Origin of the sequence: Actinomadura sp. NTSP31, from assembly GCF_041951385.1 — a bacterium.
Classification (GTDB): Bacteria; Actinomycetota; Actinomycetes; order Streptosporangiales; family Streptosporangiaceae; genus Spirillospora; species Spirillospora napierensis.
The window spans coordinates 1-55,678 of sequence record NZ_JBGNUT010000050.1 but is presented as its reverse complement, the minus strand read 5'-3'; the positions used below and the strand labels follow the sequence as shown (position 1 = coordinate 55,678).

The following is a 55,678-nucleotide window of genomic DNA, read 5'->3' as shown; positions in this document are numbered from 1 at the left end:
TTCCAGGGGGGTCGTCCCCCCTGGAACCCCCCTGGGTCAACCGAGCGCGATCTCCAGCTGGTCGAGGGCCCAGTCCAGGTCCGCGCGCTCGACGACCAGGGGCGGGGCGAGGCGCAGGGTGGTGTCGTGGGTCTCCTTGGCGAGCACGCCGAGCTCCATCAGCCGCTCGCTGACGGGGCGGGCCTTGCCGTGCAGTTCGACGCCCGCCCACAGGCCGCGGCCGCGCACCTCGCGGACGAGGCCGGAGTCGAGCCGGCCGAGGCGCTCGTGCATGTGCGCGCCGAGCGTGCGGGACCGCTCCTGGTACTCGCCGGTCCTCAGCATCGCGATCACCTCGCGGCCGATCGCGCAGGCGAGCGGGTTGCCGCCGAACGTCGAGCCGTGCTGGCCGGGCTTGAACACCCCGAGCACGTCGCGGTCGGCGACCACGGCCGACACCGGCATGATGCCGCCGCCGAGCGCCTTGCCGAGGATGTAGACGTCGGGGACGACGTCCTCGTGCTCGACGGCGAAGGTGGTGCCGGTGCGGCCGAGGCCGGACTGGATCTCGTCGGCGATCATCAGCGTGCCGTTCGCGGTGCACAGCTCGCGGACGGCGCGCAGGAACCCGCTCGGCGGGACGTTCACGCCGGCCTCGCCCTGGATCGGCTCGATCAGCACGCCGACGGTGGAGGCGTCCATCGCCGACTTCAGCGCGTCGACGTCCCCGTACGGGACGGTCCGGAACCCCGGCGTGTAGGGGCCGTAGGAGTCCCTGGCGTCCGGGTCGGTGGAGAAGCTGACGATGGTGGTGGTGCGGCCGTGGAAGTTGCCCTCGAACGTGATGATGTTCGCCTCGCCGGCGGGGACGCCCTTCACCTCGTAGCCCCACTTGCGGGCGGTCTTCAGGGCCGTCTCGACGGCCTCGGCGCCGCTGTTCATCGGCAGCACCATGTCCTTGCCGCACAGTTCCGCCAGCTCGGTGACGAACGGCCCGAACTGGTCGTGGTCGAAGGCGCGGCTGACGAGGGTGACCCGGTCGAGCTGCCGCCGGGCGGCCGCGACGAGGCGCGGGTTGCGGTGCCCGAAGTTGACCGCGGAGTAGGCGGCCAGCATGTCGAGGTAGCGGCGGCCCTCGATGTCGGTGAGCCACGCGCCCTCGGCGTCGGCGACGACGATCGGGAGGGGGTGGTAGTTGTGCGCGCTGTGCTCCTCGGACATCGCTCGCAGCTGGTCGGTCGGCGTCACGACGCTCCTTCTCGCGGTCGGGCCCGGCCGGTCGGGCCGGGACATCGCTGGGACACCGGGCGGGGGCCCGGTGCCGAGGGGGGAGGGACCCGACGCGGTGGGTGGCCGCCGGTCCATATCCAGCGTATGTTCGGGGGTTACCGGCGACCAATGACGAAAACCGACTTCGGGGGTGTTATTTGTTGCGTCTTGACGAGCTTGACCGTCGAATCGTTGCGCGGCTCCTGGAGGACGGCCGCGCCTCCTACGCGCAGATCGGCGACAAGGTCGGGCTGTCGGCGCCCGCGGTGAAGCGGCGGGTCGACCGGCTGCGCGCGGACGGGGTCATCACCGGCTTCGCGGCCGTGGTCGACCCGGCCGCGCTCGGCTGGACGACCGAGGCGTTCATCGAGATCTTCTGCACCGGCGCGACGTCCCCGGAGGAGATCTACTCCAGCGTCCGCGGCCATCCCGAGGTGGTCGCCGCGTACACGATCAGCGGCGACGCCAGCGCGCTGGTGCACGTGCGGGCGCGCGACATCCAGCACCTGGAGCAGGCCCTGGAGCGGCTGCGCCGGGAGGACAACATCACCGCGACCAAGACCGCGATCGTGCTGTCGCGGCTGATCGGCCGCCCGACCGACGCCCCGTCGGCCGACGGGGTTACCGTTCAGTAGGCTGCCGGCATGGACTTCGCGACCGCTGACCTCATCGACGACTTCGGGGACGAGCTGCGCAGCTGCGAGACGCAGTTCCGGCAGTACGGGGCGCGCGCGGCGTTCGCCGGCCCGGTCTCGACGGTGCGCTGCCACCGCGACAACGGCCTGGTGAAGAAGCTGCTGAACAGTCCGGGCGAGGGCCGGGTGCTGGTCGTGGACGGCGCCGGCTCGCTGGGGTCCGCGCTGCTGGGCGACATGATCGCGGCGGCCGCGGTGGCGAACCGGTGGGCCGGCGTGGTGATCAACGGGGCCGTCCGGGACGTGGCGGCGCTGCGCGGGCTCGACCTCGGCGTCAAGGCGCTCGGCTCCAACCCGCGCAAGAGCGCCAAGGACGGCGCCGGCGAGGTGGACGTGCCGGTGACGTTCGGCGGCGCGGAGTTCCGTCCGGGCGACTGGCTCTACGCCGACGAGGACGGCATCGTCCTCGCGGCGCGCTCGCTGCTGTAAGGACCGTCGCGCGAAGACGGGGTGGTACCGCGTCGCGTCGAACGGGCCACGGCGCGACATGCCAGGACGAACGCCACAAGATCGTATAAAGAGGCCGTAGCGCCCGGACGGCCGCGCTCCTACCTTTCTCGGCAAGCACCCGAGACAGGGGAGACATGCGCGCGAAGAAGACGCTCCTGGTGCCCGTGACGGCGGCCGTGCTGCTCGCGGGCCTCGCGGCCGTGCCGGCCGCCGCGCAGGCGAAGCCTCCGATCCCGAAGCCCACCGCCAACCCGTGGCAGATGCGGCACTGGCCGCAGACGCAGCCGTGGCAGGAGGGCCAGCCGTCCGCCCGCACCTACGCGGCCGGCGGCCCCCGCCCCCTCGACCCCCAGAACTACGAGCTCCCCGACACGATGACCTGGGACGACTACGCGTCGATCCCCGGCACCTCGTGGGCCGACCCGTCCCGGAAGGGGTCGATCAAGAACTTCAACGGCGCGGTCGTCCTCGTCGACTACCCGAACCAGCCGTTCGTGGTCACGCAGCCGAAGAACTCCACGATCTTCGGCAACCCGAACACGGTCGGCGACGTCCCGCGCGACCAGGTCGCCAAGTTCTACCAGGACTTCCTCAACAAGCCCGAGGACCTCAACCACGGCCACACGCTGCACGAGTACTGGATGGAGGACTCGGGCGGACGCTATGGCGTGGACCTCACCGCGTTCGGCGCGTACCGGATGCCCGCCAAGGACCACGAGTACGGCGTGGACGACATGCAGGGCGGCACCGGCTGCCCGGCCGGCGACACCTGCAACCGCGACCTGCGCAAGGACGCGCGCGCCGCGTGGGTCGCCGACGTCGGCGAGGAGACCGCCAAGAAGTTCGACTTCGTCTTCTTCCTCAGTGCCGGGCAGGACGAGTCGTCCACCTGGCAGGAGTTCGGGCAGATGAAGTTCCAGACCAAGGAGGACGTCCCGGCCGAGTGGGGGCCGGGCGACCCGAACCTGCCGAACTGGGTGAAGACCCGGTACGTGGACTGGACGTCCTGGCAGGCCGGCGCGACCATCTGGCCGAACGCGATCACCGGCAGCTCCACGCAGGCGGAGAGCTCGGGGATGGGCGTGTTCGCGCACGAGTTCAGCCACATCCTCGGCATCGGCGACAACTACAACAACCCGTACGGGGTGCCGGCGCGCCGCTCCTACACGGGGCCGTGGGACATGCTGAGCCGCGGCAGCTTCAACGGGCCGGGCGGCCCGCACAGCCGGTGGACGATCCCGGCGGTCAGCGGCGCGTCCATGGGCTCGGAGCACATGCTCCGCAACAAGCTGAAGCTCGGCATCGTGGACGCGAGCAAGGTGCTCCAGCTGAACCGGGACGCGCTCGCGCAGGACGGGACGGTCGTCGCGCGGATCACCGCGCGGTCGGCGGAGCCGGCCGAGGGCGGGCTCGCGGGCGTCAACCTCCAGCTGGGCGCGGGCGGCGACAAGGAGCCGGCCTGCGACACCGGCACGGACCCGTTGTGCGACGGCGGCAAGTTCGACAACTACACCCTCGAGGTCGTCGACCGGATGGGCATGGACTCGTTCACGCCCGACTCCGGCGTCCTGCTGGCGAAGACCAAGAACCAGGACCGGGCGCCGTTCATCTGGATCAAGGACGCGAACCCGCAGGACATCGACAAGACCGACTTCGTCCTGCCGGACGGCACGCCGCAGAAGATGACGATCGGCGACTACCGCCAGCTGTCGGACGGGCTCTTCCACGCCGGGACGAATTCGGGTAGCGAGTTCGAATACGTCGATGAGGCGAATCGCCTGCATTTCTACGTGCTCGACCTCAAGCGCGACAAGAACGGCGTCCTGTCGTACACGGTCGCCATTCGGTCGCTGGACGGTTCCGGGGCGCAGCGCCGCGGCGTCAAGGTCGATTCCGGTAACGCCGCGCCGGCGGGCGGCGGCTGGGCGAAGTGCACGATGCGCGTGGACAACCACGGCAAGGGCGGCACCGGCGTCTACGGCTCGGACGTCTTCCGGCTCAAGGCGGCGGTGGCCGGCAAGGGCTGGACGACCTGGCTGCCGAACGAGCTGGCCACCGCGGAGAACGGCCGGTCGGCGAACGTCGTGGTGTGGGCGAAGGCGGGCCCCGGCGCCGAGCGCAAGGCGAAGCTGACGCTGACGGGCACTTCGGAGAGCGACCCGTCGAAGTCCGACAGCGGCACCTGCCGGCTTCCATAATTCCCATATCGATGGAGAACGGCCATTCGCCCGCCCGGACGTCCGGGCGGGCGAGCGGGTTCACGCGGCCGACGTAATGGTCATTTGCCTTTCCGTCGACGGCTCCCGGGGTTTTCCGCGAGACGCCGCTGGAAAGACCGCCAGTCGTGATGATCATGAAACGGAGTGTGAGCGGGCGGCGGGCGGCCGGCACCGCCCTCGCGGCCGGCGTCCCGCTGGCCGCGCTGGTGGCGGCCGTCCCCGCCGCCGTCCAACCGGAAACCGCGGCGGCGTCCGCCGCGCCGCCGTCCGCCGCGGTGCGGGCCGCCGCGCCCCGCAGGGCGGACTTCGGCCTGCGGCACGGCGCGAACCTCGACCGGCCGCTGCGCGCGCTGGGCGAGAGGCTCGCCAGGAGCGGCGTCCAGGCGCTGATCAACGGCTCGGGGCAGCGGCACCTCGCGAGCGGCTGCGGCGGCGCGGCCAAGGTGCCCGCCGGGTCGCGCATCCACTGCTTTGACAAGCAGGACTCGGCGACTGAGAAGTGGTACCCGCAGGGCGTCACGACGGTCTCCGACGCGGCGGTCGACGGACGGTGGGGCGCGGGCCGCCCGATCCTCGTCTCCTGGCACAACCACGGTGCCGTCCGGCTCACGTTCGTCAACCCGGACCGGCGCACCTACCGGCACGTCCTGCTCGTCTACCCGGTCATCAGGAACGGGAAGGTCTCCTACAGTGACGTCGCCCTGCACGCCGGCGGCATCGCCTGGTTCGGCGACAGGCTGTACGTCGCCGACACCCGCGCGGGGCTGCGCGTCTTCGACATGCGGCAGATCTACGACCTCGGCCGCAGCAGGAACGGGTCGACGCAGGACGCCGAGCGGGTCGGCCTGCACGACGGCAAGTACTACGGGCACGGCTACCGGTACGTCATGCCGCAGACCGGCAGCTGGCAGTACGCGCACGGCTGGGCCGGCGCCAAGTGCACCGGCCACGGCGCGCCCCGCGTGTCGTGGATGTCCGTCGACCGCACCGCGGCGCACCCGTCGCTGATCGCCGGCGAGTACTGCAAGGAGAAGGAGCCGCGCGGACGCGTCGCGACATGGCCGCTGCGCAACGGCACCGGGATCGTCGCGGGGCACGATGGCGTCGCCTACCCGGACTGGGTCGCGAGCCTGCCCGGCGACCGCACGCAGGGCGGTGTCCGGGCGCACGGGCACTGGTGGTTCACGCAGAGCCACGGGTCCAAGCGCGGCACGCTGCTGCAGGCCGACCAGCGCGGCCACGGCTGGCGGCACGTGTCCAAGCGGACCATCTCCTACGGTCCCGAGGACCTGAGCTGCCACCGCGCCCAGCACCGCGTCTGGACGCTGGCCGAGTACCCGCACAAGCGCGCGCTCTGGGGCCTCCCCGCCCCGCAGTGCCGCTGGTAGTCCCGTTCGGCGGGCCGGCGCGGGCGTCCCGCGCCGGCCCGCCCGCTCACGCGTCGACGGCGACCCGTGCCCGGCTCTCCCGCCGGACGGGCCGCCGCTCCCGTCCCAGCACCACCACGGCGAGGGCGGCGACGCCCAGCCCGGCGCCGATCCACGCGGTGGTGGAGTACCCGGCGCCCGCGTCCAGCGCCAGCCCGCCCAGCCAGGGCCCGGCGGTGATGCCCACGTTGAACGCCGAGGTGCTCGTCGCCGCGACCAGCGTCCGGGACGCGTCCGACAGCGCGAACACCCGCGAGTTGAGCGCCGGATTGATCGCGAACCCGAACAGGCCCAGCAGGAACACCAGCACCATGACCGGCACGGGCGAGCCCAGTGCCAGCGCCAACCCGGCCGACACCGCCACGAGCCCCGCCATCCCCGCGTAGAGGGTCGCCATGGGCCGGGTGTCGGCGGTACGCCCGCCGAGCGCGATCCCGATCAGCGAGCCCGCCCCGTACAGCGCGAGCACGGCCGGAACCCACCGCTCCGGGATGCCCGTCGCGTCCTCCAGCATCGCGCCGAGATAGCTGAAGATCACCAGCAGTGCGCCCGTGGCCAGCGACGTCGTCGCGTAGGACAGCCACAGCCGCGGCCGGGCCATCGCCCGCAGTTCCGCTCCGAGACGCGGCGCGGCCCCGTCCGGGCGCCCGCACCTGACCGTCGCCGCGACCCCGGCCATCGCCGCGAGCGACATCACCGCGACCGCCCAGAACACCGACCGCCAGCCGAGGTGCTGCCCGAGGACGGTCCCGGCGGGCAGCCCGAGCACGGTGGCGAGGGTGAGCCCGCCCGCGACGATCCCCATCGCGCGGCCCCGCGCGTTCGCCGGCACCAGCCCGATCGCGGCCGCCGCGGCGACCGCCCAGAACCCCGCGTACACGAACGCCGCGGCCACCCGCGTCGCGAACAGCACCCCGTAGCCCGGCGTCAGCGCGCCCGCCGCGTGCATGAGCGCGAACAGCGCCAGGAACGCCAGCAGCGACCGCCGGTGCGGCCAGCGCAGCGTGAGGACGGCCAGCACCGGCGCGCCCACCAGCATCCCGACCGCGAACGCCGAGATCAGCAGCCCCGCGTCGGGCACGGACACGCCGAGGTCCGCCGACATCTGCGGCAGCAGCCCGGCCAGCATCATCTCCGAGGTGCCCTGGGCGAAGATCGCCAGTCCCAGGACGTAGACGGCGAGTGGCATCGGTCATCTCCCGTATTGGATTGAACAGTTCAAAACCGGCCCGTGAAAAAGGGCGGGCCGCCGCCCGCCGGATCGGATCAGATCGCCGCCAGGGCCGCCGCGGCGATCGCCTCCAGCGTCCGCTCGTCCGCGCCGCCGCGCGCCGCGACCCGCATCCCGCTGATGGTCGCGATGACGAAGTGCGCCAGCGCGGCCGCGTCCCTGCCCGCGTCGATCTCGCCGGACCGCTGCCCGCCCTCGATCGCCGCCCGCAGCGCCGCCAGCCGCTTCTTCTGGTCCGTGGCGAGCCGTCCGGCGACGTCCGCGTCGCGCGGCGCCATCTCGATCATGGTGTTCACCACCAGGCAGCCGGCCGGGTCGCCGGCGTCCGCCCGCACGGCCCACCCGAGGACCGTCCGCAACCGCTCCCGGACGGGCCGCTCCGCGTCCTCCAGTGCCTCGACGACGTTCGCCGTCTTGATGTTCATGTACCGCGTCAGTGCGCGCGTGAACAGGTCGTGCTTGCTGTTGAAGGTGTTGTAGATGCTGCTGCGCCCGAGTCCGGTCGCCTCGCACAGCTCCTGTGTCGACGTCGCCTCGTACCCGGACTCCCAGAAGGCCCGCATGGCGGCCTCCACCGCCCGCTCCTCCTCGAACTTCCTCGGCCGCGCCATGCGCCGACCCTAACACGTTATGGACAGCTCGATCCAATACCTTTCGGCGGGCCTCCGCGGCGCGGGGGCGGCGGTGGTACTTTTCCGGCGACGGCCAGGGGAGGCGACGTGATCACGGTCGAGCAGGTGCGGGCGCTGGCGGTCACGCTGCCCCGCACGTCCGAGCACCTCATCAGGGACCGGGTGAAGTTCCGCGTCGGCTCGATCGTCTACGTGGCGTTCTCGCGGGACGAGACCGTCATGGGGTTCGCCTTCCCGAAGGAGGAGCGGGCGGCGCTGGTCGAGTCCGAGCCGGAGAAGTTCCGGCTGCCCGGCGAGTCGGACATGCGGTTCAACTGGGTCGAGGCGTGGACGGCGGCGCTCGACGAACCCGAGATGCGCGAGCTGGTCATGGACGCCTGGCGGATGGTCGTCCCGAAGAAGGTCGCCGCCGCCCGCCTCGGCTCATGAGACGGGCACCGGGCTGAGCGCGGTGCGCAGCGCCGCGAGCCAGTGCCGGGTGGTGCGCCGGGCCAGGGCGGTGCCCGGCGCGGACGCCTCGAACAGGTGCCACGCGCCCGGCACGTCCTTCACCTCCACCGGGACGCCGGCCTCCATCAGCCGCCGCGCGTAGTCCAGGCCCTCGTCCCGCAGCGGGTCGAGGCCGCACGTCAGGACGTAGGCGGGCGGCAGGCCGGACAGGTCGTCCGCGCGCGCGGGCGCCGCGTAGGGCGAGACGGCGCCGCGCGGCAGGTAGGCGTCCCACATCGCGCGCATCTTGGCGCGGTTGGTCAGGCGCGGGTCGGTGATCCGGTGGGAGGACGGGGTGGCGAGCCGGTCGTCCAGGCACGGGATCAGCAGGGTCTGGAACGCGATCGCCGGGCCGCCCCGATCGCGGGCCGCGAGGCACAGCGCGGCGGACAGGCAGCCGCCCGCCGACGCGCCCGCCACCGCGATCCGCGCCGGGTCGGCGCCCAGCGCGGCGGCGTTCGCGGCCAGCCAGCGCAGCGTGGCGTAGCAGTCCTCGAAGCCGGCCGGGAACGGGTGCTCGGGCACCAGCCGGTAGTGGACGTTCACGACGAGCGAGCCGGTCTCGGTGCAGACGTCCCGCGCCATCGGGCTGGGCCCGTCCAGTTCGCCGTAGCTGAACCCGCCACCGTGGATGTAGAGGACGGCGGGCAGCGGACCGGGCCCGGCAGCGGCGGGGCGCAGGATCTGCACGGGGATCTCGTTGCCGTCCGGCCCGGGGACGGCCGCCTTCTCGATCAGCACGGTGCCGTCGCCGGGACGCATCAGCGGCGCCATCAGCGCCCTGAACCCGGCGCGCGTCGCCTCGATGTCGGCGACCGGGTCGTCCGGCCTGGGCGCCATGCCGGCGAGGACGCCGGCGAGTTCGGGATGCACGTACACGGATCCTCCACAGTCTCTTTGATACGGTCTCGATGAGATCGACGCTATGGTCTCATTGAGACGATGTCAAGGGAGGAGGACGCGCATGGAGGAACAAGGGGTCCAGGCGTACGTCGTGCTCGGGCTGATCGCACGGCACGGCCCGATGACGCCCTACGAGCTCAAGGCGCGTGTCGAGGAGGGCGTCGAGCCGTTCTGGCCGATCCCGCACGCGCAGCTCTACCGGATCCCCGCCCGGCTCGCCGCGGACGGCCTGCTCCGCGAGGAGGCCGAGGAGGGCGGGCGCCGCCGCCGCGTCTTCCACCTCACCGACGCCGGCCGCGCCGCCCTGCGCCGCTGGCTCGCCGACCCCGGCGGCCCCCGGATCGAGACCCGCGACCCGGCGCAGCTGAAGCTGTTCTTCGCCGACCTCGGCGACCCGGGCGACGTCGTCGCGCTGGCCCGCGAGCAGGCCGCGCTGCACCGCCGCTGGCTGGAGGCCTACCGCGAGCGCCGCGCCGGCCTCGACCCGTCGGACGAGGCGCGGCTGACCTCGCGGGCCCGCATCCTGAAGCTCGGCATCATGCACGAGCAGGCGTACGTGGACTTCTGGGAGCACCTCGCCGAGCATCCCGGCGACCTCGACCTCTAGTGCGGCGGGGCCTGCGGGTGGACGGCGTTGCCGACGCCGCAGCCGCCCTCGCCCGGCATCCGCTGGATCCGGGACGGGCTCCACACGCTGGTGCCGCCGGGCGCGACGCGGGCGAGCGTGCAGTCCAGCGCGTCGTCCAGGGAGGGATCGGGCCTGACCGTCAGCGCCACGCCCACCACGCCTCCCTCTTCGCGGACGTCGACGTGGATCGCCGGGTCCAGGCGCAAGGACGCGACCGCCACGCGGACCTTCGCCTCGTCGGCCGTGCCGCCGGACGGGACGCGCGGCAGCGCCTTCCTCAGCCGCTCGTCCGGGATCTCCGGCGCCTTCGGCCAGGGCTTGAACGCCAGCGGACGGCCCGGCGGGCAGGTCACCTCGCGCGTCCCGTACCGGTGCCATTCGGTCGTCGTGGAGAAGGACAGCGCGAAGCAGCGCGTAACCGTGACCGGGGCACCGGCCGACCAGGGCTCGGAGGCGGTCCCGGACGTGCGGAGCACGAGCTCGATACCCGGACCGGCGGTCGAACCGCCGGTCACCTTCATGACCTCGACCCCGTCGAGGTCCGCCGCGCGGTGCGCCACCGCCTGCGCCGGCCGGACGCGGGAGCTGTAGAGCCTGTCGCCCGCCTTGTCCGCGGCCTTCCGCGCCTCCTCGGCGGCCCGGTCCTCGACGGTCGCGGCCGACGCGCGGTACGGCGTCTCGCCGCAGCCGGCGAGGACGAGCGCCAGAGCGGCGATGGGCAGGACGATCAGGGGTCGGCGCATGCGATCACGATGGCGAGCGCGAGACGACCCGCGATATCCGCTCATGTACTCATTTCGCGTCCAGGGTGACGGCGATGGGGCGGTGGTCGGAGTAGGCGACCGGCTCGTTGGCCTGGTCGCGCCCGGTGAGGCCCGGCGTGACGAGCACCTGGTCGATCTGCTGGTCGGGGCGCGGCGCGGCCGGGAACGTCGCGAACGGGCGGGCGGCGGCGAGCGCGTCGGTCAGCCCCGCGCCGAGCAGCACCCGCCACGGCGCGCTGCCCGGCTCCAGGTTCATGTCGCCGGCCATCACGACCTGCCGGCCGCCGCGCGCCGCGTCGCGGGCGATGCGGGCGAGCTGCTCGGCCTGGCCGAGGTCCTTCCAGCCGTCCGGCGGCTGCGTGTGCGTGGCGATCACCGTCAGGTCGCGGCCCTTCCACCGCAGCCCCACCTGGAGCGCCTCCGCGCCGGTCGGCCCGCCCTTCACCAGCGGCGCGTTCCGGACGGAGGTGACCGGCAGGTCCGTGAGCACCGCGTCGCCCCACACCTCGTCCCCGGCGGGCGCCCAGACCGCGCGGAGCCCGAGCCGTTCGGAGATCAGCCGGAGCGAGTCGCGGCCGCCGTTCAGCATCCACGCCCGGTCGACCTCGCTGAGCACCACGACGTGCGGGCGCAGCCTCCGGAGCGCGTCCGCCTGCTTCGTGACGGTCATCGTCCCGTCCAGGCCGTAGCCCATCCGCAGGTTGTACGCGGCGAGCCGCAGCCCGCCGTCGTCCACCGGCCGCCACCCGGGCCCGGTGTCGCGCCACAGCGGGACGGCCGTGACCGCCAGGACGGCGACCACCGCCGCCGCTGCCGCCGGCACGCCGACCCCTCGCCGCTCCACCGCGCGGGGCGCCCGGACGATCAGCGCCGCGACCCCGAGCGCGGTGACGACCGGGACCCAGCGGTTCGGCGTGCCCAGGTCGTAGGCGGAGTAGTAGGCGAACATCAGCACGACGAACAGCAGCCAGCCGCCCGCCATCGCCGTCCCGCGCCGGCCGGGACGGTCCGGACCGGGGACGCGCGCCGCCCAGCCGAGGCAGCCCGCCAGCGCGACCTGCCCGAGAACCTGCGCGCCGACCGTCCAGCCGGGCGTGACGCCGTGCACGCCGTCGACCGTCGCGCGCCCGGCCGCGAACCCGAGCGCCGACAGGACGAGCCCGGCCGCCGGGACCAGCGGGTGCCGCGTCCAGAAGCGGGGACGCGCCGCCACCGCGACCGACAGCACCGCCACTGCGGCGATCAGCGCCGCCGCGACCCCGCCGGACCAGCCCGCGCTCGCCTGCGCGTGCCCGGGGTTGCCGGTGTAGATGCCCCAGAGCAGGACGGACGGCCCGGCGGCCAGCCACACCCGGGGCGCGGCGTTCTCCCCGTCCGCCTCCCGCGTCCCGGCCAGCGTGACGGCGAAGAGCGCGAGGTAGACCAGCAGCGGAACCCACGGTGCGATCCCGGACCGCCACACGAGGTCGATGCCCTCGACCGCCGCCTGGAGCGCCGTCGCCGCGGCCAGACCCGCCGCGAAGCCGGTCATCACGGGCGCCGCTTCGCCGGCGGTCATCGCGGTGGCGACCAGCCAGACGAGCCCGGCGAGCAGCCCGACGCTCGCCGCGTAGAGCTGCGGGTCGCCGCCGTCGGTGGCCTGCAGGACGATTCGCGCGACGATCAGCGCCGCGCCACCGGCGACCGCCAGCCGCCGCGCCGGGACCAGCCGGGCCAGCGGGACGGTGAGGAACGCGGCGACGAACCAGGACAGCGCGTACGCGCCCATCACCTCGGCCGGCGTCGAGCCCGCGCTGCCGACCAGCGTGATCAGCGACGGCAGGAAGACGCGCAGCACGTCCGCCAGGACCAGGACGCCGAACAGCACGTCGAGCCGGATGCGCGCCATGGGGCCCTCCTTCGGCCAGAATGTGAAGGAGTCTCACGTATAGCTCCGGCCGGGCGCAATACCCGCGGCGATCTTGATCTCCGGCCGGGCCCGGTCACGCCCCGGCCGGCTGGACCTCCGCCTCCTCCGGCTCGGCGGGCGACGCCTTCGCCCCGTCCGGCTCCGCCTCCACCGGGCGCCGTCGCCCCCACACCAGCGCCGCCGCGAAACACGCGAACGGCATCGCCGGCAGCATGTACCGGTAGTCGAAGTCCACCGTGACCGGCGGGACCGCCAGCAGCGTCACCGCCGTCGCCCACAGCAGCGCGGTCTCCCTGCGCGCCCGCCGCCGCAGCAGCAGCCCCGCGAGCCCGGCCAGCAGCACCGACCCGAGCATCGACCCCCGCACGAAAACGTGGTCCTGGTAAGCCCGCAACCAGCCCGCGAACGGGTCGACGATATGTGTCCTCCCCGAACCGTGCTCGTAATCCCGGACCACCGAGATCCGGTCGCCGCCGCCGATCAGCGGCAGCGGCTTCTGCTCCTGCGCGCGCACCGGGAAGTGGTACCGCGCCTCCGTCCCGGGCGTCGGATAATGGTGCCGCTTCCACCCGAACGTCCGGACGAAGAAATCGTAGGAAACGGCCTTCACATAGCCGAGCGGCTGCGTCCGGATCGCCCACAGCGCGAATTCCTGCGCCTGCTCGTTGGTCCTCTCGTCGAACGGCTTCCCGTCCACCCACCCGGTCGGCGAGTTCTCCACCCAGATCTGGTGCGACGCCGCGGGCCGCCCGTCCGGCGACCCGTACGGGCACAGATGCGCCAGGTCCGGCGGCGGCGTGTGCCGGTCGCAGTCCGCGAACGTCGACGTCCGCCCCCACAGGAAGATCCCGTCCACCCCGGTCATCCCGAACCGGCCGTAGTCGGCGTGGAACCACGCCGCGTATCCGCCGAGCGGCAGCACGAACGCCGCCGCCAGCACCGCGAACGACGTCCACCGCGTCCGCCGCAGCAGCAGGTACAGCAGCGCGATCAGGAACAGCGGCACCCCCACCGTCCGGGTGACGGCCGCCACACCCAGCAGCGCCCCCACCAGCGCGGCCCGCCGCCACCCGGCCGCGCCCGGCCGCGCGAGCAGCAGCATCGCCACCAGGATCAGCACGGTGAACAGCGTGTCCGACAAGACCAGATGCTCGAGTTCCGCCTGGTAGGCGTCCAGCAGCAGCGGCGCCACCGCCAGCGCCGCCACCCACCGCCGGACCCCGAAGTTCCGGACCAGCGCCGCATACCCGACCACGGCGATCCCCAGGATCGCCGCATGCTGCAACCCCGTCACCAGCGCCAGGCTGTGGAACGGCTTCAGCCCCCAGAGGAACAGCCCGTAACCGGACGGCCGCAGCGGATGCGGGAACGGCCCGTCCGCGATCCGCAGGAAGTCGTAGCTGTCGTTGAACCACAGCGCCGGCGGATACCCCAGCACCACGAAGACCCGCAGCACCACCCCGGCGGCCAGCAGGACCGAGAACAGCCGGTTGCCCGCCACCGCGGCGCGCACCGGCCCGGCCTTCAGGCGGCGGCGGATCTGAGGGGAGAGCAACACCGGGAACCTAACTGTGGACGTGCGGCGGACGCTGGGCGGCGGCGGCCGGCGCCGGCGCGCGGGCGCCGGGGCGAGCGGCTTCCTATGCGGTTGTCGTCGGAACGACTGCGCGGGGGAGCGGGGGAAGTGTGCGAGTCGCCCGTCCGCCTGGCGAGAACCCTGAGTGCGTCACAGCATCCACCCGCGCATCGGCCGCGATCCTACCAGCGGCCCCCACGCGCACTTGCCCCCTCACCCACCGAGCACCTGCACCACCGGCGCGGACCCCTCGTTGACCGTCCCCATCGCCTCCTGCGAGGCTCCGGCCCTCTTGCCCGTGATCCGCATCGGGCCGAACGGTGTGACCAGGTACCGTCCGGGCGCCAGGACGTTCCTCCCCGGCACCCGAAGTGTGAAGGTCTGCGTCCACCTGCTCAGGAACGCGCACTCGGACGCGACGTAAGGCTCGGCCTTATCGGTCATGACGCTCTTGGCCGGCACCGGGATGGCGCCCGTCCCGGTGGGAAGCGATTTCCTTTTCGCCGGCGGCACCTTGTAGAAGTACAGGACGTACTCCTTGATCGAAGGATCCTCGCTGTTCCATCCGAAGCTGTAATCGTTTGTGACGTCCTTCCGCTTCGTATTTTCGCCGAAACATTGGCGCCGACCGTCGGGTAGGTATTTGCTGCCGGACGGCGTGCGAGCGCGGAACTGCTCGACCAACCGGAGTGTGGTGCCCCGTTTCATCCGTGCCGGCCTCACCGTGAGGGTCAGGTCCATGTACGGGGTGTCGGAGGCCGGCATGTACGCCTGCCCCACCAGGACCCCGGGATGTGTCCAGTACGCGTGGATACCGCCGTGGCTCACACCCCCCACCCCTGGGCCCGAGGGCCAGAGCACCCAAGCCGCGATGGCCCCGCCGACCCCCACACCCGCGATGGCAGTCGCCCCCTTGGTACCGCCCAACTTGGTCAGTACGCCCTTGGACGTGGAGGTGCCGGCCTTGGCCGCGACGTCCGCTGAGGCCGCGCTCTGCATGAGCCCGGCAGCATGACCGGTGGCGCCCGAGGCCATTGCGCCCACGCCTGTGGACGACGCGCCGTGTGCGAGCAGACTGCCGCCGAGCGCCGCCAGCGGGATGGCCGCACCGACCGTTGCCGCCACCGCGCCGAGCGCGATGACGCCGCGCCGCTCCCAGTCCGCCCCGTACTCGCGGACGGCGAGCTCTTCCAGCTCTCCGACGAACTGATGTGCGTTCCATGTCCGCTCGGCCGGGCTCTTGGCCAGACCTCGCTGGACGAGCGGCTGCAGCGGCTCGGGCACCCGATCAAGGGGCACAGGCGCAGTCGTGTGCTTGGTGCGGTACTCCTCCACCGTCGTCGCCTGGAAGGGCTTGTTGCCCGTGACGCATTCCACGAACACGCAGGTCGCCGCGTAGAGGTCGGTCGCCGGTGTGGCGGGCTGGCCCTCCCACTGCTCAGGCGCCATGTAGGCGGGCGTTCCGGCGTGGTCGCCCTGCCCGGTCAGGACGGCGATGCCGAAGTCGATCAGCTTGCTCCGTCCGTCGTCCTGGACGAGCACGTTCGCCGGCTTGTAGTCGCGATGGACGATGCCCACCGCGTGCGCCGCCCCCAACCCGAGCAGCGAGCCCTTCAACATCGTCAGCGCGGCTTCCGGCGCGAGCGGCCCATCGTGATCGTCCAGTACGCGCCGTAGAGACCGTCCCGGAACGGCTTCCAGGATGATCGCGGCTCCCTGCTGCGACTCCACGTAGTAGAAGAGCCGCGCCACATGGGGATCGACGACCCGCCGCAGGAGTTCCGCCTCGCCTCGGAAGGTGTCCCGTGCGGTGGTGCTCCGCAGCAGGTTCGGAGCGAGGTATTTGATCGCCACCGCGGGGCCGCCGGTCTCGTGACGCGCCAGGACGACCGTCCCCTGGGCTCCCGAACCCAGTTCCTCGATCGGGATGTAGCCGGGCACCTGCCAGCCGCGTGATCCGTCCGTCACTGGCCCGTGGTCGTCTGGATCTCGCCGACGATGAGCGGCGTGGGCGGTGAGGTCTCCGGGTGCGGGGCCAGCTCGCCGCCCGGGCCGTCGCAGTCGGCCCCCACGCATGTCCAGGCGACATGCCAGATGACGGTCGCGGTGATCTTGTAGGCACCGCCGGCCGCGGCGGCGGACGATCGCTTGAAGGTATAGCTGCAGGCCTTGCCGTTCTCGCTTCCGGCGTTGTCGCAGGTCTTTGTGGTCTCCCCGAGGTCCCAGGTGACCGACGCCGGGGTGGCGGTCGCCTGCACCGTCTGGTTTCCCACTTTGAGCCGAGTGGTCTTCACCACCTGGAAACCGTCCACCCAGAGGGACGTGTCCAACCGCACGTAGGTCTTGCCCTTGGGAGCGGTGTGGACGGTGGGTACCGGGAAGGATGCCGTGTCCATTGCCGAGGCCACGAGATCGGCGGTGGCCGGCACCGCGGCCTGCGGCGCGGCCTGGTTCCCGGGCACCTGGACGAATCCCGCGCCCTCGTTGGCATTCAGCCCCACCGGATCGGGCGCGATGACGGGGCCGCCGTCACCGCCGCCGGAACCGCCGCCCGTTCCCCCTCCTCCACCCGGGGAACCAGGCTCATGGACGGTGATGTTGCAGCTGAGCTGGCCGGGATCGTCACAGCCGCCGGCCCGAGCGGGCGAGGCGGCGAGGAACGGGGCCAGCAGGGTGGTTGCCGCGATGACGGTGGAGAGCGTCCGGCGTGCGGCGGGGGTGTGGATGGACATCGTGTGTCCTTTGCTGCGGGAGGTCAGCATGTGCGGTCCCGGGTGGTCGCGGCGACCTTCCAGGTACCCGAGTCGTACTGGACGGTCGTCCGGTAGATGTAGGCGCCGCCTGGGCCGCCGCCGATCCGTTTGCCCGTCGTGGCGGAGTAGCGGTAGCCGGCGAGGGTGTTCACGCAGTCGATGACGTAGATCTTCGACCCGTCCTTCGACGTGGCGTAGACGTGCGGGTTGAACGTGTTCGTCAAGCGCCAGATCTCGCCCTTGGCCTTGGTGGACGCGATGTCCTTGGTGAGTTGGGCGAGGAGGGGGTCCATCGCGACGGCGGGGAGGCCGCTGGGGTCGTTGGTGGCGTACGCCTGCTTGTAGGCGGCCTGGTAGTCGCGGTAGCGCTGGATGACCGTCCTGTAGAGCTGCGCGGTCGGCACGGCGGACGGGGCGGGCGCGGTGGTCGCGGGGACGGCGGCGCCGCCGGTGCCGAAGGAGCCTTCGGGCTTGAGGTCGCCGGACGACGGGTGGGACGCGCCGCACCCGGCGAGGAGGGGGAGGGCGGCGAGGGGGATCGCGGCGCGGCGGAGCCGTTGCGGGGAGGAATGTACCAACCGGGCGCGCATCGCCATCCCTGAGCGCTGGCCGACAACGGGGCGGAATACGCGCGAAAGCTTACAGAGGTGGGTGTGGCGAGAAAAGGGATTCGTTGCGGACGGTTGACCTCGATCTCGGTTGAGGTTGCAGCCTGGAGGGACTGTCGATGAACGGAGGGGTGCTGTGCGCGCGGTGTGGCTGAGGGAGTTCGGTGGTCCGGAGGTGCTGGTGCCGGGGGAGGCGCCGGATCCGGTGCCGGGGGACGGGCAGGTGCTCGTCGAGGTGGAGTACGCGAATGTCACCTTCGTGGAGACGCAGATGCGGGCGGGGCGGGGGCCACAGCCGTTCGCGCCGCGGCTTCCGATGATCCCGGGCAACGGTGTCGGCGGGACGGTGACGGCGGCGGGACCGGGGGCCGATCCGGGGCTGGTCGGGCGGCGGATCGTGAGCGGCACGGGCGGGTCCGGCGGGTACGCGGAGCTGGCCGCGGTCGACGCCGGGGGCCTGTTCGAGGTGCCGGACGGTCTGCCGCTCGACGCGGCCGTCGCGCTGCTGGCCGACGGGCGGACGGCGACGCTGATGATGGGGGCGGCGCGTCCGGAGAAGGGGGAGCGGGTGCTGGTGGAGGCGGCCGCGGGCGGGGTCGGGACGCTGCTCGTCCAGCTCGCGAAGGCGGCGGGGGCGACGGTGGTCGCGGCGGCCGGGGGTCCGCACAAGACGGAGGTCGCGCTGCGGCTGGGCGCGGACGAGGCGGTCGACTACCGGGAGCCGGGCTGGAGTGAGGGGACCGGGCCCGTGGACGTGGTGTTCGACGGGGTCGGCGGGGACGTTGGACGGGAGGCGTTCACGCTGGTCCGGGAGGGTGGCCGGATGGTCAGTTTCGGGTTGGCGAGCGGGGAGTGGGCCGGTATCCCGGAAGAGGCGGCGGAAGCGCGGCGCGTCGCGCTTCTCCAGCCGAAGCCGTCTCCGCAGGAGCTGAGGGACGCGACGCTGAGCGCGCTGCGGGAGGCGGCCGCCGGGCGGCTGCGTCCGCTGATCGGCCAGCGTTTCCCGCTGCGGAACGCCGCCGACGCGCACGCGGCCATCCAGTCCCGCGCGACCACGGGGAAGACGCTGCTCCAGGTCAGCGGACTCTAGAGAGGAACGCCCGGAGCGCGGTCTCGTAGGCGGACGGGTCGACGTTCCACGCCTCGGTGTGGTCGCCCTGCGCGGCGATGTGGGTGACCATACCGCGCGGTGCCGTCCGGGCGAAGGTGAAGGCGGGGCCGTTGGCGACGGTCTCGTCGTCGGCAGTGGTGAACAGCAGGGTCGGCGTCCGCAGCTTGGGGGCGTAGCGGCGCTGGTCGAAGTCCTTCAGGTCGATGCCGATGCGCCGTTCCAGGACGGTCTTGGCGAGGCTGGTGACGAACGGCGGCAGGTGGCGGGCGTCGCCCTGCTTGTCGAGCGTGGCGTTCCAGTCCATGACGGGGGAGTCCAGGACGAGGCCGCGGACGAACGACGGGTCGTGCCGCAGTGTCGTCATGACCATCGCGCCGCCCATCGACCATCCGTAGAGGACGACACCGGTGGCGCCGTTCGCGCGCGCGTACGAGATGGCCGATGCGACGTCGTTCCATTCGGTGTCGCCCAGGTGGTTCTTGTGGTCGCGGGACTTGGGGGCGCCGACGTCGTTGCGGTACGCGATCGACAGCATGGGCAGCCCCAGGTCGTGGACGGTCCGCATGGCGCGGAACGTCTCGGCCTTGTCGGCGTTGCGTCCGTGGACGCCGATGACCCAGGTGCTCTTGGGAGAGGACCCGGGCAGCAGCCATGCGGGCATCGGGCCGAGCTTGGACGGGTACGTGACGTCCTTGAAGTCGAGCCCCAGCGCCGACTTCGGGTCGCCGGAGTAGACCCAGTGGTCGATGCCCGCGGCGGCGCCCTTGGTGAGCGTCCCGTGGGAGACGGAGACGACCTTCCGGACGACGTGGTCGTCGTCGCCGCCGACGACCGGGCCGAGCAGCGCCCGCCCGCCGTGCTCCCAGACGAGCGCCCAGGTGCCGGGGCGCTCCGTCTCGGGCTCGCGGGGCAGGGTGACGGTGCCGTCCGACGCGTCCTCGATGGTGAGCGGGTACTCGGCGGTGTGGTCGACCTCGGCGGCGACGCCGGCGAAGTACCAGCCGATGCCGCCGACCGTCGCGCACAGCAGGACGGCGACCGCGCCGAGCGCCGCCATCAGGGCGCGGACGCGGCGGCGCCGCGCGCGGGCCGGCCGGTCGGACGACGTCGCGGGGACCGGTGATTCGGGTGCATCGGTGGACACGACATAGGACGTTAGCCCACGTCCGGGTGGGCTCCGGGCGCGTCGGCGGCCATGTCCCCGAGCGTCCGCGAACACCGGGTCCCGCCGCAATGGGCGGATCCGTGCGGTTAACCTGCCGCTCAGGTTCCATAGGGATCACACGAGGGGACGCGCGGGTGACGGGGCAGAGCGAGCGGATCGCGGAGATCGAGGAGCGGATCGTCCGGTTCGCGCGGCAGACCGCGCCGCCGCGCTGGCGCCGCATCGACCTGCGCTGCGCGGCGACCGTGGCGGCGAGCGACGTGGCGCTGACGATGCTGACCGGGGAGGGCGCGGTGGTGCCCGCCGAGGTCGTGCCGGACGAGCTGGAGGGCCTGCTGACCGAGCTGCGCCGCGCGCACTACCTGTCGGAGCAGGGCACCTGGTTCTCGATGCTGGCGATCGTCGAGCCCGCCGCGGCGCTGTTCCTCTACAACGACGAGTTCGACCCGGAGTGGGACCCGCCGGCGCCGCTGGAGGCGTGGCGGCGCGACCAGATCGTGATGCCGCGCGACGGCGCGAACGTGCCGGGCTGGCTGCGGGACCGGCTGGAGGGCCGCGAGCCGTCCGAGCCCGCCGAGTGGCCCGCGCCGGCGCCGCTGGACCCGGTCGAGCAGGCGGAGCTGCTGACCGGACCGTTCGCGGTGCTGGTCGCCGACCACGCGCCGCCGTTCTGGGAGCGGATCTCCGGGCACTACCAGGCGGTGGGCGGGCACGTGGAGTTCCCGCCGATGGCGCTGCGGAAGGCGGACGGCACCACCGCGGCCTGGACGCCGCCCCGCGCCGCCGCCGGGCTGCTCGACCGGCTGCGCGCCGGGACGCACGCGTTCGAGGGCTCCACCTGGTCCCGGATCGACGTCGAGATCGCGTACGGGGACGGCGCCGTGCGGTGCCGGGCGAGCTTCACCCGCGACGAGGAGCCGCGCTGGGAGTCCGAGCCGTCGGCGGACGACGTGCGGCGGGAGCTGGAGCGGCTGCCGCGCCGCGACGTCCCCGGGTGGATGGCGCGGCGGCTCGGCCCGGCGCCGGTCTCGCCGCCCGCGACCACCCGGTTCGAGAGCCCGGTGCGGAAGGCGCGGGTGTTCGACCGGGCGGGGACGGGCGGCGGCCCGCCCGTGGTGTCGCGCCCGCCCGTCCCGCCGGACGAGGCCGACGCCGTGATCCGGTACCTGGAGGACGCGCCGGCCGTGATGGCGGCCCGTTCCAGCGCCCCGGACCTGCTCGACCCGTCGCGCGGCGAACGCGTCCCGCTGACCTTCCACACCGACGGGGCGTGGGTGTGGTCGGGTGCGGTCGGCTACTACCTGCGCGAGCACGGCGTCCCGCCGGAGCCCGACCTGGTCGCGCACATGCGCGCGCACGGGTTCCGGGTTCCCGTCGTGGACGACGACGCGATGGACGCCGCGAGCGCCGCCGCGATGGGACGCACCGTACCGCGCGGCATCCGGACGGAACCGGAGCCCGAGCAGTGGCTCGCGTTCCTGCAGAACCGCCTGGACGCCCTCCAGGTCGACCGCGCGCGCTACCGGCTCCGCGGCGAGGAAGAGGGAACCTGGTGCCTGCTCCAGGAGAGGGCGGGCTGGACGGTCTTCCATCTCGACAACGGTGAACGGACCCGGCAGGTCACCTTCGACAACGGAGAGAACGCCGCCGCGTATCTCCTCGGCAGCCTGCTGATGGTGACGCCCCAGCAGACCGTCCAGATCCCCCAGATTCAGCCGCTGAAGGGGGAGCCGCCGTTGTCGCTCTTGCGGGACCGGCAGGTCACCGAGCTTCCCGCAGGAACCGAAGTGGACCGCTACGGCGGCCACGGCGGCAACACCGCCTACGCCGCGCGCACACCGTTCCCCCAACGCTCGCTGCCCGCCGCCTGGCAGGAACGCGAGTACCACGTGTACCGGCTACTGCGCCCCGTGCAGGCCCTCACCGGCACGGCGGTCCCGTGGTTCGAGCAGCCCGGCGGCGGCACGGCGTACGTGTTCGAGCGCTCGCTCGCCTACCTGCTCGCGGACGGCAGCCTCCTGGAAGTCCACGACTGACGGGTCAGGTGCCGATGGTGGGTCAGGGTGCCGATGGTGGGTCAGGTGCCGAGGGTGGGTCAGGTGCCGTGGTGGGCGGTCAGGCGGTCCCGATGGCCGCGACCAGACCCAGGGCCAGCGTCAGGTCGAGATGGATGAAGGTCTCCAGCTTCGCGCCCGGCGGGACGTCCGCGTCGGCGGCGATCTCGTCCAGCACGGCCAGCGCGGACGGGCCGTCCAGGTCGTCGGTCAGGGCCCGCTCCGCCTTCCGCGCGTACGCGCGGTCCAGCGGCCGGCCCGGGCTCCGCGCCCACCCGGCGACCAGGTTCCGCCACGCGTCCAGGCGCCCGGCCGCCGTCATGTAGCGGGCCGCCGTCAGTTCGAGCGGGTCGCGGTAGGGCACCTCCAGCATCGCCAGCCGCGCCGCGAGCGCGTCCATCCCGGCGTCGGCCATGGCCGTGCGCCAGTCGCCGCTCTCCTGCGGGACCAGCATCCAGTGCGCGTCGACGTCGACGTCCGTCGAGGACGCGATGTAGAGGTCGGCCCGCGGCGGCGGCGCGTCCCAGTCGAGGACCTCGAACGGCTGGACGTTGTAGTCCGCCAGGTCGCGGTCGTCGACCGCCAGGTCCGGCGAGCAGGCCACGTGGACCTCGCGGCCGGCCCGCTCGCCCGTCCGCCGCAGCAGGTCGGTCACCACCAGCGCGCGGTGCCCGGCCCCCTCCAGGAGCTGGATCCGCAGGACCCGCCCCGGTGGAAGCTCCTGGGCCTGCCCGGTCCGCTGGTCGTAGAGCCGCATGCCCCCAACCCTAAGCAACCCGCGCGAACCACCACACCGCCGACCCCCGGCGCGTGTCGCGGTCCCCGTGCGTCAGGCGCCGCCTGGAACGGCCCCGCCCGGCATCGCGGCACCGGCCGGAGCCGTCGGGTCCGGCATGGGCGCGCCGGCCGGGGGCGTCGCTCCGGGTGGCGGGACGTCGGACGGGCCGGGCGCGGACGGCCCAGGCGTGGACGGGCCGGGCGCGGGCGGGCCCGGAGCGGGCGGCGGCGGAGGGGCCGTCGCGGCGGACGGCGCCGGCGGGGCCTCGGGCATCGGCGGGGCGTCCGGCTTGCGGACGGCGGCGAACCGCAGCCGCACGTAGTCGGCCACCCAGCCGGACTCGCGGCGCAGCGCCGGCGCCGCGAGGTCGTTCACCCGGGTGAGCAGCGGCTCGACCAGCTCCGGCGGGACGTCCGCGAGCGCGCGCGCGGCGTAGGCGCGGACCCAGTCGGCGGCGCCGTTCGGCCCCTCGGTCATCTGGCTGGGCCGCTCCGCGTGCTCCAGCAGCCGCAGCGAGAAGCCCGCCTCCTCCAGCTTCGTCGCGTACTCGGCCGGGCTCGGGAAGTACCAGGGCAGTTCCGGTTCGCCGAGGCCGAAGACGCGCCAGGCGGTCTGCATCGCCGCGACCAGCTCGGCGCAGTTGCCCTCGCCGCCGAGCTCGCCGACGAAGCGGCCGCCGGGCCGCAGCGCCGCGTGCACCTGCGCGATGACCGCGCCGGGGTCGCGGGTCATCCAGTGCAGCGCCGCGTTGGAGGCGACGGCGTCGCAGGCCTCGGCGATGGTGAAGGTGTGGGCGTCGCCCAGCATGAAGGAGATGCCCGGGTTCAGCGCGCTCGCCTGCGCGACCATGTCGGGGTTGCCGTCGATGCCCAGCACCTCGGCCCCCCGGGCGGCGATCTCCGCGCTGAACGCACCGGTTCCGCAGCCGAGGTCGATGATCCGTTCGCCGGGCTGCGGGTCGAGCAGGTCGACCAGGGGCGCGCCGTGCGCGGAGACGTACCCGAAGGCGGAGTCGTACGTCACGGCCCAATTCACTGTCGTAATTTATCGGACATGAGTTCGGCGGGTGCGCGGATCCCCCCGGCCCGGCGCCCCGGGTGACCCGCGTCACGGGGACGCGTCCCGTATCGTCCGGGCCATGAAGAAGCCCGATGTCGTGCGGATCGTCGGCACCGAACGGCCGGACGGCCTGGCCCTGCGCACCGCCGGCCTGATCGAGCACGGCCTGCCGGAGCTGAGCGCGGAGGGCCTGCCGCCCTACCTCGGGCAGGGCTGGGCGCGCGTGCTCGGCGAGGCGGCGCGGGTGTTCGCCGCGTCCCGCGACTACCCGATGGAGCTGACGCTCCCGCCGGACGTCCCGGTCCGCCTGTGGCCGGACCAGCACGGCGGGATCATGCTGCTGCCGCCCGCCGGCCACGAGGGCGGCCTGGACGAGTGGCGCCGCGGCGTGGTGCTGCGGATGTTCCCGGCGGCCCGGAGCTGAGCCGCCCGGCCCGGCTTCCTAGAATCGAATTCCACCTCAGGTCGGGGCGCGAGAAGGGGATGCACGTGGCCTACGCCGAGATCGGGTACGAGGTTCAGGACGGGATCGCGACGGTCACCCTGAACCGCCCGGACAAGATGAACGCCTACACGTTCACGATGCGCAACGAGATGCTCGACGTCTTCGACCGCGTCGACGCCGACGACGACGTCCGGGCCGTCGTGGTGACCGGCGCGGGCCGCGCGTTCTGCGCCGGCGCCGACCTCAGCGGAGGCGGCGGCACCTTCGACCAGGAGAAGTCGAAGGACATGTTCGCCGGCGAGGGGGACGTCCTGGAGGACGGCACCCCGCGCGACGGCGGCGGCACGGTCGCGCTGCGCATCGCCCGCTGCCTCAAGCCCGTCATCGGCGCGTTCAACGGCGCGGCGGTCGGCGTCGGCGTCACGATGACGCTGCCGATGGACGTCCGGCTGGCCAGCGAGAAGGCCAGGTTCGGGTTCGTGTTCGCGCGCCGCGGCATCGTCACCGAGGCCGCCTCCAGCTGGTTCCTGCCGCGCATCGTCGGCATCGCGCAGGCGATGGAGTGGGCCGCGACCGGCCGCGTGTTCGACGCGCAGGAGGCCCTCGCGGGCCGTCTCGTCTCCCGCGTCTACGCCCCCGACGAGCTGCTCCCCGCCGCGTACGCGCTCGCCGGCGAGATCGCCGGCAACACCTCGGCGGTGTCGGTCGCGACGATCCGCCGCCTCATGTGGTCGGGCCTGTCGGCCCCGTCCCCGTGGGACGCGCACGTCGCCGACTCGCACCTGATGGCCGAGCTGGGCGGCGGCGCCGACGCCCTCGAGGGCGTCACCTCGTTCCTGGAGAAGCGCCCCGCCGCGTTCCCGATGCGCGTCACCAAGGACCTCCCCCCGAGCGTCCCCGACTGGCCCGCCCGCTGACCCGCGCCGAGTGCCGCCCCCACGGGCCGTGAGGGCGGCACGGCGGCGTCAGGGCCGCTGCCCCGGGCGGTCGACGACCGTCGTCACCTCGACCGCCTGCTCGCTGGTGACGGTCCCGGCGCGGATGACGGGCGAGGGAGCGCCCTTGACCGCCGGACGGCTCCCCAGGGTCCGGTCCTTGACCGCCACGAACCGCCGCCCCAGGTAGTCGTACGTACCGGACGCCAGCACGAACTCCTCGCGCATCCCGTCCGGACCGGTGCGGGAGACGGTCGTGCCCGCACGTCCCATCGCGTCCTTCGTGCCCTCCTTGACCTGGACGCCCGGGATCGCGGCCAAGGCCCGGAAGACGGTCGCGCGCCCGGACGGCGGCGCCGACGGCCCCTGCTCGAGGAAGTCGACGAGCCTGCCGAACACCCACTGGTCCCGGCCGTCCGCCGTGCTGAAGAGCCGGTGGTGCTGCTCGGCGTTGTAGGCGTCCGCACGCCGGTCCATCTTCGCCAGCAGCGCGGACGGGGCGCCCGGCAGCGCGCGCAGGTAGTCGTACCACTGCGCGGGTGAGCGCTCCTCGCCGTCGCCGTCCGGCTTCATGCCCGTGACGACCAGCCGTGGCTTCTTGCCCGGCGCCTGGTCGTACCGGGCGGTCCTGAGGCCGTCGAACCGCACCCAGCTCTCCAGGTGCTGCATGAAGGACGGCGCGTCCGGCTGCCCGGCCTGGAAGGTCCTGGTGTAGACCCACTGGTGCGATCCGGGGCGGTGGTCGGGCCGGGCCCCGGCGGCCGCCGCGGCCCTCTCCAGCACCTGCGTGGCGCTCACCGGACGCGCGGTGATCGGCGCCGGCGCCGGATCCCCGCCGCCCGTGACGACCGCGGTGACGGCCGCCGCCCCGGCCACGGCGGTCCCCACCGCCAGCCCGGCCCGCCACCCCGGCATGCGGCGGCGCGGACGAGCCGCCGCCCGGACGAGCCGCTCGCGTCCCGGCGCGAGCCGGTCGCGTCCCGGCTCGGGCACCTGCGCGCGGAACGCGCCGACTTCCTCGAGGTCGTTCATGCGTCCGTCCCTTCGTGGACGTTCGTCGGATCGGACCCGCCGAGCGCCTCCCGCACCTTCCGGCGCGCCCGGTTCAGCCGGGACCGCACCGTCCCGACCGGGATCGACAGCGCCTCGGCGACCTGCTGGTACGACAGGTCCGCCCACGCGACGAGCAGCAGCACGTCCCGGTCGCGCGCCGGCAGGTCCGCCAGCGCGCCGGCGAGCCGCCGCGACACGGCCGCCGCGCTGACCCGCGCGTCCGCCCGGTCGATGGCGTCGGTCACCGGGTCGGCGCCCGTGCGCGCCAGTGCCTGCAGCATCCGCGTCTCCGACCTGCGGTGCTTGCCGATGAGGTTCGCCGCGATCCCGTACAGCCAGGGCCGCGCGTCCGGGCGGGCCAGGTCGTAGCGGCCGCGCCGGCGGAACGCGGCGAGGAACGTCTCGGCGACCACGTCGTCGGCCGCGTGGTCGCCGAGCCGGCGCGCGGCGTACCGGTGGATGGACGGCGCGTGCCGGTCGTACAGGCCCGCGAAGGCGTCGGGATGGCTCCGGGACCGCTCGATCAGGCGCGCGTCGTCCTCCGGCGCCGAGGGACCGTCCTCCGGCGGCCGGGGACCGTCCCCGGGCGGGCTCGCGGTGTCGCCCGACGGCGCCGGGGCGCCCCGTGGACTGGCTGTCATGCGGCTCCGTCCTCTGCGGTTCGCCGTGCGAGGCGTCGCACGGTCATCCGTCATCACCCGCGGCGCCCCTCGGGGTTCACGGCCCGTTCGCGGGCCCGGCGACGGCGGGGGATCCGCGGGGCGACAGTTCGCTCACCCTGGGGTGGGAAGGCCCGGGACCGGCTGCATGATGGTGGTGCGTCCCCCGGCGCGCCCCAAGGACGATCTTGGCAATCCGGACCTTGGTGACGTGTGTTGCGAGTGGGGCGCAGGGTAAGAAGCGGCCCGAGGCAACACGTTACGGGGGTGCGTGGTGCGGACCAGGAATTTCGCCCTTATCGCGGCCGCCCTCCTGCTCGTCTCGGGATGCGGCCACACGGAGAAGAAGCAGGCGCGGACGGCCGGGCACCGGCTGGCGGCCGGCGGGAAGGCGCGGGCGGCCCAGGCCCCGCCGCAGCGCCCGCCCGCGCAGCGGAAGGTCGACTGCGACCGGCTCAAGTGCGTCGCGCTGACCTTCGACGACGGCCCCGGCCCCTACACCGACGGGCTGCTGGACGTGCTCAAGAAGGAGGGCGTGCGCGCCACGTTCTTCATCATCGGGCAGAACGTGCACGGCTTCCCGTCCGCGGTGCGGCGCGAGGTGATGGAGGGGCACGAGGTCGGCGACCACAGCTGGGACCATCCGCAGCTCACCGCGATGTCGGCCGCCGCCGTCAAGTCGCAGATCCAGCGCACCCAGGACGCGATCACCAGGGCGTCCGGCGGGGTGAAGCCGACCATCATGCGCCCGCCGTACGGCGCGACGAACAAGCGGGTCGGGCAGACCATCGGGATGCCGCTGATCCTGTGGAGCGTCGACACCGAGGACTGGCGCTACCTGAACACCGCCCGCGACACCCGGGTCGGGATCAAGGAGCCGAAGCCCGGCGGCATCATCCTGTTCCACGACATCCACAAGCCGAGCGTGAAGGCGATCCCGGCGGTCATCGGGGGGCTGAAGAAGCGCGGCTTCACCTTCGTCACGGTGTCGGAGCTGTTCGAGGGCCGGCAGCTGAAGCCCGGCCAGTCCTACTCCGAGCGGATGCCGCCCAAGCCCGCCTCGCCCGCCCCCGTCACCGCGAGCCCGCCGCCGACCGGCTCGCCCGCAGGCCCGCAGCCGTCGCCGTCGCCGTCGCACCCGCAGCAGGCCGAAGGCCACTGACCGCGGGACCACCGCGCCGTCGTGTCGCCAGGACGCCGTCAGACTCCGCGGCGTTTGGGCGGGGGCATCGGCGGGACGACCTTGCCGGCCACCACGATCTCCTCGGGGACCTCGACGAGTTCGCCGTTGCGGCGGCGCACCTGAAGCGTCTTGTCGGACCAGGATTCGAGTACGCCCACCACGTCGCTGTACTCTCCCGTTGGCAGACGACGGCGCAGCGAGACCCGCTGACCCACGTCCGCGCTACTGATGGACACCACCAGGCGCGCGGCAAAGCGGCCGGACATGTGAGGACCCCCATGTCGAATCGACTGCGCGGTGGTGGCCATACTATTCACAGCGAGCTTGCGGTGAGCCGTGACGTGCGGCGGGGCCGGAAACCCGAGAGGAGTCACTGACGTGACCTACGTCATTGCGCAGCCCTGCGTGGACCTGCTCGACAAGGCATGCATCGAGGAGTGCCCGGTCGACTGCATCTACGAAGGGAAGCGTCAGCTCTACATCCACCCGGACGAGTGCGTCGACTGCGGTGCGTGCGAGCCGGTTTGCCCGGTTGAGGCCATCTACTACGAGGACGACGTCCCCGACCAGTGGAAGGACTTCTACAAGGTGAACGTGGAGTTCTTCGACGACCTCGGCTCGCCCGGCGGCGCCTCCAAGGTGGGCAAGATCGACAAGGACCACCCGATCGTCGCGGCGCTGCCCCCGCAGAGCCAGGAAGACTGAGAACGGTCTAAACCGGCCGGGACGGCGGGTCGCGACCTTTGGGGAGCGTCCCGACAGGACGGCCATTGTGGTTCAACGCGTCCGGGCCGTGGTCGACCGCGCACTCCGCGGGAGGCCACGGCCCTGCCGATTCGGGGCGCCCGCGCGTCCCGCCGAGGAGGGCTGGGCCTTGTTCACGCTGCCGGACTTTCCGTGGGACCGGCTGGAGCCGTACAAGAAGCGGGCCGCCGCGCATCCGGACGGCATCGTCGACCTGTCGGTCGGCACGCCCGTGGACCCGACGCCCGACGCCGTCCGCAAGGCGCTCGCCGAGGCGTCCGACGCGCCCGGCTACCCGGCCACCTACGGCACGCCCGAGCTGCGCGAGTCGGTGGCGGGCTGGCTGCGCCGCCGCGCGGGCGTGACCGGCGCGGACCCGGCCGCGGTGCTGCCGGTCATCGGCACCAAGGAACTGGTGGCGTGGCTGCCGACGCTGCTCGGCGCCGGCCCCGGCGACAAGGTCGTCTTCCCCGAGCTGGCGTACCCGACGTACGACGTGGGCGCCCGGCTGGCCGGCGCGGAGCCCGTCGCGACCGACGGCCTGCTGACGCTCGGCCCGGTCCGGCCCAAGATCGTCTGGGTGAACTCGCCGTCCAACCCGACGGGCAAGGTGCTGCCCGCCGAGCACCTGCGCAAGGTCGTCGAATGGGCGCGCGGGCGCGGCGCGCTCGTGGTCAGCGACGAGTGCTACCTGGAGTTCGGCTGGGACGAGGAGCGCCCGCCGGTCTCGATCCTGCACCCGGACGTGTGCGGCGGCTCCCACGAGGGGCTGCTCGCGGTGAACTCGCTGTCCAAGCGCTCGAACATGGCGGGCTACCGCGCCGGGTTCGTCACCGGCGACTCCGCGGTCGTCAGGCGGCTGCTGGAGGTCCGCAAGCACGCGGGCATGATCGTCCCGGCGCCGGTGCAGGCGGCGATGGTCGCCGCGTTCGACGACGACGGGCACGCCGACGAGCAGCGCGCCCGCTACGCGCGGCGCCGCGCCGACCTGCGCGCCGCGTTCGGGAGGCACGGCTTCCGCATCGACCACTCCGAGGCGTCGCTGTACCTGTGGGCCACGCGGGACGAGCCGTGCTGGGAGACCGTCGGGCATCTCGCCTCGCTCGGCATCCTGGTCGGCCCCGGCGAGTTCTACGGGACGGCCGGCGCCCGGCACGTGCGGATCGCGTTCACCGCCACGGACGAGCGCGTCGCCGCCGCCGTCGCCCGCCTCTGACCCGGGCGCGACCCGAGCCGGTGCGCGTGCCCGGCGACCAGTGATTACCCGTACTTCGGATCCCGGGCCCGCCGTCGCGGGTCCGGGTTTTCCGTATGAAACCGGATGTTCCTTCATTACGTCTGATCGCGATATGGGCGTATGCGGCCACAGTCGGTAGGATCCGCTGGTCTCCGCCCTCCGGGATCGCCGAATCAATGGAGGTATGTCCGTGAATGGGACCGTGCTGGCCCTCGTGCTGGCACTGATCGTCCTCGTGGTCGCGCTCGTCGTCGTGCTCATCGTGGTGCTGTCGCGGCGCAAGCCCGCGCCGCCCGCGCCCGCAGCACCGCGCGACCCGTTCGCCCCCGAGCAGAGCGTCGCCGGCGACCCCCGCACGCTGAAGGCCGGGGACATGGTCGAGTACCTCGGCACCCGCTACTTCGTGCGCGGCTCGCTGCGGCTGCGCGAGGGCGGCTTCACCTGGTCGGAGCACCTCCTGGACGCCGACACCATCGAGGGCCAGAAGGTGTGGCTGTCGGTGGAGGAGGACCCCGACCTCGAGGTCGTCTACTGGACCGAATACGACATCGGCGACATGCGTCCCGGTGACCGGACCATCACCGTCGAGGGCGTCGAGTACCGCCGCGACGAGCACGGCACCGCCGACTACACCAGTGAGGGGACGACCGGCGTCGGCGTCCAGGGCCGCGTCGAGTACGTCGACTACGAGGGGCCGGGCGGGCGCTACCTGTCGTTCGAGCAGTACGGCGGCGGCCAGTGGGAGGCCGGGCTCGGCGAGCGCGTGCCGGCCGGCACCATGACCATCTACCCGGGCAGCGGCTGAATGCGGGCCGTCCTCGACACCCCCTACCAGGACGCGCGCGCCGACGGGCTGTCGTTCGCGCTCGGCCTGCCGCCGCTGGACGCCCTCGCCGTCCTGCCGGTGGAACGGGCCGGGCTGACCGTTCAGTTGCGGCTCCTCGGCGCGTCCCACCAGGTGATCGCCGGGCCGCTCAGCGAGACCGTGGCGTGCCTGGAGGGGGACGCCGCCGCGCCGCTGCCGGGCAGCGCCGCCACGACGCTGACCGGCTGGACCTACCACTTCACCGCGACGACGGCCGTGCACGACGACGACGCGGCGTTCGCGCGGGCCGTCGACGCGGTGTGCGCGCGGCTCGCGGACCGCGGCGACGCGCTGACCGGCGCGTTCCCCGGTTCCCGGCACGCCGTCACCGCCCTCGCCCTGGACGGCGCGCCCCCGGGCATGTTCCCGGCGGGCAGGTTTCCGGCAGGCAGGGCTCCGGACGGCGCGACCCCGGGCGGCACCGGACCGCGGGCCGGGGTCGGCTGGCGGACCTGGCACGCCTACCCCCAGACCAGGGAGATCGTGATGACGCGGAGCCGGTTGGTGAGACCTACATGAACAGGACGTACCGGGCCCTGGCCGGCGGGTTCGCCGCCGCCCTGCTGGCCGTGTCGCTCGGCGGCTGCGGCGACTCGCAGCAGTCGTGGATCGGCAAGAAGTACCACAAGGTCGGCTACAACACCTTCCAGGCGTCCCAGCCGCCGCGGACGGTCGCGTCGGCGATCAACCGCAAGTTCAAGTCGATCGACCGGGTGGACGACCTGGCCAGGTACGGCTCGGGCGGCGGGGTGTTCCTGCGCTACCCGAAGATGGTCGTCGGGGTGACGCCGTACGGGCGCGGCAGCCGCATCACCCTCGACAAGCCGTCCGGCGGCTACAACCGCTACTACTCCCATGTCGGCCACCGCTGGAGCGCGCCCGGCAGCGGCGGCTGGAACAAGCACGGCATCGCGTCCTTCCGCGGCGGCGGTCCAGGGTCGGGCAAATGAGGAGCAACGGATGAACGACATGGCGCATGACATCGGCGCGACCTTCGCCTACGGCGCGGTCGGCATCGCGCTGATGGCGATCGGCTACCTGGTGGTCGAGGTGACGACGCCCGGCCGGCTCGGCCACCAGATCTGGACCGAGGGCAACAAGGGCGCCGCCCTGCTGCTCGGCGAGAAGCTCCTCGGCGTCGGCGCGATCGTCACCACGGCGATCGTCACCAGCGACAACGACCTGAGCGACGGGCTGGTCGACACCGCCGTCTACGGCGCCATCGGCATCGTGCTGATGGTCGTGGCGTTCTACTTCCTCGACCTGATCACGCCCGGCAAGCTGGGCGCGACGCTCGTCAACGGCGAGACGATCCACCCGGCGGGCTGGGTCGTTGCCGCCGCCGACGTCGCCGTCGCCGCGATCGTGGCCGGGGCGGTCTCCTGACCTCCCGCGACCTCGGCGAAGCGCCTCCGCCGCCCGCCGCGGCGGAGGCGCCCGCCACCGTCCCGCAAACCCCTGCCGCCGAGGCGCCGGCGGCGCCCGCCAGGCTGGGCGCCCCCGCGCGGGTGGCGCGCACCCTCGTCCTGGCGGCCGTGTTCACCTGCGCGGCCTGCGGCCTGGTGTACGAGCTGGCGCTCGTCGCGCTCGGCAGCTACCTGGTCGGCGACTCGGTCACCCAGGCGTCGATCGTGCTGTCGGTCATGGTCTTCGCGATGGGCATCGGGTCGCTGCTGGCCAAGCCGCTGCAGAAGCACGCCGCCGCCGCGTTCGCGATAGTCGAGGGCCTGCTGGCGCTGGCCGGCGGCCTGTCGGTGCTCGCGCTGTACGCGGCGTTCTCCTGGCTCGACCTGTACGTCCCCGCGCTGGTGCTGATCGCGTTCACGGTCGGCGGGCTGATCGGCGCGGAGATCCCGCTGCTGATGACGCTGCTGCAGAAGATCCGCAAGCAGGACGCGGGCAGCGCCGTCGCCGACCTGTTCGCCGCCGACTACGTGGGCGCGCTGGTCGGCGGGCTGGCCTTCCCGTTCGTCCTGCTGCCGACGTTCGGGCACATCAAGGGCGCGCTGCTGGTCGGCGTCGTGAACGCGGTCGCCGGCGTCGCGGTGGTGCTGTGGCTGTTCCGCCGCCGGCTCGGCCGCCTCGCGCGGGTCGGCATCGGCCTCGGCATGGTGGCGGTGCTGGCCGTCCTCGGCACGACGTACGCCCTCGCCGACCGGATCGAGGTGACCGCGCGGCAGGCGCTGTTCCAGGACCCGATCGCGCTGGCGAAGGACACCCCGTACCAGGAGATCGTGATCACCAAGAAGATCACGCTCGCCGGCGGCACCGACCTGCGCCTGTTCCTGAACGGCGACCTGCAGTTCTCCTCGGCGGACGAGTACCGGTACCACGAGTCGCTCGTCCACCCGCTGATGTCCGGCCCGCACGGCGACGTGCTGATCCTCGGCGGCGGGGACGGGCTGGCGCTGCGCGAGGTGCTGCGCTACCCGGACGTCCGCAGCGCCACCCTCGTCGAGCTCGACCCGGAGATGCTGCACCTCGCCCGCACCTACAAGGCGCTGGCCTCGCTCAACCACCGCTCCCTCGATGACCCGCGCGCCCACGCCGTCAACGCCGACGCGTTCACCTGGCTGCGCGGCCAGACCCGCCGGTTCGACGCCGTCATCGTGGACATGCCCGACCCGGACGACGTCCCGACCGCGAAGCTGTACTCCGTCGAGTTCTACGGCCTGGTCAAGCGGGTGCTGGCGCCCGGCGGCCGGATGGTCGTCCAGTCCGGTTCGCCCTACTTCGCGCCGAAGTCGTTCTGGAGCATCCAGAAGTCCATCGCCGCCGCCGGCCTCGCCACCACCCCCTACCACGTGGACGTGCCGAGCTTCGGCGACTGGGGCTTCGTCCTCGCCGCGCCCACCGCGCGGCCGCCCGCGCTCGCGCTGTCCCGCGACGTCCCGCCGCTGCGCTTCCTCGACCCGGCCGTCCTGCAGGCCGCGTCCGTCTTCCCCAAGGACCGCGGCTCCCGCGACGTCGACGTCAACACCCTCGTCCACCCCCGCCTCGTCCAGTACGAGGGCCAGGAGTGGAAGGACTCCTAGGCGCGGTCGGTGGAGGTGCGGATGGCCTTGTCGACGGCGTGCTGGAACGATGACACGAGCGACTGGATCATCAGCGGCTTGAGCTTGCCCGCCAGTTCCATCAGCCGGTCGCGTTCCTCGGGGGAGCGGCCGCTCTCGCGGTAGGGGCGGACGACGGTGTCCTGGAAGACCTGCTGCAGTTCGGCCGCCAGTGCGGTGGTGTGGCGTTCGACGGCCTCGTGCGAGGCGACCAGGGTGTCCAGCGGCATGGGGAGCGCGGCCAGTTCGGCGCTGATGCCGAGCAGTGCCGGCATGACGACGCGGACGGTGTCCGGTGCGACGTGCTCGACGACGCCGAGCGCTTCGAGGCGCTGGAGGGTGTCGTCGTCCAGATGGCGCCCGGCGCGGCGGTCCAGCTCGTGGCGGTCGAGGTCCTCGGGACGTTCCGGCGCCCACGGCGACAGCAGCGCCCGTTGCAGCGCGAGGTCCTCGGCGGGGGCGTCCAGCGGGATCTTCCGCAGGTGCTTCTCGATGGCGGCGAGGGTGAGGCCGAGCGACTGGAGTTCCCGGACGAGTTCGAGCCGCGCGAGGTGGTCGGGGCCGTAGAGGCCCGTCCGGCCGCGCAGCCGGGGCGGGGGCAGCAGGCCGCGTCCGGCGTAGAAGCGCACCGTGCGGACGGTCACTCCCGCGCGCGCGGCCAGCTCGTCCACGGTGAGATCCATAGCCGCTCCTTAGACGTGACAGTACTGGTGTTACATTAAAGCTGTATCAGCACGCACTTACCGAGGGAGACCGCCGGATGGCACGGGAGATCTTCACCGCGGAGCACGAGGCGTTCCGCGACATGGTCCGCGCCTTCATCGAGAAGGAGATCGCGCCGTACCACGAGCAGTGGGAGAAGGACGGCGTCGTCTCCCGCGACGTGTGGCTCGCCGCCGGCCGGCAGGGCCTGCTCGGCATCGACATGCCCGAGGAGTTCGGCGGCGGCGGCAACCCCGACTACCGCTACTACGTGATCCTCAACGAGGAGTTCGCGAAGGCGGGCGTGCACGGCCCCGGGTTCTCGGTGCACAACGACATCAACGGCGGCTACCTGCGCCAGCTCTGCAACGACGAGCAGCGGGCGCGCTGGTTCCCCGGCTACTGCTCCGGCGAGATCATCACCGGCATCGCGATGACGGAGCCCGCCGCCGGCTCCGACCTGCAGGGCATCAAGAGCACCGCGGTCAGGGACGGCGACGACTACGTCCTCAACGGCTCCAAGACGTTCATCTCCAACGGCATCCTGGCCGACCTGGTGATCGTCGTGGCGAAGACCGACCCGTCCGCCGGCGCGAAGGGCGTCAGCCTCCTCGCCGTCGAGCGCGGCATGGCGGGCTTCGAGCGCGGCCGCAACCTCGACAAGGTCGGCATGCACGCGCAGGACACCGCCGAGCTGTTCTTCGACAACGTCCGCGTCCCCAAGGAGAACCTCCTCGGCGAGGAGGGCATGGGCTTCATCTACCTGATGACGAACCTGGCCCGCGAGCGGCTGTCCATCGGCGCCACCGCGATGGCCGCCGGCGAGTCGGCGTTCGAGCAGACCCTGGAGTACTGCAAGACCCGCGAGGCGTTCGGCCGCCCGATCGGCAAGTTCCAGCACAACCGGTTCACGCTCGCCGAGATGAAGACCGAGCTGACCATCAGCCGCTCCTTCACCGACGAGTGCATCGTCAAGGAGAGCAGGGGCGAGCTGAGCGTCGACGAGGCGGCGATGCTCAAGTACTGGAACACCGAGCTGCTCAAGCGCGTCGTGGACCGCTGCCTCCAGCTGCACGGCGGCTACGGCTACATGATGGAGTACCCCATCGCCAAGGCCTACCAGGACGTCCGCATCCAGACCATCTTCGGCGGCACCACCGAGATCATGAAGGAGATCATCGGCCGCGGCCTCGGCGTCTGACTCCGTCCCCGCCGCCCCGCCCGGCGGGAGCCTGGAACTGCACGGTGGTCCCACGGGAGGGGCGGCGAGCGCGCCGCCCCTCCCGCTCTCCCTGATCACCCACCCCGACGTCCCCCTGCGACGCGGGGTACCCGGGAACGAGCGCCCCCGGCGGCGCGCCCGGTCCGAAGTCTGGCGGCCGGGGCCCGCGTTCATCCCTGCGGACCAATGCCGCGCCCTCGGGGCCGCCCGACCTGCGCAGGTGCGAAACCGCGCGGCCGGGCCTTTTTCATTCTGCCGACCGAAGACGTGCGTCCCCATTCCTCTTTACGCTCCAGAGAGCAGGCCGTCAATGGCCGAACGGAATGGATGGATGCATGAGTCGAGCGTTGATCGTCGCAAAAATCCGGCCTGGCGCCGAGCGGGACGTCGCGCGCGTCTTCGCGGATTCCGATGCCGGGCCGCTTCCGCGGGACGCCGGAGTCCTGGAAAGATCGCTCTACGTCCTGAACGATCTCTATGTCCATGTCGTGGATTTCGAGGGGGAAATCGACGAGAGCATGGAATCGCTGCGCGGCCGGCCGGAATTCCAGGACATCGGCCGCCGCCTCGAACCGTACATCGCCGCCTACGACCCGGCGGCCTGGCGCTCCCCGAAGGACGCGATGGCGCGCCGGTTCTACCACTGGCGGGCCTGAGATGGCGGCGCGGAACGAGGACTGGACGGCGTGCCCGGGCTGCCGGCGCCTGCTCTATTCGAAAAGGCTGGAGCGCGAGCACCACGTCTGCCGGGAATGCGGCCACGTCCTCCGGGTCGGCGCCCGCAGGCGAATAGAACTGCTCGCCGATCCGGGGACGTTCGCCGAGTTCGGAGCGGAGGTGGCCGGCCGGGACCCGCTCGGGTTCGCGGACCGGCGCTCCTATGCGGAGCGTCTCGCCGAAGCGGCCGAGGCGACCGGCGAGCGCGAGGCGGTCGTCTGCGGCACGGCGGAACTGCACGGGCGCCCCGTGGTCCTGGCCGTCCTGGACTTCTCCTTCATGGGCGGAAGCATGGGCACCGGCGCGGGGGAGAAGGTGGCCCTGGCCGCCGAGCGCTCCCTGCGGGACGCGGCCCCGCTGATCGTCGTCACCGCGTCGGGCGGGGCGCGGATGCAGGAGGGGATCCTCTCGCTCCTGCAGATGGCCAAGACCGCCCAGGCCATGGCGCGGCTCCACGAGGCGGGCGTCCTGTCGGTCTGCCTGCTGACCGACCCCACCTACGGCGGCGTCAGCGCGTCGTTCGCCATGCTCGGCGGGATCGTGCTGGCCGAGTCGCAGGCGATGGTCGGCTTCGCCGGCCCGCGGGTCGTCGAGCAGACCATCCGGCAGCAGCTGCCGCCGGGCTTCCAGACCAGCGAGTTCCTGCTGGAGCACGGGCTGGTGGACCGGGTCGTCCCGCGCGCCGAGACGCGGTCGCTGCTGGGCCGGCTGCTCGCCCTGCACGAGCGGGCGCCGGGCGCGGCGGCGGCCGGGGCGGTGGCGCCCCGGCGCCCCCGCGAGGCGGACCCGTGGCAGGTCGTCCAGGAGGCGCGGGACGGCGCCCGCCCGACGGCGCTCGACTATCTCCGGGACGCCTTCGACGACTTCGTGGAGCTGCACGGGGACCGCGCCTTCGCCGACGACCCGGCGATCGTCGCGGGGGTGGCCCGCATCGAGGGCAGGCCCGTCGTCGTCATCGGCCACCAGAAGGGCCATGACACCAAGGAGCTCATCGCGCGCAACTTCGGCATGCCCCACCCGGAGGGCCACCGGAAGGCGCTGCGCATGCTCGACCACGCGGCCCGGTACCGCCTGCCGGTCGTCACGCTCATCGACACCGCCGGCGCCTTCCCCGGCGTCGAGGCGGAGGAGCGCGGGCAGTCCGCGGCGATCGCCGAGCTCATCATGCGGTCGAGCCGCCTGCCCGTCCCGATCGTGTCGGTGGTGACCGGCGAGGGCGGCAGCGGCGGCGCGCTGGCGCTGGCCACGGGGGACCGGCTGCTGATGCTGGAGCGGAGCTTCTACTCGGTGATCAGCCCGGAGGGCTGCGCGGCGATCCTGTGGCGCTCGCCGCAGGCCGCGCCGCAGGCGGCCAGGGCGCTCCGGATCACCGCCGGCGACCTGCTGGAACTCGGCGTCGCCGACGGCGTGGTCGCCGAGCCCGCGGGGGGCGCCGGAGCCGAGCCGCTGGCGATGGCGGGCATCCTGCGGCACGCGGTGCTGACCGCGCTGGCGCGGTTCGACGGGGCGGACCCCGGTGAACTGGTCGCCGCCCGCCACGAGCGCTTCCGGCGGATCGGGAGCCTCCCGGCCGTGCCGACGGGGACGGGGACCCATGACTGAGATCAGGACACTGCTCGGCGACATGGCGGAACTGGTGTCGGAGCTTCCGGGGCCGGTGCGGCGGGTCCTGGTGCGCTCCGCCGACCACGAACTCGAGATCGAATGGGCCGAGCCGGCCGTGCCCGCGCAGGCGCGGCCCGCGCAGGCGCGGCCCGAGCAGGCGCCCGGCCCCGCCGCCGTCGCGCCGCCGGCCGAACCGGTCGGGCCGGCGGACCCGGGCCACGCGGTCACGGCCCCGCTGGTCGGCACCTTCTACCGCTCGCCGCGACCGGGCGCGGCCCCCTTCGTCGAGGTGGGCGACCTGGTCGAGGCCGGGCAGACCGTGGCGATCGTCGAGGCGATGAAGCTCATGAACACCATCGGCGCCGACGTCGCCGGACGCGTGGTCGAGATCTGCGTGGACGACGCCGCGCCCGTGGAGTTCGACCAGCCCCTGATGAGGATCGAGCCGGCGGCCGCCGGCGAGGCAGCGTGAGGTGACCCGTGTTCAAGAGGCTGCTCATCGCCAACCGCGGCGAGATCGCGCTCCGCGTCGCCCGGACGTGCCGGGAGCTCGGCATCGAGGTGGTGGCGGTGCACTCCAGCGCCGACGCCGACTCCCCGGTCGTGCGGCTCGCCGACGACGCCGTCCGGATCGGCCCGCCCGCCGCGGCCGACAGCTACCTGAACATCCCCGCCGTGATCGAGGCCGCCCGGATCACCGGCGCCGACGCCGTGCACCCCGGCTACGGGTTCCTGTCGGAGGACGCCGACTTCGCGGAGATCTGCGCGCTCGAGGGGCTCGCCTTCGTGGGGCCGCGCCCGCCGGTGATGAAGCGGCTCGGCAACAAGGCCGTGGCCCGCGCGCTCATGACGGAGGCGGGGCTCCCGCTGCTGCCGGGGACGCTGGAACCGGTGTCGGACGTGCCGGCGGCCGCGCGCGCCGCCGAGCGGATCGGCTACCCGGTGATCATCAAGGCCGCGGCGGGCGGCGGCGGCCGGGGGATGACCGTCGTGCACGACCCGGCGGACCTCCCGGAGGCGTTCCGGTCGACCGTCGCCGTCGCGCACGCCGTCTTCCGGGACCCGGCCGTCTACGTCGAACGCTACCTGTCCGGCGCGCGCCATATCGAGGTGCAGGTCCTCTGCGGCGGTGAGGGCACGGGGGTCCATCTCGGCGAACGCGACTGCTCCGTTCAGCGCCGCCACCAGAAACTCGTCGAGGAGGCCCCGTCGACCCGGCTGGACCGGGATCTGCGCGAGGAGATCGGCGCGGCCGCACTGCGCGGTGCGCTCTCGGTCGGCTACACCGGGGCCGGGACCGTCGAATTCCTGCTCGACGACGCCGGGAATTTCTATTTCATGGAAGTGAACGCGCGGATCCAGGTCGAGCATCCGGTGACGGAGATGGTGACCGGAATCGACCTCGTCCGCGAGCAGATCCTCATCGCCGCCGGCGTTCCGTTCGGGCTCGATCAGGGTGATGTGTCGATCGGCGGTGCGGCGGTCGAGTGCCGGATCAACGCCGAGGATCCCGCCCGCGATTTCGCCCCCTCGCCCGGAACGCTGGAGGTGTTCGACCCGCCGAGCGGCCCGGGGGTCAGGGTGGACTCCGGCTACCGGGCGGGAATGCGGGTCAGCCCCTATTACGACTCGCTGGTCGCCAAGCTGATCGCCTGGGCGCCCGACCGCGACACCGCGCTCGCGCGAATGGACCGGGCGCTGGAGGAATTCCGGATCGAGGGCGTCGCGACCACGGTCGGCCTGCACCGCGCGATCGTCAACGACCCCGTCTTCCGGGCGGGCGACCACGACCTCGATTTCATCCGCCGTTTCACGAGCCCGCACGACGGCGCGCTCGTTTCCTGAACATCGGGAGGAACGAAGAACCATGAACGCATTCACGCTGCCCGACCTGATGGAAATCCTCACCGAGAAGGCGGGGCTGCCGCGCGACGCCGTCAGCACCGACGGCTCCGCCACGCTCACCGACATCGGCCTGGACTCGCTCGCCTTCCTGCAGGTGCAGGCCGAGATCGCCGACCGCCACGGCTTCGAGCTGGAGGACGCGCGCCCGGACGACACGTTCGCGCAGATGGTCGCGCGGATCAACGAGAAGCTGTCCCGCCGGGAGGCGGTGTGAGCGGGCACACCGACAACTCGGTCCTCATCGCCGCCCCCCTCGACCTGGTCTGGGAGATGACCAACGACCTGGAGTCGTGGCCCGGCCTGTTCACCGAGTACGCGGCGGTCGAGATCCTCGGGCGCGCCGGCGGCACCGTCACCTTCCGGCTCACCATGCATCCGGACGACGACGGCGTGGCGTGGAGCTGGGTGTCGGAGCGGACGCCCGACCGGGACGCGCTGGAGGTCCGGGCGCGCCGGATCGAGCCGGGGCCCTTCGAGTACATGGACATCCTGTGGAGCTACGCCGCGGAGGGGACGGGCACCCGGATGCGCTGGGTCCAGGACTTCCGCATGCGCCCGGACGCGCCCGTCGACACCGCGGCGATGACCGACCGGATCAACGCCAACACGCCGGTCCAGATGGAGGCCATCAGGCGCCGCGTCGAAGCGGCCGTCCCGGCCGGGGGCGTGCGGTGACGACGGCCTTCGTCTTCAGCGGCCAGGGCGCGCAGCGCGCGGGCATGGCCGGGTACTGGGCGGACGATCCGGCGGCGGCGCGGCTGTTCGCGGCGGCGTCGGACGTCCTCGGGCACGACCTGGCCGCCGCAGCGTCCGGGCCCGGCGGCCTGGGCCGCACCGAGGTGGCGCAGCCGCTGTTGTTCGTCTGCGGGGTGGCGGCCCACCGGGCGCTCGGCGAGCACGGCGTCCGGCCCGGGGCGGTGGCGGGCCACAGCCTCGGCGAGTTCGCCGCGCTCGTCGCGGCCGGCGCGCTGGACTTCGAGGAGGCGCTGGCCGTGGTCGCCCGGCGCGCGGCCGCGATGTCCGCGGCCTGCGCCGCGGCACCGGGCGCGATGTGCGCGGTCGTCGGCCCGGACGCCGCGGAGCTCGCGGCGGCCGCGTGCGCCCTGCGCGAGCCGGGCGAGACGCTGGTGGTGGCGAACCGCAACGGGCCGCGGCAGGTCGTGCTGTCGGGCACCGGGACCGCCGTGGCGCGCGCCGAGGCGGCGATCGGGAGCCGGGGCGGCCGGGCCGTGCGGCTGAAGGTCGAGGGCGCGTTCCATTCGCCCCTCATGGAACCGGCGTCGCGCGCCCTCGCGGCCGCGCTCGCCGACCTGACCTGGCACGCCCCGGACTGCTGGGTGATCCCCAACGTCACCGGCGAGCCGACCCGCGACCACGGGCTGCTGGCGGAGCTGCTCGGCCGGCACCTGCTCTCACCGGTGCAGTGGGCCCGCACCGCCGGGGCCCTGATCCGGCTCGGGACCGGGCGGGTCGTGGAATGCGGCCCGAAACCGGTCCTGACGGCGCTGCTCCGCGGCTGCGGCCTCGCGGCCTCCTACCACCTCGCGGACTCGCCCGCGGCCGTCCGGACGGCCGCCGAAGCACTCCAGCCCGTGGCCTGACCGAACCTCAAGAGGACGAACAGTGGACATCGCAACCATCTCCATGGACGACGTGCCCGCCAACCGGAAACGCGGCGGGGACATCCGGACCCTCCTGTCGCCGACCACCGCCGGGGCGACCTCCGGGTTCCTCGGCACCCTGACCCTGGCCCCCGGCGAGGTGGTCAGGGAGCACTGGCACCCCTACTCGGAGGAGTTCCTCTTCTGCGTCAGCGGCGCCGTCACGATCGGGCTGGACGGCGAGCGGCGGCGGCTGGCGGCCCGGCAGGGGCTGCTCGTCCCGGTCGGGGTGCGGCACCGGCTCGCCAACGAGGGGACCGGGCCGGCGTTCTTCGTCTTCCAGCTCGGCCCGCTCGCGCCCCGGCCGGAACTCGGCCACGTCGACACCGAGCCGCTGACCGAGGCCGTCGGATGAGCGGCCCGCGGCGCGTCGTGCTGACCGGGATCGGCGTGGTGGCCCCGGGCGGGACCGGACGCCGGGCCTTCTGGGAGCTGCTGACCGAGGGCCGCACCGCGACCCGCAGGATCTCGCTGTTCGACCCGGACCCGTTCCGGTCGCAGATCGCGGCCGAGTGCGACTTCGACCCGCTCGCCCTCGGCCTCACCCGGCAGGAGGCCTTCCGCAACGACCGGTTCGCGCAGTTCGCCATGGTCGCGGCGGACGAGGCCGTGGCCGACAGCGGGCTCGGCGCGGGGGAGGCCCGGCTCGACCACGACCGGCTCGCCGTCTGCCTCGGCAGCGCGGTCGGGGCCACCACCCGGCTGGAGGACGAGTACGCGCTGGTGAGCGACGGCGGCCGGGACTGGCTGGTCGACCCCGGGTACGCGTCCCGGTTCCTGTACAACGCGCTCGTCCCGAGCAGCGTGGCGAGCGAGATCGCCTGCCGGTTCCGCGCGCACGGGCCGGCGACGGTGGTCTCCACCGGCTGCACGTCCGGGATCGACGCGGTCGGCCACGCCCAGCAGCTGATCCAGGACGACGAGGCGGACGTCGTCCTGGCCGGGGCCGCCGACGCGCCGATCTCCCCCATCTCGGTCGCCTGCTTCGACGCGATCCGGGCCACCAGCGCCCGCAACGACGACCCCGAGCACGCCTCCCGGCCGTTCGACGCGACCAGGGACGGCTTCGTGATGGGCGAGGGCGCGGCCGTGCTCGTCCTGGAGGAGTACGGGCACGCCCTCAGGCGCGGCGCGCCCGTCTACGCCGAGGTCGCCGGCTATGCCAGCCGCTGCAACGCCTTCCACATGACGGGTCTGCGTCCGGACGGCGCGGAGATGTCGCGGGCGATCGACGACGCGCTGGACCAGGCCCGGGTCGACCCGGCCGCCGTGAGCTACGTCAACGCGCACGGCTCCGGCACGAGGCAGAACGACGTCCACGAGACCGCGGCGTTCAAGCGCAGCCTCGGGGAGCACGCGTACGCGGTGCCGGTGAGCTCCATCAAGTCGATGGTGGGGCACTCGCTCGGGGCCATCGGCTCCATCGAGGTGGCCGCCTGCGCGCTGGCGATCAGGCACGGCGTGGTGCCGCCGACGGCGAACTGGGAGAAGCGCGACCCCGAGTGCGACCTGGACTACGTGCCCAAGACGGCGCGGGAGCACCGCGTCGACGTGGCGCTGTCGGTGGGCAGCGGGTTCGGCGGCTTCCAGTCGGCGATCGTGCTGTCCCGGCCGGGGGCGGCGGCATGACGCGCGCCGTCGTCACCGGGCTGGGCGTGGTCGCGCCGAGCGGGAACTCCGTCGCCGAGCACTGGCGGTCCACGCTGGCCGGCGAGCTGTGCGTGCGCCGCATCGAACGCTTTGACCCGGCGCGCTACTCCACCACGCTGGCCGGCCAGCTCACCGGGTTCCGGCCAGAGGAGCACGTGGACGAGCGGCTCCGCGTCCAGACGGACCTGTGGACCTGGACCGCGCTGGCGTCGGCCGCGCAGGCGCTCGACGATGCCGGGTACGACCCGTCCGCCCACGATCCGTACCGCACGTCGGTGATCCTCGGGAGCGGCTCCGGCGGCAACGAGTTCGGGCAGCGCGAGATCCAGGCGCTGTGGAGCCGCGGGCGCCGGGCGGTGGGGGCGTACCAGTCCATCGCGTGGTTCTACGCGGCGAGCACGGGCCAGGTCTCGATCAGGCACGGGACGAAGGGGCCGTCGGGCGTCGTGGTGTCCGATGCCGCCGGGGGCGTCGACAGCCTGGGATGGGCCCGGCGGGTGCTGCGCCGCGGCGCCGCCGCGGTCATCGCGGGCGGCACTGAGGCGCCCATCTCCCCGTACGCGCTGACGTGCCAGTGCGCCTCGGGGCTGCTGTCGGCGGCCGACGACGCCCGGCGCGCCTACAAGCCCTTCGACGTGGACGCCAACGGGCACGTGCCGGGCGAGGGCGGCGCCGTCCTCCTCGTCGAGGACGCCGCGTCCGCACGGGCCAGGGGAGTGCCGCACTTCTACGGCGAGGTGGCCGGGTACGCGGCGACGCACGACGCCCACCACTACCAGGACCCCGCCGTCGACGGGCACCAGCTCGGACGGGCGATGGCGCGCGCCCTCACCGACGCCGGGATCACGGCGGACGAGGTGGACCTCGTCGTGGCGGACGCGGCCGGGCGGCCCGACCAGGACGCGGCGGAGGCCGCCGCGCTGCGCCGGGTGTTCGGGCCGGGCGGTGTTCCCGTCACGGCGCCGCAGGGGCTCGTCGGACGGCTGGTCGCGGGCGGTTCCGCGCTGAGCGTCGTGACCGCCCTGCTCGCGATGCGCGACGGGGTGGCGCCGGCCGTGGGGAACCTGGACGAGCCCGATCCCCGCCACGGGCTCGACCTCGTCACCGAACCGCGGCACCTGCCGATCGGCGCGGCGATGGTGGTGAGCCGCGGCCACGGCGGCTTCAACAGCGTGCTGGTGCTGCGCGGAGCCGCCCCGTGAAAGGCGCCTCCCCAGGCCCGGACGGCCCCGCCGGCCCGGACGGCCCCGCCGGGCACATCGACTCGCTGCTGGCGGAGATCGTGTCCCGCGCGAACCGGCGGCTGCGGCGCATCGACCGGCTGCAGCGCTTCCTCAGCGCCTACATCGGCTTCTCACCCCTGACACCCCCGCACCTCTACGCCCAAAGGAAGGACATCCGCGATGGAACGGCATGCACTCGCTTTCCGGATCAAGCCCGGGACCCAGGACCAGGTGCGTGATCTGCTCTCCGGCTACCGGGCCCCCGCCCTGGAGGCCGAGGACGGCACGAGGCTCCTCGGCACGGCCGTCTTCCTGCACGGGGACCTCGTCGTCCGGGTGATGGAGTTCGAGGGCGAGCTCGGCACGGTGGCCCGGCACCTGTCGGCGGATCCGGTGATCCAGGAGGTGGAGAGGGGGCTGATCCCGCACCTCACCGACTCCTACGACCCGGCGGACGCCGCGCAGCGGCGCGAGTTCTTCGCCCGCAGGCTCACCGAGCGGCTGGCGCACCGCGGCTCGGCCGACGAGGGGAAGGGGGCGCGGCACGCCCTGCTGTACCCCGTCAAGCCGGGCATGGCGGACGTCGCCGCCGGGGTCCTCGCCGCCGCGGAGGACCCGCCGCTGAAGGCCGGGTCGACCACCCTGTGCGGCACCTCGGTGTTCCGGAAGGGCGACGTCCTGGTGCGGGTCTTCGAGATCGACGGGGACGTCGCCGAACTGGTCGCCGGGCTGGCGCGGGCCGTCGAGGTGCACGAGGTGGGCCGGCGGATGGCCGGGCTGTTCGACGGCTCCTACGACTTCACCACCGCCGCGGGCCTGGAGAAGTTCTTCACCGACAACCTGATGACCACCGTGACGGATCGGCGGGCCGGCGCGTGAGCGGCCGCGGCGGCGCGGCGGTCCTCGGGACCGGCGCGATGGGGAGCGGGATCGCCGTCCGGCTCGCCGAGGCGGGCCGCGCGGTCCGCACCTGGAACCGGACGGCCGGACGCGCGGACGTCGGCCATCCCGGGGCGGAGCCGTGCGAGACCCCGGAGAAGGCGCTGGCCGGCGCCGACCACGTGCTGCTGGTGCTGAGCGACGACCGGGCCCTCCGCGAGGTCGTCGGCGTCGTGGCCGGCGCGGTGGCCGGGGCGGACCGGCCGCCGCTGGTCCTCGCCCTCGGCACCGTCGCCTCCGCGACCGTCCGGGACCTCGCCTCCCGCGTCCCGCTGCTCGACGTCGGCATGCTGGGCAACCCGGCGCACGCCCGCACGGGCGACCTGCGGCTCTACGTCGGCGGGGACGCGGACCGGGTGGAGCAGGCCCGGCCGCTCCTCGACGACCTCGGCAAGGACGTCCGGCACGTGGGGCCGCTCGGCGCCGGGATGGACCTCAAGCTGGCGCTCAACCTGCTCATGGGCCTGGAGATGCAGGCGCTCGCCGAGGCCGCGGCGCTCGCCGGGCGGCTCGGGCTCGACCGGCGGACCGTCCTGGAGATCATCGGCGGCAGCGGCTTCGCCTCGCCCGTCATGCGGTTCAAGGGGGCGCGGATGGCCGCCGGCCGGTACGGCGACCCCGACTTCCGGCTCGCGCTGATGACCAAGGACCTCGGGCTCGCCGCCGCCGCGGCGGACGCCGCAGGGCCGCCCCTGCCGATGACCGGCGCGGCCCTGCGGTCCCACGAGGCGGCCTGCGCGGACGGCTGGGGCGACCACGACTGCGCGGCGATCGCCGCCGCGCTGGACGCGGGAGGTCCCGGTGATCATTGACGTGCACGCGCACCTCTCGCCGCCGGAGTCGGCGCGGCGCTACCCGATGCCGCCGTCGCTGACGGACGTGGACGCCATGCTCGACGCCAGGAGCGAGGCGGGCATCGACCTCACGGTCATCGGCAGCCCGGTCGGCGCGGGCGCGATGATGCGGGTCCCCGGCGTCGACAACTACCGGCAGCCCGCCGACCGGCTGCGGGCCCTGCACGACTGGACCGCCGCGCTGGTCGCCCGGTTCCCCGAGCGCCTGCGCGCCTACGCCTACGTCAACCCGCTCGGCTCCGAGGCCGAGCTGCGGGCGGCGGACGAGACCGCGCGGGACCCGGCGTTCGTCGGCTTCGTCGTCAACTCCAGCGTCCGGGGCCGGTTCCTGGACGACCCCGCCGCCGACGGATTCTTCGCGCTGGCCGCCGAGCGGCGCCTGCCGGTGTTCGTGCATCCGCCGGCCGAGCCCGCCGGTGCGCGGGAGGTCGCGGACCTGCGCTTCGTCGAGCAGGTGAGCCGGTTCGCGGACGTGGCGTCCGGGCTGGCGATGATCGCCTTCGCCGGCTGGCCGGACCGGTACCCGGACCTGACGCTGATCGGCGCGACCGGGGGCGGCGGCGTCGCGGCGCTCACCGACAAGCTCGACCTCGCGGCGCGGCCCCGGCCCTTCGGCCCGCCGCCCGCCTCCGTGGACGCCGCCGGGGCGCCGCCCCGGCCGGCGGTGAGCGCGTCTCCGGGCGCGGCCGTGCGCCGGATGTACGTGGACACGGCCGCGCCGAGCGACGCGCTGACCGCGATGAACCTGGCGGTCTTCGGAGCGGGGCACATGCTGCTCGGGACGGACTCGCCGCCGGTGCCGGTCCCGCCCGCCCGCGCCGTCGCGCGGATCAGGGACCTGCCGATCGGGCCGGCGGAGCAGGCGGCGATCCTCGGCGGCAACGCGGCTTCGCTCTTCGGGCTCGCCCCGGTACGGACGGGAGGACGGGCATGAGCGCGGGCACGAACACGGGCATGAGCGCGGGCACGAGCGCGGCGGAACCGGAGGGCACGGGCCGGGTCGTCTTCCTGATCCGGGTGCCCGAGGACAGGCGGGCCGCCTTCCTGCGCGCCTACGAGGAGATCCGCCATCTCGTCGCGGACGGCGTACCCGGTCATCTGCGCGACCAGGTGTGCCGGTCGGCGGACGACCCCGAGCAGTGGCTGATCACCAGCGAGTGGGACCGGCTGGAGGCGTTCCGGGCGTGGGAGGCCACCGCGGAGCACCGCGACCTGGTGCGTCCCCTGCGGGAGTGCTTCACCGAGGCGCGCTCGCTGAAGTTCACCGTCGTGGCCGAGACGGCGGGTCCGAACCGTCCGAGGGACTGATCATGGCAGTGCGGAGAGAACGGGCGATCATCGTCGGCGGCGGTATCGGCGGGCTGACCGCCGCGGTCGCCCTGGACCGCGCCGGCTTCGACGTCGCCGTCCTGGAGCAGGCCGGCGAGCTGCGGGAGATCGGGGCCGCGATCGGGGTGCAGACCAACGCGGTCCGCGCGCTGCGGCATCTGGGCCTGGCCGAGCAGGTGATCGAGCAGGGCGTGCCCATCGAGTTCTACGAATACCGCTCGTGGCGCGGGCGCAGGCTGGTCCGCTGGTCGCAGGGGGCCATCGGCCGGGCGCTCGGCGAGCCGACGGTGGTGGTGCACCGCGCGCGGCTGCAGCAGGTCCTCGCCCGGGCGGCGCCCGGGGTGCGGCTCGGCCAGAAGGTGACCGGGTTCGAGCAGGACGCCGACGGCGTCACGGTCGGCCTGGCGGACGGCTCCGAACTGCGCGGCTCGATGCTCGTCGGCGCCGACGGCCTGCGGTCGCTGGTCCGGGCCGAGCTGGTCGGCGACGGCGAGCCCCGGTACTCGGGCTGGGCGGCCTACCGCGCGGTGACGGAGTTCTCCACGGCGGAGTTCCCCGTCGGCCACGCGCGGCAGACGCTGGGCGCGGGCTGCAGCTTCGGGATGTGGCACCTTCCGGGGGGCCGCGTCTACTGGGTCGCCACGATCAAAGAGCCGGCGGGCCTGGACGTCCCGCCCGCGCGTCGCCGGGCGCACGTGCTGGCGCGCTTCGGTAACGCCCATGCCCCGATCCGGGAGCTGATCGAGGCGACGCCGGACGACGCCGTCCTGCGCAACGCGGTGAGCGACCGGGTGCCCGTGGGCTCGTGGAGCTCCGGCCGCGTGGTCCTGCTCGGGGACGCCGCGCACCCCACCACGCCGGTGACGGGCCAGGGCGGCGGGCAGGCGATCATCGACGCCCACGTGCTGGGGGACGAGCTGGCGAGGGCGGGGAGCGGCCCCTCCGCCGAGCGGGCGGCCGCCGCCTTCGCGGCCTACCAGCGGCGCCGGATGCCGGTCACCACCGAGATCACCAACGAGGCGTGGTTCATCGCCCGCATGCACCACTTCTCCAACCGGGTCGCCGTGCTGGGCCGGGACCTGTCGCTGTGGGGCACCCCCGCCCGGACGTGGAACCGGCGGATGGAGACGCGGCTGGCCTTCTGACCGACCGTCCGCCCGGCCCGGAGCGTCTCCTAGTGATGGGGTGAATCAAATGTTTATCGGGTCAACTATCTGGGAGGTGGTGCGCATCCGGTCGAGCATCCGCCGGAGGTGGTCGCGCAGCACGGCGAGCTCGCCGTCGTCCATCCCGGCGGCGCCGGGCAGCTCGCTGTAGAGCAGCTCCTCGAAGCGGGCCTTGGCGCGGCGGCCCCGGGCGGTGAGGTGGATCCACTTCACCCGCCGGTCGCCCGGGTCGGGCCGGCGCTCGACGAGGGAGAGCTTGCCGAGCTGGTCGACGATGGCGGTGACGTAGGAGGCGTCGACGTCGAGGGTGCGGGCGATCTCGCGCTGCGGCCGGGGCGACTCCAGGATGCCGAGGACCTTGGCCTGCGCGGGGCTGAGGCCGAGCCGCTCGGCGCTCGCGGCGAAGTGGGCCCGCAGGCCGGTGTTGAGCTCCAGGAGCAGGCCCGCGACCTCCTCCGACAGCGAGCGGTGCGCCGGTGTCATGTCCGTCTCCCTCTCATGATCCGAGAGTAGCAGGGCATCAATATTTGAATTACTCAATTGACTCACTCAACTATTGACCGGTACGTTCATCCCGCGGGTTGAGCGATGCCTCGAAGGACTGCACATGAACATCGGTTCAGGCGCCACCGGGCCGGCCGTCGAGGCGGCCGGACTCGTCCGGGAGTTCCGCGGCGGCCGGCGCGCCGTCGACGGGCTCGACCTGCGGATCGAGCGCGGGGAGATCTACGGGCTGCTCGGCCCGAACGGGGCCGGCAAGTCCACGACCGTCCACGTCCTGACCACGCTGCTGCCGCTCACGGGCGGACGGGCCCGGGTGGCGGGGCACGACGTCGCCGCCCAGCCCGGCCGGGTCAGGCGGCACATCGGGGTGGCCATGCAGGACGTCGCCCTCGACCCCGTGCTCTCGGCCTGGGAGCACATCCGGCTGCAGGCCGCCCTGCACGGGCTCGGCCGCCGCGAGCGGCGCGAGCGCGGCGCCGAGCTGATCGCCGCGGTGCACCTCACCGACGTCGCGGGGGACAAGGCCGGCACCTACTCCGGCGGCATGAAGCGCCGGCTCGACCTCGCCCTGGCGCTGCTGCACCGGCCCGCCGTGCTCTTCCTCGACGAGCCCACGAACGGGCTGGACGTCCCGAGCCGCGAGGCGCTGTGGGAGCAGGTCCGGCGGCTGGCGCGCGAGGACGGGGTGACGGTCCTGCTCACCTCCCAGTACCTGGAGGAGATCGACGTGCTCTCCGACCGGGTGGGGATCATCGACCGCGGCCGGATGGTCGCGGAGGCGACGCCCGACGAGCTGAAGGACCGGCTGGGCGAGCCCACGATCGAGATCCGGCCGGCCGACCCGGCACAGCGGCCCGCGGTCGCCGCGCTGCTCGCCCGGTTCGGGTCGCCGGCCACCGCGGTCCGGGACGGCGCGGTCGCCGCGCGGGTCAGGGCCGCCGCCCGGGAACTGCCCGAGATCGCGACCGCCCTGTCGGCCGGCGACATCCTCGCCGACCACATCGAGGTGCGCTCGCCCAGCCTCAACGACGTCTTCCGCACCCTCACCGGGCACGACGGGCACGACGCGGGCGACGGGCGCGACGCGGACGGCGGGCGCGACGCAAACGGCACAGGCGGCGGGCACGGCGGGCGAGCGGCGGGCGAGCCCCTCGCGGAGGCGGCGCCGTGAACGCGGCCCTGCTCCAGACCGGATGGCTCGCGCGCCGCTCGGTGCTGCGGACGCTCCGCCGCCCGGCGGCCTTCTTCCCCGCCGTGGCCTACCCGGTGCTCCTGCTCACCCTCTTCTCCGGCGGGCTCGACCTGTCGACCCGGCTGCACGGGTTCCCGGCCGGCTCCTACTTCTCGTTCCTGCTGGCCGGCGGGTTCGTCCAGGCGGCCCTCGTGGGCGGCGTCAACAGCGGCGTCGACCTGGCGACCGACATCCAGACGGGATTCCTCGGCCGGCTGCTGACCGCGCCGATGAACCGGGGGCTCATCGTGGCGGCCCAGCTGTGCGGGTCCGCCGCGCTGGCGGTCGTGCAGGCCGCCGTCTGCCTGCTCGTGGGCCTGGCGGCGGGCGTCCGGCCGGCCGGCGGCGCCGGCGGGGCGCTGGTCATCGTGGCGCTGACCATGACGATGAGCCTGGCCTTCAGCTCCTGCGGGGCGCTGCTGGCGCTGCGGACCCGCTCCAGCGAGGCCGTGCTCGCGACCTTCCCGCTCACCTTCGTGCTGCTGCTGTTCAGCTCGTTCTTCATGCCCCGCCCGCTGATGGAGGCGCACTGGTTCCGGTCGCTGGCGACCGGGAACCCGGTCTCCTACCTCATCGAGGCGGTGCGCTCGCTGCTGATCGGCGGCGGCACGGCGCACGCGGTCGCGACCGGGTTCGCCGTCGCCGCGGTGCTCGCCGCGGCCGGCCTCGGACTCACCACCCTGGCACTGCGGTCGCGGACGGTGCTGGCATGAGCGCCGTGACCGCCCGGCCGGCGGCGATGCCCCGAGAGGGCGGCGCCAGGGCCGCGGGCACCAGGGCGGCCCTCGGAATCGCCGGCCGCAACCTGCGCACCGCGTTCACGACGCCGTCGCTCCTGCTCCCGCCGATCGTCGCCCCGCTGGTCTTCTTCACCGCCTTCTCGGGCGGGCTGTCGGTCCTCGCGCACGTCCCCGGTTTCGCCTACCGGAACGGGTACCTGTCGTTCGAGTTCGTCTTCGCGGCCCTCCAAGGCGCCGTCTTCGCGGGCATCTTCAGCGGCCTCACCCTGGCCCGCGACTTCGAGAGCGGCGTCGCGCGCCGGCTCCTCGTCGGCGTCCGCCACCACCGGGCCATCGTCGGCGGCTACGTCCTGACCGCCCTCGGACGGGCGCCCGTGGTGACCGTCGCCCTGTTCCTCATCGGGCTCGCGGCCGGGATGAACGTGTCCGCGGACCCGCTCCAGCTCCTCCTGCTCTTCGCCATCAGCGAATGCCTGGCGGCCATGGGCGCGCTGTGGGCGTGCGGCATCGCCCTCCGGCTGCGGACCGTGCAGGCCGCCCCGCTGATGCAGATCTTCGCCTTCCTGACCGTCTACCTCTCGCCCGTCTTCGCGCCCGTGGCGCTGCTCAGCCCGTGGCTGCGCGCCGTCGCGCGCCTCAACCCGTTCACCGCCCTGCTGGAGTCCGGCCGCGGCCTCATGCAGGGCGATTTCGTCCGGCTGGGCGCGACGGCGGCCGCGACGGCCGGGCTGCTGCTCCTGCTCTACCTGTGGGCGGTGCTCGGACTGCGCAGGGCCCGCGCCGCGGGCGCCTCCTGAGAAGGGAACACGTTGTGGACGAACTCTCTCTGCACGGCAGGACATGCGTGGTGACCGGCGCCAGCTCGGGCATCGGCCTGGAGACGGCGCGCGCTCTCGCGGCGCGGGGCGCCGTGGTCGGCATGGTCTGCCGGTCCGCCCCGCGCGGCGAGGCGGCCATGCGGAGCATCCGCGACGGGCTGCCGGAGGCGCGCCTCCGCCTCTTCCTGGCCGACCTGTCCTCCCAGCGGGACGTCCGGCGGGTGGCGGCGGAGGTCGAGGCGCGGCTGCCGGAACTCGACGTCCTGGTCAACAACGCGGGGCTGGTGTCCAGGGACCTGCGGACCGGCGAGGACGGCGTCGAGCTCCAGTTCGCCACCAACTACCTCGCGGTGTACCTGCTGTCCACGCTGCTCACCGGCACCCTCGTGCGCAATGCCCCGGCCCGGATCGTCAACGTCGCGTCCGGGGTGCACGGCCGGGCGCGGATGGACTGGGACGATCTCGCCGCGCCGCGCTCCTACAACGCGTTCCAGGCGTACGCGCGGTCCAAGTTCGCGGTCATCGCCCACACGGCCGCGCTGGGCCGGCGGCTGGCCGGCACCGGCGTGACGGTCAACGCGGTGGAACCCGGCCTGACCCGGACCGCGCTGCTGGACGACGCCGGCGTCGGCGCCTTCCGGCTGGTCCGCCGCTTCCTCCGGTTCGCGCCCACGGCCGACGAGGCGGCGCGGCACTGCGTCCGCCTGGCCTGCGACCCCGAGCTCGCCTCCGTGACCGGCGCGTACTTCCGCCGGGCCAAGCAGGCGACCGCCGCGGCGCCGACCCGCGACCCGGAGACGCAGGCGCGGCTGGAGCGCCTCAGCGCGGAGCTGACCGGCTCGACCCGTCCGAGTACCCGAGAGAGGAACCCATGACCGAAACCGTCCCGAAGCCGGGCCCCGGCGTCGGCGGACGCACCGCGAACCCGCGGCGCTGGAGCATCCTCGTCCTGCTCTGCTGCATGCAGTTCATGCTGCTGCTCGACGACACGGTGGTGAACGTCGCGCTGCCCTCGATCCGCACGGACCTCGGCTTCTCGCTGGCCGGCCTCACCTGGGTCGTCAACGCCTACGTCGTGGCGTTCGGCGGGTTCCTGCTGCTCGGGGGCCGGCTCGCCGACACCCTCGGCCGGCGCCGCGTGTTCCTGATCGGCACCGCCGTCTTCGCGGCCGCGTCGCTGGCGAACGGGCTGGCGCAGAACCCCGCCACGCTGGTCGCCTCGCGCGCCGTCCAGGGGCTCGGCGGCGCGCTCGCCGCCCCCGCCGCGCTGTCGATGGTGGCCGTGCTGTTCACCGACCCCAGGGAGCGGACCCGGGCGCTCGGCCTCTGGGGAGCGCTCACCGGGCTCGGCGGGGCGACCGGCGTCGTGCTCAGCGGCGTGCTGACCGACCTGGTGAGCTGGCGGTGGATCTTCTTCGTCAACCTGCCGGTCGCCGCCCTCCCGCTGCTGCTGGTGCCGCGGCTGGCGCCGGAGAGCCGCCGGACCGGCGTGCGCAGGTTCGACCTGCTCGGCGCGGTGACGGTCACCGCGGGCTCGTCCGCGCTGAGCTACGGCCTGCTCAACACCCCCGAGCACGGCTGGCGCTCGGCGCGGTGCCTGGCCGCGCTGGCCGCCGCGGCCGTCCTGCTGGCGGCGTTCGTGGTCAGGGAGGCCACCGCCCGCGACCCGCTGGTGCCGCTGGGGTTCTTCCGGCGGCGCAGGCCGATGACCGCCAACATCGCGCAGATCCTGATGTCCTCGGCCAACTTCGGGACGTTCCTGCTCCTGACCCTCTACCTCCAGCAGGTGCTCGCCTACTCGCCGATGCGCGCGGGGCTGGGCTACGCGGGCTTCTTCGTCGGCATCTTCCTCGGATTCGGCACCGCCGCCCCGCTGGTGCCGCGCATCGGGGTCCGCCCGATCATGGTGGGCGGACTGTCCTGCATCGCCGCCGGGATGTTCTGGTTCGCGAACGCGCCGTCCGACGGGCGCTACTGGGCGGACCTGTTCCCGGGCTTCGTGGTGATGGCCCTCGGGATCGCGTGGAGCTCCTTCACCATCAACATCGCGGGCGTCACCGACGTGCCCGAGCGGGAGGCGGGGCTGGCCTCCGGCGTGCTCAACGCGAGCCAGCAGCTCGGCGGGGCGATCGGCCTGGCCGTCCTGGTGACCCTCGCCTCGGACCGGACGAGCGGGCGGCTGCACGCCGGAGTGGCGCCCCGGCTCGCGCAGCTCGACGGGATCCATCTCGCGTTCGGCGTCGGCGGCACCGTCCTGGTCGTCGGCGCCGTCCTGACCGCCCTGCTGATCGGCCGGCTGAAGCCGGCGTCCGTGCCGCCCATGGTCGTCCTGGAGGACCAGGACGACGTCGAAGTCCGCAACTGACCGGAGAGAGGCCGCCGTGACCACCGAAGCCGTCGATTCCGCACCCGCACCACCGCCCGCAGGGCCAGAGGCCGCGCCCGCAGGACCGGGCGGACCGCCCCCGCCGGGCTCCCTCCGGCTGCTGCGCCTGCTCACCGGCACCTGGATCGCGCAGTCGGTGCACGCGGTCGCGGAGCTGGACGTCGCCGACCGGCTCGCCGCCGGGCCGCGGGCCGCCGCCGATCTCGCGGCGGAGGCGGGCGCCGACGCGGGCGCCCTGTTCCGCGTCATGCGCGCGCTCGTCCCGCCCGGCGTGTTCGAGGAGCCGGAGCCGGGCGTGTTCGCGCTCGGCGAGCTCGGAGAATTCCTCCGGTCGGACGTGCCGGGGACGCAGAAGTACTCCGCTCTGCTTTTCGGCGCGGAGACGTTCCGTTCCTGGGCGGAGGTGCTGCATTCCGTCCGGACCGGAGAACCGGCCTTTCCGGCCGTCTACGGCTCGTCGTTCTACGAGTACCTCGACCGCCACGAGAAGGTCGCGGAGACCTTCAACCGGACGATGGGCGCCGGCGGAATGGTGCCCCCGGTGGCCCGCTCGTTCGACTTCACGGGACACCGGCACGTGGTGGACGTGGGAGGCGGCTCGGGCGCGCTGCTGGCCGCGGTGCTCTCGTGGGAGCCGGGCCTCACCGGCACGCTCTTCGACCTTCCGGAGGCGGTCGCCGAGCCCGAGGAGGCCATCACCGGGCGGTTCTCGGAACGCTGCTCGATCGTCACCGGGAGCTTCTTCGACGAGGTGCCCGGAGGCGGGGACGTCTACCTGCTCTCCCGCGTCCTGCACAACTGGAACGACGCGGACGCCGGCAGTATCCTGCGCAACGTCCGCGCCGCGATGCGGCCGGGGAGCCGGCTGCTCGTCTTCGAACGGCTCCTCCCGGACGCGGCGTCCGAGCACATCGGCGCACTGTTCGACCTGGTCATGCTGGTGGTCCTCGGGGGTCGCGAGCGCACCCTGCACGAGTACGCGGCGCTGCTCGAAGGCGCGGGGCTGGAGGTCGTGCGGAGCGCGGACGGGCCACGGGACATGGGGGTCGTCGAGGCCCGCGCCGTCTGACCGAGAAACCACCCACCCCGCCGTTGCCGCGTCCCCGAGCCGGGGACGGTCGTCGTCCACCGCCGGCCGGCCGGGTCCGGGCCG

General features: G+C 73.5%; 58 protein-coding genes. 40 read left to right on the top strand and 18 right to left on the bottom strand.

The window, feature by feature from the left end:
- Positions 1-36: 36 nt before the first annotated feature.
- Entirely contained in the window at positions 37-1,200 is a 1,164-nt protein-coding gene (gene rocD, locus ACA514_RS46145; protein WP_375047872.1) for an ornithine--oxo-acid transaminase, read from the bottom strand.
- A gap of 209 nt (positions 1,201-1,409) precedes the next feature.
- Between rocD and ACA514_RS46140 the strand changes: the two genes are divergently transcribed.
- The 4 genes from ACA514_RS46140 (at position 1,410) to ACA514_RS46125 (ending at position 6,000) form a co-directional block, all read left to right on the top strand.
- Positions 1,410-1,883, top strand: coding sequence for an Lrp/AsnC family transcriptional regulator (locus ACA514_RS46140; protein WP_375047870.1), 474 nt, complete (start codon positions 1,410-1,412; stop codon positions 1,881-1,883).
- A gap of 9 nt (positions 1,884-1,892) precedes the next feature.
- A complete protein-coding gene (rraA, locus tag ACA514_RS46135; protein ID WP_375047869.1) occupies positions 1,893-2,372 on the top strand; it encodes a ribonuclease E activity regulator RraA in 480 nt (159 codons plus the stop codon).
- Between the two features lie 155 nt (positions 2,373-2,527).
- Positions 2,528-4,591 carry a M6 family metalloprotease domain-containing protein gene (locus tag ACA514_RS46130; RefSeq protein WP_375047868.1) on the top strand — a complete coding sequence of 688 codons (2,064 nt, stop codon included), beginning with the start codon at positions 2,528-2,530 and terminating at the stop codon, positions 4,589-4,591.
- A 155-nt stretch (positions 4,592-4,746) separates the two neighbouring features.
- Positions 4,747-6,000, top strand: coding sequence for a hypothetical protein (locus ACA514_RS46125; RefSeq protein ID WP_375047867.1), 1,254 nt, complete (start codon positions 4,747-4,749; stop codon positions 5,998-6,000).
- Between the two features lie 46 nt (positions 6,001-6,046).
- Here the strand turns inward: ACA514_RS46125 and ACA514_RS46120 are convergent, their stop codons facing one another.
- Both ACA514_RS46120 and ACA514_RS46115 read right to left on the bottom strand, forming a co-directional pair.
- Entirely contained in the window at positions 6,047-7,228 is a 1,182-nt protein-coding gene (locus ACA514_RS46120) for a Cmx/CmrA family chloramphenicol efflux MFS transporter (RefSeq protein WP_375047866.1), read from the bottom strand.
- A gap of 77 nt (positions 7,229-7,305) precedes the next feature.
- Positions 7,306-7,881 (bottom strand): TetR/AcrR family transcriptional regulator, encoded by a 576-nt coding sequence (locus ACA514_RS46115; RefSeq protein ID WP_375047865.1) that lies wholly within the window; start codon positions 7,879-7,881, stop codon positions 7,306-7,308.
- A gap of 108 nt (positions 7,882-7,989) precedes the next feature.
- Here ACA514_RS46115 and ACA514_RS46110 point away from each other — a divergent pair, with 108 nt between their 5' ends.
- Positions 7,990-8,331, top strand: a complete 342-nt coding sequence (locus tag ACA514_RS46110) for an MmcQ/YjbR family DNA-binding protein (protein ID WP_375047864.1) — start codon at positions 7,990-7,992, stop codon at positions 8,329-8,331.
- Here the strand turns inward: ACA514_RS46110 and ACA514_RS46105 are convergent.
- Positions 8,326-9,270 carry an alpha/beta hydrolase gene (locus ACA514_RS46105; RefSeq protein WP_375047863.1) on the bottom strand — a complete coding sequence of 315 codons (945 nt, stop codon included), beginning with the start codon at positions 9,268-9,270 and terminating at the stop codon, positions 8,326-8,328. The genes ACA514_RS46110 and ACA514_RS46105 overlap by 6 nt on opposite strands.
- A gap of 85 nt (positions 9,271-9,355) precedes the next feature.
- Here ACA514_RS46105 and ACA514_RS46100 point away from each other — a divergent pair, with 85 nt between their 5' ends.
- Entirely contained in the window at positions 9,356-9,901 is a 546-nt protein-coding gene (locus tag ACA514_RS46100; RefSeq protein WP_375047862.1) for a PadR family transcriptional regulator, read from the top strand.
- Here the strand turns inward: ACA514_RS46100 and ACA514_RS46095 are convergent.
- The 6 genes from ACA514_RS46095 to ACA514_RS46070 form a co-directional block, all read right to left on the bottom strand.
- Positions 9,898-10,665, bottom strand: coding sequence for a hypothetical protein (locus ACA514_RS46095; RefSeq protein ID WP_375047861.1), 768 nt, complete (start codon positions 10,663-10,665; stop codon positions 9,898-9,900). The genes ACA514_RS46100 and ACA514_RS46095 overlap by 4 nt on opposite strands.
- Before the next feature lie 49 nt (positions 10,666-10,714).
- Positions 10,715-12,574 carry an endonuclease/exonuclease/phosphatase family protein gene (locus ACA514_RS46090; protein WP_375047860.1) on the bottom strand — a complete coding sequence of 620 codons (1,860 nt, stop codon included), beginning with the start codon at positions 12,572-12,574 and terminating at the stop codon, positions 10,715-10,717.
- A gap of 94 nt (positions 12,575-12,668) precedes the next feature.
- Entirely contained in the window at positions 12,669-14,150 is a 1,482-nt protein-coding gene (locus tag ACA514_RS46085) for a hypothetical protein (RefSeq protein WP_375047858.1), read from the bottom strand.
- Positions 14,151-14,384: 234 nt separating this feature from the next.
- Positions 14,385-16,112, bottom strand: coding sequence for a protein kinase (locus tag ACA514_RS46080; RefSeq protein ID WP_375047857.1), 1,728 nt, complete (start codon positions 16,110-16,112; stop codon positions 14,385-14,387).
- A gap of 23 nt (positions 16,113-16,135) precedes the next feature.
- Positions 16,136-16,933, bottom strand: a complete 798-nt coding sequence (locus ACA514_RS46075; RefSeq protein WP_375047856.1) for a hypothetical protein — start codon at positions 16,931-16,933, stop codon at positions 16,136-16,138.
- Positions 16,927-17,514, bottom strand: coding sequence for a hypothetical protein (locus tag ACA514_RS46070; protein ID WP_375047855.1), 588 nt, complete (start codon positions 17,512-17,514; stop codon positions 16,927-16,929). Before ACA514_RS46070 ends, ACA514_RS46075 begins: the two co-directional genes overlap by 7 nt.
- A gap of 154 nt (positions 17,515-17,668) precedes the next feature.
- On the opposite strand from ACA514_RS46070, the gene ACA514_RS46065 reads away from it, so the two are divergent.
- Complete coding sequence (locus ACA514_RS46065) at positions 17,669-18,622, top strand: zinc-binding dehydrogenase (RefSeq protein WP_375047854.1); 954 nt, start codon at positions 17,669-17,671, stop codon at positions 18,620-18,622.
- On the opposite strand, the gene ACA514_RS46060 is transcribed toward ACA514_RS46065, so the two are convergent.
- Positions 18,609-19,787, bottom strand: a complete 1,179-nt coding sequence (locus tag ACA514_RS46060) for an alpha/beta hydrolase family protein (protein ID WP_375047853.1) — start codon at positions 19,785-19,787, stop codon at positions 18,609-18,611. The genes ACA514_RS46065 and ACA514_RS46060 overlap by 14 nt on opposite strands.
- A 155-nt stretch (positions 19,788-19,942) precedes the next feature.
- On the opposite strand from ACA514_RS46060, the gene ACA514_RS46055 reads away from it, so the two are divergent.
- Positions 19,943-21,844: a TNT domain-containing protein gene (locus tag ACA514_RS46055; protein ID WP_375047852.1), complete on the top strand. Its 1,902-nt coding sequence runs from the start codon at positions 19,943-19,945 to the stop codon at positions 21,842-21,844.
- A 79-nt stretch (positions 21,845-21,923) separates the two neighbouring features.
- On the opposite strand, the gene ACA514_RS46050 is transcribed toward ACA514_RS46055, so the two are convergent.
- Positions 21,924-22,619, bottom strand: coding sequence for a hypothetical protein (locus ACA514_RS46050; protein ID WP_375047851.1), 696 nt, complete (start codon positions 22,617-22,619; stop codon positions 21,924-21,926).
- Between the two features lie 72 nt (positions 22,620-22,691).
- Positions 22,692-23,663, bottom strand: coding sequence for a methyltransferase domain-containing protein (locus ACA514_RS46045; protein WP_375047850.1), 972 nt, complete (start codon positions 23,661-23,663; stop codon positions 22,692-22,694).
- Between the two features lie 115 nt (positions 23,664-23,778).
- On the opposite strand from ACA514_RS46045, the gene ACA514_RS46040 reads away from it, so the two are divergent.
- Positions 23,779-24,123 (top strand): hypothetical protein, encoded by a 345-nt coding sequence (locus tag ACA514_RS46040; protein ID WP_375047849.1) that lies wholly within the window; start codon positions 23,779-23,781, stop codon positions 24,121-24,123.
- A 59-nt stretch (positions 24,124-24,182) separates the two neighbouring features.
- The gene (locus ACA514_RS46035; RefSeq protein WP_375047848.1) at positions 24,183-25,061 is read left to right on the top strand and encodes an enoyl-CoA hydratase-related protein; all 879 of its coding nucleotides are present in this window, start codon (positions 24,183-24,185) and stop codon (positions 25,059-25,061) included.
- A gap of 48 nt (positions 25,062-25,109) precedes the next feature.
- Here ACA514_RS46035 and ACA514_RS46030 read toward each other — a convergent pair whose 3' ends face one another.
- Both ACA514_RS46030 and ACA514_RS46025 read right to left on the bottom strand, forming a co-directional pair.
- Positions 25,110-26,111: a CU044_5270 family protein gene (locus tag ACA514_RS46030; RefSeq protein ID WP_375047846.1), complete on the bottom strand. Its 1,002-nt coding sequence runs from the start codon at positions 26,109-26,111 to the stop codon at positions 25,110-25,112.
- A complete protein-coding gene (locus ACA514_RS46025; protein WP_375047845.1) occupies positions 26,108-26,773 on the bottom strand; it encodes an RNA polymerase sigma factor in 666 nt (221 codons plus the stop codon). Before ACA514_RS46025 ends, ACA514_RS46030 begins: the two co-directional genes overlap by 4 nt.
- A 292-nt stretch (positions 26,774-27,065) precedes the next feature.
- On the opposite strand from ACA514_RS46025, the gene ACA514_RS46020 reads away from it, so the two are divergent.
- Positions 27,066-27,953, top strand: a complete 888-nt coding sequence (locus ACA514_RS46020) for a polysaccharide deacetylase family protein (protein ID WP_375047844.1) — start codon at positions 27,066-27,068, stop codon at positions 27,951-27,953.
- Between the two features lie 38 nt (positions 27,954-27,991).
- On the opposite strand, the gene ACA514_RS46015 is transcribed toward ACA514_RS46020, so the two are convergent.
- Positions 27,992-28,132 (bottom strand): hypothetical protein, encoded by a 141-nt coding sequence (locus tag ACA514_RS46015; protein ID WP_375047843.1) that lies wholly within the window; start codon positions 28,130-28,132, stop codon positions 27,992-27,994.
- 220 nt (positions 28,133-28,352) lie between these two features.
- Here ACA514_RS46015 and fdxA point away from each other — a divergent pair, with 220 nt between their 5' ends.
- The 7 genes from fdxA to ACA514_RS45980 all read left to right on the top strand — a co-directional run bounded on the left by fdxA (position 28,353) and on the right by ACA514_RS45980 (position 33,855).
- On the top strand, positions 28,353-28,679 hold the full coding sequence (fdxA, locus tag ACA514_RS46010) for a ferredoxin (protein WP_151545573.1): 327 nt from the start codon (positions 28,353-28,355) through the stop codon (positions 28,677-28,679).
- Positions 28,680-28,848: 169 nt separating this feature from the next.
- Positions 28,849-29,934 carry a succinyldiaminopimelate transaminase gene (dapC, locus tag ACA514_RS46005; RefSeq protein WP_375047842.1) on the top strand — a complete coding sequence of 362 codons (1,086 nt, stop codon included), beginning with the start codon at positions 28,849-28,851 and terminating at the stop codon, positions 29,932-29,934.
- A gap of 205 nt (positions 29,935-30,139) precedes the next feature.
- The gene (locus tag ACA514_RS46000) at positions 30,140-30,760 is read left to right on the top strand and encodes a DUF4178 domain-containing protein (protein ID WP_375047841.1); all 621 of its coding nucleotides are present in this window, start codon (positions 30,140-30,142) and stop codon (positions 30,758-30,760) included.
- Complete coding sequence (locus tag ACA514_RS45995) at positions 30,761-31,339, top strand: DUF2617 family protein (protein WP_375047840.1); 579 nt, start codon at positions 30,761-30,763, stop codon at positions 31,337-31,339.
- Positions 31,336-31,770 carry a DUF4247 domain-containing protein gene (locus tag ACA514_RS45990; RefSeq protein ID WP_375047839.1) on the top strand — a complete coding sequence of 145 codons (435 nt, stop codon included), beginning with the start codon at positions 31,336-31,338 and terminating at the stop codon, positions 31,768-31,770. The genes ACA514_RS45995 and ACA514_RS45990 overlap by 4 nt, the downstream gene beginning before the upstream one ends.
- Before the next feature lie 10 nt (positions 31,771-31,780).
- On the top strand, positions 31,781-32,206 hold the full coding sequence (locus ACA514_RS45985; protein ID WP_375047837.1) for a DUF350 domain-containing protein: 426 nt from the start codon (positions 31,781-31,783) through the stop codon (positions 32,204-32,206).
- A 122-nt stretch (positions 32,207-32,328) separates the two neighbouring features.
- Positions 32,329-33,855 (top strand): polyamine aminopropyltransferase, encoded by a 1,527-nt coding sequence (locus ACA514_RS45980; protein WP_375047836.1) that lies wholly within the window; start codon positions 32,329-32,331, stop codon positions 33,853-33,855.
- On the opposite strand, the gene ACA514_RS45975 is transcribed toward ACA514_RS45980, so the two are convergent.
- The gene (locus ACA514_RS45975) at positions 33,852-34,556 is read right to left on the bottom strand and encodes a MerR family transcriptional regulator (protein WP_375047835.1); all 705 of its coding nucleotides are present in this window, start codon (positions 34,554-34,556) and stop codon (positions 33,852-33,854) included. The genes ACA514_RS45980 and ACA514_RS45975 overlap by 4 nt on opposite strands.
- A 77-nt stretch (positions 34,557-34,633) precedes the next feature.
- Between ACA514_RS45975 and ACA514_RS45970 the strand changes: the two genes are divergently transcribed.
- The 16 genes from ACA514_RS45970 (at position 34,634) to ACA514_RS45895 (ending at position 48,825) form a co-directional block, all read left to right on the top strand.
- A complete protein-coding gene (locus tag ACA514_RS45970; protein ID WP_375047834.1) occupies positions 34,634-35,776 on the top strand; it encodes an acyl-CoA dehydrogenase family protein in 1,143 nt (380 codons plus the stop codon).
- Between the two features lie 356 nt (positions 35,777-36,132).
- Positions 36,133-36,453: a TcmI family type II polyketide cyclase gene (locus tag ACA514_RS45965; protein ID WP_375047833.1), complete on the top strand. Its 321-nt coding sequence runs from the start codon at positions 36,133-36,135 to the stop codon at positions 36,451-36,453.
- A gap of 1 nt (position 36,454) precedes the next feature.
- Complete coding sequence (locus ACA514_RS45960) at positions 36,455-38,116, top strand: acetyl-CoA carboxylase carboxyltransferase subunit alpha (RefSeq protein WP_375047832.1); 1,662 nt, start codon at positions 36,455-36,457, stop codon at positions 38,114-38,116.
- The gene (accB, locus tag ACA514_RS45955) at positions 38,109-38,591 is read left to right on the top strand and encodes an acetyl-CoA carboxylase biotin carboxyl carrier protein (protein WP_375047831.1); all 483 of its coding nucleotides are present in this window, start codon (positions 38,109-38,111) and stop codon (positions 38,589-38,591) included. The genes ACA514_RS45960 and accB overlap by 8 nt, the downstream gene beginning before the upstream one ends.
- 8 nt (positions 38,592-38,599) lie before the next feature.
- Positions 38,600-39,964, top strand: a complete 1,365-nt coding sequence (locus tag ACA514_RS45950; protein WP_375047830.1) for an acetyl/propionyl/methylcrotonyl-CoA carboxylase subunit alpha — start codon at positions 38,600-38,602, stop codon at positions 39,962-39,964.
- 22 nt (positions 39,965-39,986) lie between these two features.
- Positions 39,987-40,238 (top strand): acyl carrier protein, encoded by a 252-nt coding sequence (locus tag ACA514_RS45945; RefSeq protein WP_375047829.1) that lies wholly within the window; start codon positions 39,987-39,989, stop codon positions 40,236-40,238.
- Positions 40,235-40,699, top strand: a complete 465-nt coding sequence (locus tag ACA514_RS45940) for an SRPBCC family protein (protein ID WP_375047828.1) — start codon at positions 40,235-40,237, stop codon at positions 40,697-40,699. The genes ACA514_RS45945 and ACA514_RS45940 overlap by 4 nt, the downstream gene beginning before the upstream one ends.
- Entirely contained in the window at positions 40,696-41,625 is a 930-nt protein-coding gene (locus ACA514_RS45935) for an ACP S-malonyltransferase (protein ID WP_375047827.1), read from the top strand. The genes ACA514_RS45940 and ACA514_RS45935 overlap by 4 nt, the downstream gene beginning before the upstream one ends.
- 22 nt (positions 41,626-41,647) lie before the next feature.
- A complete protein-coding gene (locus tag ACA514_RS45930) occupies positions 41,648-42,040 on the top strand; it encodes a cupin domain-containing protein (RefSeq protein ID WP_375047826.1) in 393 nt (130 codons plus the stop codon).
- Positions 42,037-43,314 carry a beta-ketoacyl-[acyl-carrier-protein] synthase family protein gene (locus ACA514_RS45925; RefSeq protein ID WP_375047825.1) on the top strand — a complete coding sequence of 426 codons (1,278 nt, stop codon included), beginning with the start codon at positions 42,037-42,039 and terminating at the stop codon, positions 43,312-43,314. The genes ACA514_RS45930 and ACA514_RS45925 overlap by 4 nt, the downstream gene beginning before the upstream one ends.
- The gene (locus ACA514_RS45920; RefSeq protein ID WP_375047824.1) at positions 43,311-44,537 is read left to right on the top strand and encodes a beta-ketoacyl synthase N-terminal-like domain-containing protein; all 1,227 of its coding nucleotides are present in this window, start codon (positions 43,311-43,313) and stop codon (positions 44,535-44,537) included. The genes ACA514_RS45925 and ACA514_RS45920 overlap by 4 nt, the downstream gene beginning before the upstream one ends.
- Positions 44,538-44,738: 201 nt before the next feature.
- On the top strand, positions 44,739-45,437 hold the full coding sequence (locus ACA514_RS45915; RefSeq protein WP_375047823.1) for a SchA/CurD-like domain-containing protein: 699 nt from the start codon (positions 44,739-44,741) through the stop codon (positions 45,435-45,437).
- Positions 45,434-46,309 carry an NAD(P)-dependent oxidoreductase gene (locus ACA514_RS45910; RefSeq protein WP_375047822.1) on the top strand — a complete coding sequence of 292 codons (876 nt, stop codon included), beginning with the start codon at positions 45,434-45,436 and terminating at the stop codon, positions 46,307-46,309. Before ACA514_RS45915 ends, ACA514_RS45910 begins: the two co-directional genes overlap by 4 nt.
- On the top strand, positions 46,299-47,285 hold the full coding sequence (locus ACA514_RS45905) for an amidohydrolase family protein (RefSeq protein ID WP_375047821.1): 987 nt from the start codon (positions 46,299-46,301) through the stop codon (positions 47,283-47,285). Before ACA514_RS45910 ends, ACA514_RS45905 begins: the two co-directional genes overlap by 11 nt.
- Entirely contained in the window at positions 47,282-47,659 is a 378-nt protein-coding gene (locus tag ACA514_RS45900; RefSeq protein WP_375047820.1) for an antibiotic biosynthesis monooxygenase family protein, read from the top strand. The genes ACA514_RS45905 and ACA514_RS45900 overlap by 4 nt, the downstream gene beginning before the upstream one ends.
- 2 nt (positions 47,660-47,661) lie before the next feature.
- On the top strand, positions 47,662-48,825 hold the full coding sequence (locus ACA514_RS45895) for an FAD-dependent monooxygenase (RefSeq protein ID WP_375047819.1): 1,164 nt from the start codon (positions 47,662-47,664) through the stop codon (positions 48,823-48,825).
- A 45-nt stretch (positions 48,826-48,870) separates the two neighbouring features.
- On the opposite strand, the gene ACA514_RS45890 is transcribed toward ACA514_RS45895, so the two are convergent.
- On the bottom strand, positions 48,871-49,329 hold the full coding sequence (locus ACA514_RS45890) for a MarR family winged helix-turn-helix transcriptional regulator (RefSeq protein WP_375047818.1): 459 nt from the start codon (positions 49,327-49,329) through the stop codon (positions 48,871-48,873).
- A gap of 124 nt (positions 49,330-49,453) precedes the next feature.
- On the opposite strand from ACA514_RS45890, the gene ACA514_RS45885 reads away from it, so the two are divergent.
- Genes ACA514_RS45885 through ACA514_RS45860 form a run of 6 tightly spaced genes read left to right on the top strand, consistent with a single transcriptional unit; the run spans position 49,454 to position 55,594 of the window.
- Positions 49,454-50,521, top strand: a complete 1,068-nt coding sequence (locus ACA514_RS45885) for an ATP-binding cassette domain-containing protein (RefSeq protein ID WP_375047817.1) — start codon at positions 49,454-49,456, stop codon at positions 50,519-50,521.
- Positions 50,518-51,294 carry an ABC transporter permease gene (locus ACA514_RS45880; RefSeq protein WP_375047816.1) on the top strand — a complete coding sequence of 259 codons (777 nt, stop codon included), beginning with the start codon at positions 50,518-50,520 and terminating at the stop codon, positions 51,292-51,294. Before ACA514_RS45885 ends, ACA514_RS45880 begins: the two co-directional genes overlap by 4 nt.
- A complete protein-coding gene (locus ACA514_RS45875) occupies positions 51,291-52,118 on the top strand; it encodes an ABC transporter permease (RefSeq protein WP_375047815.1) in 828 nt (275 codons plus the stop codon). The genes ACA514_RS45880 and ACA514_RS45875 overlap by 4 nt, the downstream gene beginning before the upstream one ends.
- A gap of 14 nt (positions 52,119-52,132) precedes the next feature.
- On the top strand, positions 52,133-53,014 hold the full coding sequence (locus tag ACA514_RS45870; RefSeq protein WP_375047814.1) for an SDR family NAD(P)-dependent oxidoreductase: 882 nt from the start codon (positions 52,133-52,135) through the stop codon (positions 53,012-53,014).
- Positions 53,011-54,504, top strand: coding sequence for a DHA2 family efflux MFS transporter permease subunit (locus ACA514_RS45865; RefSeq protein WP_375047813.1), 1,494 nt, complete (start codon positions 53,011-53,013; stop codon positions 54,502-54,504). Before ACA514_RS45870 ends, ACA514_RS45865 begins: the two co-directional genes overlap by 4 nt.
- 16 nt (positions 54,505-54,520) lie before the next feature.
- Entirely contained in the window at positions 54,521-55,594 is a 1,074-nt protein-coding gene (locus ACA514_RS45860) for a methyltransferase (RefSeq protein WP_375047811.1), read from the top strand.
- The last annotated feature ends 84 nt before the right edge of the window (positions 55,595-55,678 follow it).

Excerpts from the sequence above, each read along its gene's own strand:
- rocD (WP_375047872.1), bottom strand. The coding sequence starts at position 1,200 with ATGTCCGAGGAGCACAGCGCGCACAACTACCACCCCCTCCCGATCGTC.
- rraA (WP_375047869.1), top strand. The coding sequence starts at position 1,893 with ATGGACTTCGCGACCGCTGACCTCATCGACGACTTCGGGGACGAGCTG.
- ACA514_RS46130 (WP_375047868.1), top strand. The coding sequence starts at position 2,528 with ATGCGCGCGAAGAAGACGCTCCTGGTGCCCGTGACGGCGGCCGTGCTG.
- ACA514_RS46125 (WP_375047867.1), top strand. The coding sequence starts at position 4,747 with ATGAAACGGAGTGTGAGCGGGCGGCGGGCGGCCGGCACCGCCCTCGCG.
- ACA514_RS46120 (WP_375047866.1), bottom strand. The coding sequence starts at position 7,228 with ATGCCACTCGCCGTCTACGTCCTGGGACTGGCGATCTTCGCCCAGGGC.
- ACA514_RS46115 (WP_375047865.1), bottom strand. The coding sequence starts at position 7,881 with ATGGCGCGGCCGAGGAAGTTCGAGGAGGAGCGGGCGGTGGAGGCCGCC.
- ACA514_RS46100 (WP_375047862.1), top strand. The coding sequence starts at position 9,356 with ATGGAGGAACAAGGGGTCCAGGCGTACGTCGTGCTCGGGCTGATCGCA.
- ACA514_RS46095 (WP_375047861.1), bottom strand. The coding sequence starts at position 10,665 with ATGCGCCGACCCCTGATCGTCCTGCCCATCGCCGCTCTGGCGCTCGTC.
- ACA514_RS46090 (WP_375047860.1), bottom strand. The coding sequence starts at position 12,574 with ATGGCGCGCATCCGGCTCGACGTGCTGTTCGGCGTCCTGGTCCTGGCG.
- ACA514_RS46075 (WP_375047856.1), bottom strand. The coding sequence starts at position 16,933 with ATGCTGACCTCCCGCAGCAAAGGACACACGATGTCCATCCACACCCCC.
- ACA514_RS46070 (WP_375047855.1), bottom strand. The coding sequence starts at position 17,514 with ATGCGCGCCCGGTTGGTACATTCCTCCCCGCAACGGCTCCGCCGCGCC.
- ACA514_RS46050 (WP_375047851.1), bottom strand. The coding sequence starts at position 22,619 with ATGCGGCTCTACGACCAGCGGACCGGGCAGGCCCAGGAGCTTCCACCG.
- ACA514_RS46040 (WP_375047849.1), top strand. The coding sequence starts at position 23,779 with ATGAAGAAGCCCGATGTCGTGCGGATCGTCGGCACCGAACGGCCGGAC.
- ACA514_RS46035 (WP_375047848.1), top strand. The coding sequence starts at position 24,183 with ATGCACGTGGCCTACGCCGAGATCGGGTACGAGGTTCAGGACGGGATC.
- ACA514_RS46030 (WP_375047846.1), bottom strand. The coding sequence starts at position 26,111 with ATGAACGACCTCGAGGAAGTCGGCGCGTTCCGCGCGCAGGTGCCCGAG.
- ACA514_RS46025 (WP_375047845.1), bottom strand. The coding sequence starts at position 26,773 with ATGACAGCCAGTCCACGGGGCGCCCCGGCGCCGTCGGGCGACACCGCG.
- ACA514_RS46000 (WP_375047841.1), top strand. The coding sequence starts at position 30,140 with ATGTCCGTGAATGGGACCGTGCTGGCCCTCGTGCTGGCACTGATCGTC.
- ACA514_RS45995 (WP_375047840.1), top strand. The coding sequence starts at position 30,761 with ATGCGGGCCGTCCTCGACACCCCCTACCAGGACGCGCGCGCCGACGGG.
- ACA514_RS45990 (WP_375047839.1), top strand. The coding sequence starts at position 31,336 with ATGAACAGGACGTACCGGGCCCTGGCCGGCGGGTTCGCCGCCGCCCTG.
- ACA514_RS45985 (WP_375047837.1), top strand. The coding sequence starts at position 31,781 with ATGAACGACATGGCGCATGACATCGGCGCGACCTTCGCCTACGGCGCG.
- ACA514_RS45975 (WP_375047835.1), bottom strand. The coding sequence starts at position 34,556 with ATGGATCTCACCGTGGACGAGCTGGCCGCGCGCGCGGGAGTGACCGTC.
- ACA514_RS45970 (WP_375047834.1), top strand. The coding sequence starts at position 34,634 with ATGGCACGGGAGATCTTCACCGCGGAGCACGAGGCGTTCCGCGACATG.
- ACA514_RS45965 (WP_375047833.1), top strand. The coding sequence starts at position 36,133 with ATGAGTCGAGCGTTGATCGTCGCAAAAATCCGGCCTGGCGCCGAGCGG.
- ACA514_RS45960 (WP_375047832.1), top strand. The coding sequence starts at position 36,455 with ATGGCGGCGCGGAACGAGGACTGGACGGCGTGCCCGGGCTGCCGGCGC.
- accB (WP_375047831.1), top strand. The coding sequence starts at position 38,109 with ATGACTGAGATCAGGACACTGCTCGGCGACATGGCGGAACTGGTGTCG.
- ACA514_RS45945 (WP_375047829.1), top strand. The coding sequence starts at position 39,987 with ATGAACGCATTCACGCTGCCCGACCTGATGGAAATCCTCACCGAGAAG.
- ACA514_RS45925 (WP_375047825.1), top strand. The coding sequence starts at position 42,037 with ATGAGCGGCCCGCGGCGCGTCGTGCTGACCGGGATCGGCGTGGTGGCC.
- ACA514_RS45920 (WP_375047824.1), top strand. The coding sequence starts at position 43,311 with ATGACGCGCGCCGTCGTCACCGGGCTGGGCGTGGTCGCGCCGAGCGGG.
- ACA514_RS45915 (WP_375047823.1), top strand. The coding sequence starts at position 44,739 with ATGGAACGGCATGCACTCGCTTTCCGGATCAAGCCCGGGACCCAGGAC.
- ACA514_RS45900 (WP_375047820.1), top strand. The coding sequence starts at position 47,282 with ATGAGCGCGGGCACGAACACGGGCATGAGCGCGGGCACGAGCGCGGCG.
- ACA514_RS45895 (WP_375047819.1), top strand. The coding sequence starts at position 47,662 with ATGGCAGTGCGGAGAGAACGGGCGATCATCGTCGGCGGCGGTATCGGC.
- ACA514_RS45890 (WP_375047818.1), bottom strand. The coding sequence starts at position 49,329 with ATGACACCGGCGCACCGCTCGCTGTCGGAGGAGGTCGCGGGCCTGCTC.
- ACA514_RS45885 (WP_375047817.1), top strand. The coding sequence starts at position 49,454 with ATGAACATCGGTTCAGGCGCCACCGGGCCGGCCGTCGAGGCGGCCGGA.
- ACA514_RS45875 (WP_375047815.1), top strand. The coding sequence starts at position 51,291 with ATGAGCGCCGTGACCGCCCGGCCGGCGGCGATGCCCCGAGAGGGCGGC.
- ACA514_RS45865 (WP_375047813.1), top strand. The coding sequence starts at position 53,011 with ATGACCGAAACCGTCCCGAAGCCGGGCCCCGGCGTCGGCGGACGCACC.